Annotated in this window: 64 protein-coding genes (2 of these 64 only partly in view); 46 read left to right on the top strand and 18 right to left on the bottom strand. The window is 48.2% G+C overall.

Annotation, left to right across the window (positions count from 1 at the left end; genetic code table 11):
- Positions 1-3, bottom strand: the beginning of a protein-coding gene (locus B153_RS0132730; protein ID WP_020600981.1) for a hypothetical protein. Its footprint begins 1,053 nt before the window's first position; 3 of the gene's 1,056 nt are visible here — the first part of the coding sequence; its start codon is at positions 1-3; its stop codon lies beyond the left edge, outside the window.
- Positions 4-87: 84 nt separating this feature from the next.
- Here B153_RS0132730 and B153_RS0132725 point away from each other — a divergent pair, with 84 nt between their 5' ends.
- The 6 genes from B153_RS0132725 to B153_RS0132700 all read left to right on the top strand — a co-directional run bounded on the left by B153_RS0132725 (position 88) and on the right by B153_RS0132700 (position 5,653).
- The gene (locus tag B153_RS0132725; protein ID WP_020600980.1) at positions 88-1,308 is read left to right on the top strand and encodes a putative sugar nucleotidyl transferase; all 1,221 of its coding nucleotides are present in this window, start codon (positions 88-90) and stop codon (positions 1,306-1,308) included.
- Between the two features lie 59 nt (positions 1,309-1,367).
- On the top strand, positions 1,368-2,492 hold the full coding sequence (gene holB / locus B153_RS0132720) for a DNA polymerase III subunit delta' (RefSeq protein ID WP_020600979.1): 1,125 nt from the start codon (positions 1,368-1,370) through the stop codon (positions 2,490-2,492).
- A gap of 77 nt (positions 2,493-2,569) precedes the next feature.
- On the top strand, positions 2,570-3,037 hold the full coding sequence (locus B153_RS0132715; protein ID WP_040762451.1) for an ATP-dependent zinc protease family protein: 468 nt from the start codon (positions 2,570-2,572) through the stop codon (positions 3,035-3,037).
- 79 nt (positions 3,038-3,116) lie between these two features.
- A complete protein-coding gene (gene rimK, locus B153_RS0132710; protein WP_020600977.1) occupies positions 3,117-4,025 on the top strand; it encodes a 30S ribosomal protein S6--L-glutamate ligase in 909 nt (302 codons plus the stop codon).
- Between the two features lie 90 nt (positions 4,026-4,115).
- Positions 4,116-4,670: a hypothetical protein gene (locus B153_RS0132705; protein WP_020600976.1), complete on the top strand. Its 555-nt coding sequence runs from the start codon at positions 4,116-4,118 to the stop codon at positions 4,668-4,670.
- Between the two features lie 71 nt (positions 4,671-4,741).
- Positions 4,742-5,653, top strand: a complete 912-nt coding sequence (locus B153_RS0132700) for a TIGR01777 family oxidoreductase (RefSeq protein ID WP_020600975.1) — start codon at positions 4,742-4,744, stop codon at positions 5,651-5,653.
- A gap of 81 nt (positions 5,654-5,734) precedes the next feature.
- On the opposite strand, the gene B153_RS0132695 is transcribed toward B153_RS0132700, so the two are convergent.
- Positions 5,735-7,174: a mandelate racemase/muconate lactonizing enzyme family protein gene (locus B153_RS0132695; protein ID WP_020600974.1), complete on the bottom strand. Its 1,440-nt coding sequence runs from the start codon at positions 7,172-7,174 to the stop codon at positions 5,735-5,737.
- Positions 7,175-7,314: 140 nt separating this feature from the next.
- On the opposite strand from B153_RS0132695, the gene B153_RS0132690 reads away from it, so the two are divergent.
- Positions 7,315-8,253 (top strand): RraA family protein, encoded by a 939-nt coding sequence (locus B153_RS0132690; RefSeq protein ID WP_026262631.1) that lies wholly within the window; start codon positions 7,315-7,317, stop codon positions 8,251-8,253.
- Between the two features lie 111 nt (positions 8,254-8,364).
- A complete protein-coding gene (locus tag B153_RS0132685; RefSeq protein ID WP_020600972.1) occupies positions 8,365-9,297 on the top strand; it encodes an RraA family protein in 933 nt (310 codons plus the stop codon).
- A gap of 77 nt (positions 9,298-9,374) precedes the next feature.
- On the opposite strand, the gene B153_RS0132680 is transcribed toward B153_RS0132685, so the two are convergent.
- From B153_RS0132680 to B153_RS0132670, 3 genes are all read right to left on the bottom strand, one after another.
- Positions 9,375-11,495 (bottom strand): peptidylprolyl isomerase, encoded by a 2,121-nt coding sequence (locus tag B153_RS0132680; protein WP_020600971.1) that lies wholly within the window; start codon positions 11,493-11,495, stop codon positions 9,375-9,377.
- Positions 11,496-11,669: 174 nt separating this feature from the next.
- Positions 11,670-12,215, bottom strand: a complete 546-nt coding sequence (locus B153_RS0132675; RefSeq protein WP_020600970.1) for a sll1863 family stress response protein — start codon at positions 12,213-12,215, stop codon at positions 11,670-11,672.
- Between the two features lie 127 nt (positions 12,216-12,342).
- The gene (locus B153_RS0132670; protein ID WP_020600969.1) at positions 12,343-12,927 is read right to left on the bottom strand and encodes a thioredoxin family protein; all 585 of its coding nucleotides are present in this window, start codon (positions 12,925-12,927) and stop codon (positions 12,343-12,345) included.
- A gap of 180 nt (positions 12,928-13,107) precedes the next feature.
- Between B153_RS0132670 and B153_RS38655 the strand changes: the two genes are divergently transcribed.
- The 3 genes from B153_RS38655 (at position 13,108) to B153_RS0132655 (ending at position 17,470) form a co-directional block, all read left to right on the top strand.
- The gene (locus B153_RS38655; RefSeq protein WP_020600968.1) at positions 13,108-15,264 is read left to right on the top strand and encodes an ATP-binding protein; all 2,157 of its coding nucleotides are present in this window, start codon (positions 13,108-13,110) and stop codon (positions 15,262-15,264) included.
- A 159-nt stretch (positions 15,265-15,423) separates the two neighbouring features.
- Complete coding sequence (locus tag B153_RS0132660; protein WP_020600967.1) at positions 15,424-16,041, top strand: TetR/AcrR family transcriptional regulator; 618 nt, start codon at positions 15,424-15,426, stop codon at positions 16,039-16,041.
- Between the two features lie 49 nt (positions 16,042-16,090).
- Positions 16,091-17,470 (top strand): TolC family protein, encoded by a 1,380-nt coding sequence (locus B153_RS0132655; protein ID WP_026262629.1) that lies wholly within the window; start codon positions 16,091-16,093, stop codon positions 17,468-17,470.
- 7 nt (positions 17,471-17,477) lie between these two features.
- Here the strand turns inward: B153_RS0132655 and B153_RS0132650 are convergent, their stop codons facing one another.
- Positions 17,478-17,669, bottom strand: a complete 192-nt coding sequence (locus tag B153_RS0132650; RefSeq protein WP_020600965.1) for a DUF433 domain-containing protein — start codon at positions 17,667-17,669, stop codon at positions 17,478-17,480.
- A gap of 67 nt (positions 17,670-17,736) precedes the next feature.
- On the opposite strand from B153_RS0132650, the gene B153_RS0132645 reads away from it, so the two are divergent.
- Both B153_RS0132645 and B153_RS0132640 read left to right on the top strand, forming a co-directional pair.
- Positions 17,737-18,786 (top strand): efflux RND transporter periplasmic adaptor subunit, encoded by a 1,050-nt coding sequence (locus B153_RS0132645; protein ID WP_020600964.1) that lies wholly within the window; start codon positions 17,737-17,739, stop codon positions 18,784-18,786.
- A gap of 94 nt (positions 18,787-18,880) precedes the next feature.
- The gene (locus B153_RS0132640) at positions 18,881-21,949 is read left to right on the top strand and encodes an efflux RND transporter permease subunit (protein ID WP_020600963.1); all 3,069 of its coding nucleotides are present in this window, start codon (positions 18,881-18,883) and stop codon (positions 21,947-21,949) included.
- Between the two features lie 45 nt (positions 21,950-21,994).
- Here B153_RS0132640 and B153_RS0132635 read toward each other — a convergent pair whose 3' ends face one another.
- The 3 genes from B153_RS0132635 to B153_RS0132625 form a co-directional block, all read right to left on the bottom strand.
- Positions 21,995-23,095: a T9SS type A sorting domain-containing protein gene (locus tag B153_RS0132635; RefSeq protein ID WP_026262627.1), complete on the bottom strand. Its 1,101-nt coding sequence runs from the start codon at positions 23,093-23,095 to the stop codon at positions 21,995-21,997.
- Between the two features lie 57 nt (positions 23,096-23,152).
- Entirely contained in the window at positions 23,153-24,337 is a 1,185-nt protein-coding gene (locus B153_RS0132630; protein WP_020600961.1) for an AIR synthase related protein, read from the bottom strand.
- Between the two features lie 95 nt (positions 24,338-24,432).
- The gene (locus tag B153_RS0132625) at positions 24,433-25,398 is read right to left on the bottom strand and encodes a Gfo/Idh/MocA family protein (RefSeq protein WP_020600960.1); all 966 of its coding nucleotides are present in this window, start codon (positions 25,396-25,398) and stop codon (positions 24,433-24,435) included.
- Between the two features lie 128 nt (positions 25,399-25,526).
- Here B153_RS0132625 and B153_RS0132620 point away from each other — a divergent pair, with 128 nt between their 5' ends.
- Positions 25,527-26,354 (top strand): DUF481 domain-containing protein, encoded by an 828-nt coding sequence (locus B153_RS0132620; RefSeq protein WP_020600959.1) that lies wholly within the window; start codon positions 25,527-25,529, stop codon positions 26,352-26,354.
- Positions 26,355-26,449: 95 nt separating this feature from the next.
- Here the strand turns inward: B153_RS0132620 and B153_RS0132615 are convergent, their stop codons facing one another.
- Entirely contained in the window at positions 26,450-27,262 is an 813-nt protein-coding gene (locus B153_RS0132615; protein ID WP_020600958.1) for a LysM peptidoglycan-binding domain-containing protein, read from the bottom strand.
- A gap of 48 nt (positions 27,263-27,310) precedes the next feature.
- Positions 27,311-27,799 (bottom strand): 5-(carboxyamino)imidazole ribonucleotide mutase, encoded by a 489-nt coding sequence (gene purE, locus B153_RS0132610; protein WP_026262625.1) that lies wholly within the window; start codon positions 27,797-27,799, stop codon positions 27,311-27,313.
- Between the two features lie 258 nt (positions 27,800-28,057).
- Between purE and B153_RS0132605 the strand changes: the two genes are divergently transcribed.
- The 31 genes from B153_RS0132605 (at position 28,058) to carA (ending at position 46,380) form a co-directional block, all read left to right on the top strand.
- Positions 28,058-29,116 (top strand): dienelactone hydrolase family protein, encoded by a 1,059-nt coding sequence (locus B153_RS0132605; RefSeq protein WP_020600956.1) that lies wholly within the window; start codon positions 28,058-28,060, stop codon positions 29,114-29,116.
- 317 nt (positions 29,117-29,433) lie between these two features.
- Positions 29,434-30,054 carry a 50S ribosomal protein L3 gene (gene rplC / locus B153_RS0132600; protein WP_020600955.1) on the top strand — a complete coding sequence of 207 codons (621 nt, stop codon included), beginning with the start codon at positions 29,434-29,436 and terminating at the stop codon, positions 30,052-30,054.
- Positions 30,055-30,057: 3 nt separating this feature from the next.
- Positions 30,058-30,687, top strand: coding sequence for a 50S ribosomal protein L4 (rplD, locus tag B153_RS0132595; protein WP_020600954.1), 630 nt, complete (start codon positions 30,058-30,060; stop codon positions 30,685-30,687).
- 2 nt (positions 30,688-30,689) lie between these two features.
- Positions 30,690-30,977 carry a 50S ribosomal protein L23 gene (gene rplW, locus B153_RS0132590; protein ID WP_020600953.1) on the top strand — a complete coding sequence of 96 codons (288 nt, stop codon included), beginning with the start codon at positions 30,690-30,692 and terminating at the stop codon, positions 30,975-30,977.
- 30 nt (positions 30,978-31,007) lie between these two features.
- Positions 31,008-31,832, top strand: a complete 825-nt coding sequence (rplB, locus tag B153_RS0132585) for a 50S ribosomal protein L2 (RefSeq protein WP_020600952.1) — start codon at positions 31,008-31,010, stop codon at positions 31,830-31,832.
- 9 nt (positions 31,833-31,841) lie between these two features.
- Positions 31,842-32,120 carry a 30S ribosomal protein S19 gene (rpsS, locus tag B153_RS0132580; RefSeq protein WP_020600951.1) on the top strand — a complete coding sequence of 93 codons (279 nt, stop codon included), beginning with the start codon at positions 31,842-31,844 and terminating at the stop codon, positions 32,118-32,120.
- Positions 32,121-32,201: 81 nt separating this feature from the next.
- Entirely contained in the window at positions 32,202-32,594 is a 393-nt protein-coding gene (rplV, locus tag B153_RS0132575; protein WP_026262624.1) for a 50S ribosomal protein L22, read from the top strand.
- A 6-nt stretch (positions 32,595-32,600) separates the two neighbouring features.
- Positions 32,601-33,458, top strand: a complete 858-nt coding sequence (gene rpsC, locus B153_RS0132570; RefSeq protein WP_020600949.1) for a 30S ribosomal protein S3 — start codon at positions 32,601-32,603, stop codon at positions 33,456-33,458.
- 96 nt (positions 33,459-33,554) lie between these two features.
- Positions 33,555-33,986, top strand: coding sequence for a 50S ribosomal protein L16 (gene rplP / locus B153_RS0132565; protein WP_020600948.1), 432 nt, complete (start codon positions 33,555-33,557; stop codon positions 33,984-33,986).
- A gap of 20 nt (positions 33,987-34,006) precedes the next feature.
- Positions 34,007-34,201 (top strand): 50S ribosomal protein L29, encoded by a 195-nt coding sequence (gene rpmC / locus B153_RS0132560; RefSeq protein ID WP_020600947.1) that lies wholly within the window; start codon positions 34,007-34,009, stop codon positions 34,199-34,201.
- Positions 34,202-34,213: 12 nt separating this feature from the next.
- The gene (gene rpsQ / locus B153_RS38945; RefSeq protein WP_020600946.1) at positions 34,214-34,579 is read left to right on the top strand and encodes a 30S ribosomal protein S17; all 366 of its coding nucleotides are present in this window, start codon (positions 34,214-34,216) and stop codon (positions 34,577-34,579) included.
- A gap of 3 nt (positions 34,580-34,582) precedes the next feature.
- Positions 34,583-34,951, top strand: coding sequence for a 50S ribosomal protein L14 (gene rplN / locus B153_RS0132550; RefSeq protein WP_012930232.1), 369 nt, complete (start codon positions 34,583-34,585; stop codon positions 34,949-34,951).
- A gap of 3 nt (positions 34,952-34,954) precedes the next feature.
- Positions 34,955-35,311 carry a 50S ribosomal protein L24 gene (gene rplX, locus B153_RS0132545; RefSeq protein WP_020600945.1) on the top strand — a complete coding sequence of 119 codons (357 nt, stop codon included), beginning with the start codon at positions 34,955-34,957 and terminating at the stop codon, positions 35,309-35,311.
- Between the two features lie 15 nt (positions 35,312-35,326).
- Positions 35,327-35,881, top strand: a complete 555-nt coding sequence (gene rplE, locus B153_RS0132540) for a 50S ribosomal protein L5 (RefSeq protein WP_020600944.1) — start codon at positions 35,327-35,329, stop codon at positions 35,879-35,881.
- Positions 35,882-35,904: 23 nt separating this feature from the next.
- Positions 35,905-36,174: a 30S ribosomal protein S14 gene (gene rpsN / locus B153_RS0132535; RefSeq protein ID WP_020600943.1), complete on the top strand. Its 270-nt coding sequence runs from the start codon at positions 35,905-35,907 to the stop codon at positions 36,172-36,174.
- Between the two features lie 91 nt (positions 36,175-36,265).
- Positions 36,266-36,664, top strand: a complete 399-nt coding sequence (gene rpsH / locus B153_RS0132530) for a 30S ribosomal protein S8 (RefSeq protein ID WP_020600942.1) — start codon at positions 36,266-36,268, stop codon at positions 36,662-36,664.
- Between the two features lie 13 nt (positions 36,665-36,677).
- On the top strand, positions 36,678-37,235 hold the full coding sequence (rplF, locus tag B153_RS0132525; protein ID WP_020600941.1) for a 50S ribosomal protein L6: 558 nt from the start codon (positions 36,678-36,680) through the stop codon (positions 37,233-37,235).
- A gap of 131 nt (positions 37,236-37,366) precedes the next feature.
- On the top strand, positions 37,367-37,720 hold the full coding sequence (gene rplR / locus B153_RS0132520; protein WP_020600940.1) for a 50S ribosomal protein L18: 354 nt from the start codon (positions 37,367-37,369) through the stop codon (positions 37,718-37,720).
- 3 nt (positions 37,721-37,723) lie between these two features.
- Entirely contained in the window at positions 37,724-38,242 is a 519-nt protein-coding gene (gene rpsE, locus B153_RS0132515; protein WP_020600939.1) for a 30S ribosomal protein S5, read from the top strand.
- 19 nt (positions 38,243-38,261) lie between these two features.
- Positions 38,262-38,441: a 50S ribosomal protein L30 gene (gene rpmD / locus B153_RS0132510; protein WP_020600938.1), complete on the top strand. Its 180-nt coding sequence runs from the start codon at positions 38,262-38,264 to the stop codon at positions 38,439-38,441.
- A 93-nt stretch (positions 38,442-38,534) separates the two neighbouring features.
- Positions 38,535-39,011, top strand: coding sequence for a 50S ribosomal protein L15 (gene rplO / locus B153_RS0132505; protein ID WP_026262623.1), 477 nt, complete (start codon positions 38,535-38,537; stop codon positions 39,009-39,011).
- A gap of 31 nt (positions 39,012-39,042) precedes the next feature.
- On the top strand, positions 39,043-40,359 hold the full coding sequence (gene secY / locus B153_RS0132500) for a preprotein translocase subunit SecY (RefSeq protein ID WP_020600936.1): 1,317 nt from the start codon (positions 39,043-39,045) through the stop codon (positions 40,357-40,359).
- Between the two features lie 32 nt (positions 40,360-40,391).
- Positions 40,392-41,204, top strand: coding sequence for a type I methionyl aminopeptidase (map, locus tag B153_RS0132495; protein ID WP_026262622.1), 813 nt, complete (start codon positions 40,392-40,394; stop codon positions 41,202-41,204).
- Between the two features lie 6 nt (positions 41,205-41,210).
- Positions 41,211-41,429, top strand: coding sequence for a translation initiation factor IF-1 (infA, locus tag B153_RS0132490; protein ID WP_009284801.1), 219 nt, complete (start codon positions 41,211-41,213; stop codon positions 41,427-41,429).
- 93 nt (positions 41,430-41,522) lie between these two features.
- A complete protein-coding gene (ykgO, locus tag B153_RS0132485; protein WP_018618719.1) occupies positions 41,523-41,639 on the top strand; it encodes a type B 50S ribosomal protein L36 in 117 nt (38 codons plus the stop codon).
- A 2-nt stretch (positions 41,640-41,641) separates the two neighbouring features.
- Positions 41,642-42,019 (top strand): 30S ribosomal protein S13, encoded by a 378-nt coding sequence (gene rpsM, locus B153_RS0132480; RefSeq protein WP_020600934.1) that lies wholly within the window; start codon positions 41,642-41,644, stop codon positions 42,017-42,019.
- Positions 42,020-42,119: 100 nt separating this feature from the next.
- Entirely contained in the window at positions 42,120-42,515 is a 396-nt protein-coding gene (gene rpsK, locus B153_RS0132475; protein ID WP_020600933.1) for a 30S ribosomal protein S11, read from the top strand.
- Between the two features lie 77 nt (positions 42,516-42,592).
- Positions 42,593-43,198 carry a 30S ribosomal protein S4 gene (gene rpsD / locus B153_RS0132470; protein ID WP_020600932.1) on the top strand — a complete coding sequence of 202 codons (606 nt, stop codon included), beginning with the start codon at positions 42,593-42,595 and terminating at the stop codon, positions 43,196-43,198.
- Between the two features lie 137 nt (positions 43,199-43,335).
- On the top strand, positions 43,336-44,325 hold the full coding sequence (locus tag B153_RS0132465; protein ID WP_026262621.1) for a DNA-directed RNA polymerase subunit alpha: 990 nt from the start codon (positions 43,336-43,338) through the stop codon (positions 44,323-44,325).
- A gap of 86 nt (positions 44,326-44,411) precedes the next feature.
- A complete protein-coding gene (gene rplQ / locus B153_RS0132460; protein ID WP_020600930.1) occupies positions 44,412-45,194 on the top strand; it encodes a 50S ribosomal protein L17 in 783 nt (260 codons plus the stop codon).
- A gap of 82 nt (positions 45,195-45,276) precedes the next feature.
- Positions 45,277-46,380, top strand: coding sequence for a glutamine-hydrolyzing carbamoyl-phosphate synthase small subunit (gene carA / locus B153_RS0132455; protein ID WP_020600929.1), 1,104 nt, complete (start codon positions 45,277-45,279; stop codon positions 46,378-46,380).
- Positions 46,381-46,435: 55 nt separating this feature from the next.
- Here carA and B153_RS0132450 read toward each other — a convergent pair whose 3' ends face one another.
- On the bottom strand, positions 46,436-47,281 hold the full coding sequence (locus B153_RS0132450) for an AraC family transcriptional regulator (RefSeq protein ID WP_020600928.1): 846 nt from the start codon (positions 47,279-47,281) through the stop codon (positions 46,436-46,438).
- 209 nt (positions 47,282-47,490) lie between these two features.
- On the opposite strand from B153_RS0132450, the gene B153_RS0132445 reads away from it, so the two are divergent.
- On the top strand, positions 47,491-49,989 hold the full coding sequence (locus tag B153_RS0132445) for a sigma 54-interacting transcriptional regulator (protein WP_020600927.1): 2,499 nt from the start codon (positions 47,491-47,493) through the stop codon (positions 49,987-49,989).
- 28 nt (positions 49,990-50,017) lie between these two features.
- Here the strand turns inward: B153_RS0132445 and B153_RS36300 are convergent, their stop codons facing one another.
- The 6 genes from B153_RS36300 to B153_RS0132415 form a co-directional block, all read right to left on the bottom strand.
- A complete protein-coding gene (locus tag B153_RS36300; RefSeq protein ID WP_020600926.1) occupies positions 50,018-52,243 on the bottom strand; it encodes a tetratricopeptide repeat-containing sensor histidine kinase in 2,226 nt (741 codons plus the stop codon).
- Between the two features lie 186 nt (positions 52,244-52,429).
- Entirely contained in the window at positions 52,430-52,903 is a 474-nt protein-coding gene (locus B153_RS0132435; protein WP_020600925.1) for a Dps family protein, read from the bottom strand.
- Between the two features lie 29 nt (positions 52,904-52,932).
- Positions 52,933-53,232 carry a hypothetical protein gene (locus B153_RS0132430; protein ID WP_020600924.1) on the bottom strand — a complete coding sequence of 100 codons (300 nt, stop codon included), beginning with the start codon at positions 53,230-53,232 and terminating at the stop codon, positions 52,933-52,935.
- 15 nt (positions 53,233-53,247) lie between these two features.
- The gene (locus B153_RS0132425) at positions 53,248-54,252 is read right to left on the bottom strand and encodes a type I glyceraldehyde-3-phosphate dehydrogenase (RefSeq protein ID WP_020600923.1); all 1,005 of its coding nucleotides are present in this window, start codon (positions 54,250-54,252) and stop codon (positions 53,248-53,250) included.
- A 149-nt stretch (positions 54,253-54,401) separates the two neighbouring features.
- Positions 54,402-55,343 carry a ring-cleaving dioxygenase gene (locus B153_RS0132420; RefSeq protein WP_020600922.1) on the bottom strand — a complete coding sequence of 314 codons (942 nt, stop codon included), beginning with the start codon at positions 55,341-55,343 and terminating at the stop codon, positions 54,402-54,404.
- A gap of 109 nt (positions 55,344-55,452) precedes the next feature.
- Positions 55,453-56,077, bottom strand: partial view of an alpha/beta fold hydrolase gene (locus B153_RS0132415; protein WP_020600921.1) — the 3' portion only. It continues 197 nt past the right edge of the window; only the last 625 of its 822 coding nucleotides appear in the window; its start codon lies off the right edge, out of view; it ends in the stop codon at positions 55,453-55,455.

The raw sequence follows: 56,077 nt of genomic DNA, 5'->3' as shown, positions 1-56,077 counted from the left end.
CATAGTTTTGGTAAAAGTACTGTTTCATGTGTTCTCTTTTTCCAGATTAAGGTTAGATATTTGTCCACTTATTCAGTGAACTACTCAATGCCAAACCTCATTTTATTCGACGATCCGGTTATCCGAACCGCCCTGCTACCTTTCACATTCACCCGGCCGGTAGCCGACATCCGTGTTGGTATTCTGACGATAGCCGAGAAATGGGCAAGCCGTTTATCGGCTACTGCTTCTTTTCTGACAGAACCTTACCTTCAAACGAAATACCCGTCCGTTTCCGGTTCTGATAATGTATACATCAACGGAGCCATATGCCCTACCGATGCGCTGACGAACGCTGTCAAACAGTTGGCAATGGGTGAGAGTCTGGTAGCCTCTGACGGGTTAGTACTGGCTTTACGTACAGATCAGACCCTATCGTTTCATGACAGCCTGACCAATCTGGTGCAGCAGACCACCGTTTTTGATGAACATGTGCCAACCATGCGCTACCTATGGAGCCTTATTGCGGCCAATGGGAATCAAATAAGTGTCGACTTTGCCCTTCTGACTGCTGGACGAAAATCACAGCCGATCACCGATCCCTTTACCCATTGCTATGCCCCCGAAAACGTATTTATTGAAGAGGGTGCCGTCATACGGGCCGCTACCTTAAATGCCGAAGATGGTCCTATATATATTGGCCGGAATGCCATCATTAGCGAAGGAAGTATTCTGATTGGCCCCTGCGCCTTTGGCGAAGGCACGATGGTGCATTACAATAGTAAAATGCGTAAGAACACCAGTGCTGGCCCTTACTGCAAGGTAGGGGGCGAAATAGGTAATTCGATCTTGTTTGGCAATAGCGGCAAAGGCCATGAAGGTTATCTGGGCGATTCGGTTGTTGGTGAATGGTGTAATCTGGGGGCGGGTACCAATACATCGAACCTCAAAAACGACTATACAACCGTTAAGTTGCATAGTTACTCGACCAATGGTCTGGTCGATACCGGCCGGCAGTTCTGTGGGCTCATGATGGGCGATTTCACCAAAGCCGGTATCGGTACCATGTTTAATACAGGAACTGTGGTGGGCGTTAACGTAAATGTATTTGGGAGTGGGCTACCTCCAAAATATCTGGCTTCATTCTCCTGGGGGGGTGCCATCAATGGCTTTACAACCTATCGACTTGAGAAGGCCCTTCAGGTAGCTGCAGAAGCATTCAAACGACGCAATAAAGAATTCGATGAGGTAGAAGAAAGTATTCTGAGAGAAGTTTTCAGGCTCGAACGAACCCGATCAATCGACCCCTCAACATCCTTTGATCTATAGATACTTTATGACCTGACCAATCGGTTCAGGAGGTAAAGTATTCCCAATTACGTTGATTTATGCAATTTTCCGAAATTATCGGTCAGGACGAAACCAAACAGTTGCTGCTTCGGGCGGTGCAGACCAACCACCTGGCGCACGCGTTGCTGTTCGATGGCCCGGAAGGCAGTGCCAATCTGGCACTTGCTCTGGCACTCGCCCAGTATGTTAACTGCGAAGATCGGCAGGCTGGCGACTCGTGCGGACGGTGTGCGTCGTGTATAAAAACCCAAAAGCTCGTTCATCCTGATCTGCATATGGTATTCCCGGTCGCGAATCTGGCCAAGGGAAAAACCTCCGAAGCGTACCTGGCCGACTGGCGTTCGTTTCTGCTCGAATCGGCTTATCGTACCTTACCCAACTGGCTCGAATCGGTCAATGCCGATAATAAGCAGGGGAATATTTCGGCCGAAGAAGCCCGCAACATTTTGCAGAAGCTGTCGCTGAAAGCGTACGAAGGGGCCTATAAAATTATGCTCATCTGGCTTCCCGAACTGATGAATACATCGTCGGCCAATGCCTTGCTGAAAGTTCTGGAAGAGCCTCCCGCCCAAACCCTGTTTTTACTGGTTACCAATCAACCTGATAAGTTGCTCATCACGATTCTGTCGCGAACCCAGCGGGTAGCCATTCGGGCATTTACGGACGACGAAGTGGCTACTTACCTCCGACAGCATCTGAACTTCGACGAAACCACAGCCCGTCGGCTGGCTTATCTGGCCGATGGAAATCTGGCCGAAGCCCTCAGCCGCAGCAAACAAGATACCGCTTCGGTCGAACAGCACAACTGGTTTGCCGAATGGATGCGCACCTGCTATCGGCAGGATTTGATCGAACTGGTCAAACAGGCCGATCAGTTTGATGGTTTTAGTAAGGAAAAACAAAAAGGGTTGCTGGAATATAGTATCCGGCTCTACCGCGATCTGTTTCTCTGGCAGCAGGGTGCTGCTGAACTGTTACGGCTGCCCGACACTGAGATGGCTTTCGTCAAGAATTTCGCCAAAATACTGACCGTCAACCACATCGAACGCATTGTTAATGACCTGAACGAATCGGCCTATCATCTCGAACGAAATGCCCGCGCTAAAATGATTATGCTCGACATGTCGCTTACCTTTAGCCGATTGATAAAAACGAAGCTATAGGGCAATAAAGTTTTTTACGCACAGCCATGCGCTTCATACTTTATATCTTGGCAACGTTATAACTTTACAGCTCCAGAATGAAGCCTCGTACGTCTAAGTCCAAAAAACTGATCGGCATGACAGACCTTGTCGATTTTCCAGATCTGGAGCTTATGAATGTGCAGGCAAAAATTGATACAGGCGCTTATACATCATCTCTACACTGCAAAAAAGTCCGTCTGATTAAATCAGGGACACAGACAAGATTGCGTTTTTCCCTCATTGGCAAAACAGGCGAGCCCCACCGGGAGTTTTACAGCGACCAGTTCAGTCAACGCATGATTCGCAATTCGTTTGGTGTCGCCGAAAAACGGTACGTTATCAAAACTCGCATAATCCTATTTGGGCGCACCATCCGGGCGGAATTTACCCTCGCCGACCGGGAAAATCTAAAAAACCCGGTACTACTGGGTCGAAAACTACTCCGCAATCGATTCATCGTAGATGTCTCGCAAAAAAATCTCTCGTATCAAGCCAAGCAACAGTCTATGGAAATCAGTCAGTAGCTGGTAGTATCATACCGCTATCTACAACTTACGGGCGACTGACAACCATCGACGACTTACTATCGACTTTCTCACGTTTATGCGTATTGCTATATTATCGGCTAAGCCCGATTTATATTCGACTCAACGCCTTCTGGACGCCATTCACGCGCGTGGTCATGAAGGCTGTGTCATTAACCATCTGAACTGTCAGATGATGATTGAAGGGGGTCGCCCATCGGTATTGTATGAAGGCGAAGAGCTTTCTTCCTTCGATGCCATCGTACCCCGTATTGGTGCTTCTGTTACCGACTACGGGTGCGCCGTTGTCCGGCAGTTTGAAATGATGAACGTCTTCACTACGGGTAAATCACAGGCCATTATGCGGTCGCGGAATAAACTGCGCAGCTTACAGGTACTTTCTAAGGCTGGTGTAGGACTCCCCAAAACGATGTTTGCCAACCATCCTAAAAATGGCGACGTTACGCAGCTCATCAAGCTTGTTGGTGGCCCACCCGTTGTGATCAAACTGCTGGAAGGAACACAGGGCATTGGCGTTGTACTGGCCGAAAGCATCAAAACAGCAAAATCGACCATCGAAGCCTTTTACGGGCTGAAAAAGAACGTACTGGTTCAGGAGTTCATTGCCGAAGCCAAAGGGTCTGACCTGAGAGCATTCGTTGTAGGAAACCGGGTAGTGGGTGCCATTAAGCGGCAGGGGCTGGACGGTGAGTTTCGTTCCAATCTCCATCGGGGTGGTAATGCGGTGTCGATACAGCTTACAGCCGATGAGGAACAAACAGCCATATCGGCAGCCCGCGCCCTGGGTCTGAAAGTAGCGGGAGTGGATATGCTGCCTTCTGAGCGCGGCCCCCTTGTGCTGGAGGTAAATTCGTCGCCCGGCCTGGAAGGCATCGAAACGGCTACGGGCGTCGACATTGCCGCCGAAATCATTGCCTACATCGAAGAAAAAATAAAAGCCGACGAGGGCGATACGGTGGGGGTGTAATAAAAAAGAGTGAAAGAGCGAAAGAGCGAAAGAGTGGCTTACGCATACTATATTCGCCCATTCACTCTTTCGCTCTTTCACTCTTTAAATATGCCTGCTCTTGACCCCGATCTGAAAAAAGCCATTGTTCGAATGCCGGGTGCGGAAAAAGACAAATTGCTTCTGCGACTCATTACCAAAGACGCTGTACTGACCGAACGGCTTCAGTTTGAATTGGTTGAAGGCGGCAAGACCGTTGACGAACGCCGGGGCCTGATTCGGGAGTTTATTGACCGAACGGCCAAACTCCATGCCGATACGGCTGGCTGGCTCATGATGGATATGCGAACGGTCAGTGGCTACATCAGCCGTCATCTGAAGGTTACCAAAGACAAATACGGTGAGGTCGAGTTAATGTTGTACATGCTGAATACCTTTTACGAGCACAATGCTCATCTGCTTCAGAAATACAACTCCCGCACCGATAAAGCCGCTGAATACATTGCCAAACGAGCCGATCAGGTTTTAAAGAAAGTCGTTAAGCTCGATCCTGATTATTATATCGAATTTGCCGATGACATCAATAAACTCCTCAGTTGGGTACATTATACGGCCCCTGCTCATTATGCCCGACAGGTAGGATTGCCCAAAGAGTGGGAACTGTAGACAAGCAGAGGCACTTTAAACCGTATCGCTAAACATAAGGTTAGGGAGTACACTATTCCATTCACACGGGTATGCAGCAAACGGTTTTAATTACAGGCGGTACCGGCACCATCGGTAGACGACTCACTCAACTTTTACAGGCGCATGGTTTTCAGGTGTCGCTATTAAGTCATTCGGCAAAAACAATTCCCGGTCTGACGGTTTACAAATGGGATGTTGAGTCGGGCGAACTGGATTTGACGGCCATCCAAACCGCCGATTACATTATCCATCTGGCTGGCGAAGGGATTGCCGATGGGCGATGGACCGATAGCCGAAAAGAAAAAATTCTCAATAGCCGCACCCAATCGACGGATTTGCTGGCAAAGGCATTAGCTGAAAACGATCATCATGTAAAGGCATTCGTTGGTGCATCGGCCATTGGCTTCTACGGGGGCGACACAGGCGACCGACCGCTGACGGAAACCAGCGAAGGAGGCAGTGATTTTTTAGCGCAGGTTGTGCGCGCCTGGGAGCGATCTGAAATGCAGATTGCGGCACTCGGTATTCGGACGGTTCTGCTTCGAACGGGTGTTGTGCTGACAAACGAGGGGGGAGCCCTCCCTAAAATTGCTCAGCCCATTCGTTTGGGAGCTGGTGCACCGATTGGCTCAGGGCAGCAATACGTAGCCTGGATTCACCTGGACGATATGTGCCGAATGTACCTCCAAGCTCTTACGGATAGTAGCTGGCAAGGTATCTACAACGCAGTGGCCCCCAATCCGGTCACGAACGAAACCTTAACCAGAGCCATTGCCGAGGTACTGCACAGCCCTCTGCTGCTGCCCAACATTCCGGCTTTCACCATCAAACTACTCTATGGCGAAATGGGGATTGTAGTAACTGGCGGCAATTATGTACTCAACAAGCGCATTGCTGATGAAACAACGTTCACCTATCAATATACCGATCTAAAAACGGCATTAGAAAATTTATTGATGTAATACTGACAGAAGCCCTTGCTGGCTGTAGTACGCTAGTATAAACGTACTACAGCCAGCAAGGGCTTCTGTCACTGTCTCATACTAACTCCACTCCCGGTCGGCCGAATCGCGGGTGTTCCAGGAGTCAGTTGGCGCAAACCAGGTAGCGCCTTTCTTAAGGAATTTTTTCGCCACTTCTTCGTTCAGTTCAACCCCCAGACCGGGTTTTTCGGGCACTCGAACAAAGCCTTTCTCTACAATTGGCTTCATACCCGTTACCAGATCTTCCCAGCCTGCCACATCAACGCCGTGGTGTTCCAGCGCAACAAAGTTTTCGGTAGCTGCTGCACAGTGTACGTTGGCCATCATCGAAATGGGCGAACCGGCAAAGTGCATGGCCATTGGGATACCTGCTTCTTCGGCGTAGTCACCGATTTTTTTCGTTTCCAGCAAACCGCCCGACGATGCCAGATCGGGGTGAATCATATCGACAGCACGGGCGTCGATCAGTTTCTTAAAGCCTTCTTTCAGGTAGATGTCTTCGCCCGTCAGCGTTGGGGTATCGATAGCATCCGAAATTTGTTTCCATTGGTCGGTATAGAACCAGGGGACAAGGTCTTCCAGCCAGGCCAGCCGGAATGGTTCAACCGCTTTCCCGATCTGAATAGCCGTGTTTACGTCGAAATGGCCGAAGTGGTCGGCGGCCAATGGCGTATCGTAGCCAACAATTTCACGAACTTTGCCAACGTGTTCGGCCAGTCGATCCAGGCCCTTTTTGGTAACCTGAATCCGGGTGAAGGGGTGTTTCGTATTGGCGTAATTTCCCAGCTTACCGGGTTCTGCATCGCTCCACTGGCGCTTTACACTCCAGTTGTTTGCATTCACCAGCATACCCGGCTGATCGGCCAGCATCCCAATACCAAAGTCCATCTTCAGGAACGTATAACCCTGATCCCGACGCTTCTTCATATTCTGGGCAAAGCCTTCATAGCTATCCGCTTCGGGGGTATCGGCATAGAGTCGGATAAAATCACGGTACTTACCGCCCAATAGCTGATAGGCCGGAACGTTGTAGGCTTTACCGGCCAGATCCCAAAGAGCCATTTCAACGCCACAGACGCCACCGGCTGCCCGGCTTTGGCCCCCAAACTGCTTGATCTGCTTAAAAATCTGTTCGACGTTGCAGGGGTTTTTTCCTAATAGGCGGCTCTTGAGCACCAAAGCGTAATTAGCACTGGCTCCATCCCGAACCTCACCCCAGCCAACTAGCCCCTGGTTGGTATCGATCCGGATAATGGGGCTGGAAAACGGAACGCCCTGCAGCACCGCAATACGCATATCCGTAATCTTCAGCTCAGCAGGCTTCGAGTCACGGTTTACCTTCTGCGTGATAAACTCCAGTTCCTGATCGACAACGTGGGGGCCACCCAGTTTGTCGAACATCATACCAAGAGACAGGCCACCTAATCCGGCATTTCGGATGAAATCACGGCGGTCAGACGAGTTGCCGGGCGACGACAATCGGGAGAAAATGTTTTTCATGAGAAAAAGTCAGGGTGTTATAGCGATTCACTCATAAAATGAATCAATGGCAGTAATTTACTTATTACAGTGCCTTTTATGTGTAGAATAGTCTTAAACCCTTCTTTTTTCATATGAAAAAACTGGCTCTACGTAAAACAATGGTAAAGAGATCGTTACTCACCGTAAGCGCCATAGTTACCTTATGTATTTCGGCTCAGGCTCAGCGCATAGGCTCATCGGCCGAATACGTTACGGCTCTAACCGCCAACTGGAAAGGTGAACGTTTTGCCGATGGGCGTCCGAAAGTACCTGACATTGTGCTGGAACGGTTGCAGAACTGTACGCTGGAGCAAATCTGGGGGTATCTGGGCAACAAGGGGTATCGAAACCAGGTCGAAAAAAACTGGGTCATTCTCAAACCGGGCGAAACCATGACAGGCCGGGTTGTAACGGCGCAATTCATGCCTACCCGCCCCGACCTCGATAGTCTGGTCCGTGCGCAGGGCAAGGCCGAAGGGCGTTCGCAAAAAGGAGGAATCAATATCTGGCCAATCGACATTTTAACCAAAGGCGATATTTATGTGGCCGATGGCTATGGAAAAATCAAAGATGGCACCCTCATTGGCTCAAGCCTGGGAAATGCCATTTATGGCAAAACCGGAAAAGGGGTTATCTTTTACGGCTCCATACGCGATATGCAGGAACTGAAGGATACGCAGGGATTCAACGCCTGGGTAAAAGGGCATGATCCTTCTTACATCAAAGACATGACCCCTACGTCTATCAACGCGCCCATTCGCATTGGTGAAGTTACTGTACTACCGGGTGATGTAGTTTTTGCAAATGAATACGGTGTGGTTTTTATTCCGGCTCATCTGGTCGAAGGCCTGGTATCGGCCTCGGAGATGACGGCTCTACGCGACGAATTTGAGCGGTATCTTCTCCAGCAAAGCAAATACCCTTCGGGCGAAATTCATGGCGACTGGTCAGAAAAGATCAAGGGTGAGTTCAGAACCTGGGTCGGTAAATACCCTAAAAAGTTAGCCGTTACGCAAAAAGACATAGAAGCGTATTTAGCCAAAGAGGGGCATAAGTAAGCGCTATTTACTACTCATGAAACGGTCATCTCCTGTGTAAAACCTACTTTTGCGCAGGAGATGACCGTTTCAGCATTCTTCTCATTTTTTAGTATTTAACAATTCGATTTAATGAAATTCAGCCTTGTCAGCGTCTTATCGCTTCTCGTCGTATGCTGTCTCTCGAATGGCTTATTCGGGCAAACCCTTCCGAAAGAAGAGCTTCTATTTCTAACCTCTGAGTGGAAAGGAGAACGTTTTCCCGATGGTCGGCCTAAAATCTCTGATGGCCTTATTGAGCGGGCCAAACACATTGGTATCGATGATGCCTGGACCGTCCTGAAAAATGAAGGGTATGTCAACCAGTTTGAAGGCGGCTGGAAACTAATTCATAACGACGTACCCGTAGTGGGCCGCGCTGTTACGGCTATGTTTATGCCCAGCCGTCCCGATGTGGAGAAGAATATCAAAGAACGCGGTATCAGCAAACAGGGGCGCAAAGGCAATACCAATGCCTGGCCCATTGAAACGCTAACGAAAGGGGATGTGTATGTGGCTGATGCGTTTGGTAAAATTGGCGGAGGTACGCTGATGGGCGCCACACTAGGCAATGCCATTTTCAGTAAGACAGGCAATGGGGTCGTCTTTCACGGAGCTGCTCGCGACTTGCAGGAACTAGAGAACATTAAAGGGTTCAACGCGTTTGTCCGCGACTTTCACCCCTCCTTTCTGGAAGAAATGGTGCTGATGGGATTAAATACCCCGATACGTATTGGGAGTGCGATGGTACTTCCGGGCGATCTGGTTATTGCCCAACGGGAAGGAGTTTTGTTTGTACCAGCCCATATGGCCGAACAGGTCATTAGCACCTGCGAATTTGTGGTCCGTAAAGATCAGTTTGGCTTTGAAGTCGTGAAGTCGGGGAAATATACTACCGGCCAAATCGACAGCCAGTGGACCGATGAAATCAAAACCGAATTTCTGGCATGGCTTAGCAAACACCCGGAGCTAGGCACAATGAGCCGGGCCGAACTTGATAAAATGATGAGCAAGCGAACCTGGTAATCGGAGTGATCGTGAACCGCAATAAAAAAAGCCACCGCTCAAAACGGTGGCTTTTTTATGAATAGCAATGCTGGCTCTTAATAGAACTTAGCCCGACGATCATCAACTTTAGCGGCATCCTTAATGGCTTCGTTGATGTAGAAACCTACGCGCGACGAGTTGTTCTGCTGGAGCTGTGTTTTATACATGTTGTAGTCGGCAACGGCCGGAGCAGGTGTCAGCGAGGTCGTTTCCATAACCAGTACCCCGCCCTCACCAGCAAACGGTTTCGTGCGTTTGCCGGGCTTCAGCCCAAAGGCTTTACCCAGAGCAACCGGATCGACACCAGCGCTACGGAGGAAACCAGTAGCCAGATTAACGTCATCGGCCGTTTCGACCAGGGCACCCGAACCATATTTCTCGGCAATTGCGTCAAGCTCGCCAGTAGCATTCCCCAGTTTGCTGATAATCTGCTGTGCTTTCAGTTCATTCCGAACTTTAGCCGTCAGCTCATTCCGATAATCATCAACGGTTACTTTGTCTTTATCGGTCTTGTTTGTCAGTACGGCAATCACATATTGGTCACCTACTTCAAACGGCTCCGATACGTCGCCAATGTCCGTTTTGTCATTATACGCCCAACGAACAATCTGACGAACCTCCTGCCCAGATAAAGCATTAATCTGCGAAGCTCCTTCAGGAATCCGGTCGGCGGTAGCAATAACCAGCGATTTGTCTTCTTTCACCTTCGTGTCAAACTCAGCTTTGGTATGCACATCGGCAGCAAACTGATCGGCCTTCCGAAGAGCTTCATCACGTGTGGTTTGGCTTGGGGCAATGGTCTTGCCGATAGCCGCTACCCGATACAGAACATTCGATTTGGGCTCCGTTACTTTGATGATGTGATACCCAAATTCGGTTTCGACCAGCCGAGGAATCAGACCAGCCGAGGTCGCACCAAATACCGCCGACTCGAAAGGTTTCACCATCTGACCATTGTTTTTGAAATAGCCCAGATCACCACCAGCCTGTGCTGAACCATCCTGGCTGTTGGTTTGCGCCAGAGCCTCAAAGCTCGCTCCACCCTGAATTTGCTTCAGGATTCCCTCGGCCCGGCGCCGTGCATCTGCTTTCGCTGAATCGGCCAGGCCTTTGGTCTGAATCAGGATATGGCTGGCCCGAGCGGTGAAGTTGGTGTCTTTTTTAGAGCCGCCATACTTATAAATAAAGTAGGTGTTGCCTTCGCGGAACGGACCATAAATACCACCGGGTGCAAAAGTCGGGATAGAAGCCCGCAGTTGCTCTGGCATTTCGCCCGCCGTCATGTAAAGGGGCACCCGAACATCGCTGTTTTGCTGAGCAAAGGTAGAGTCATTTTGAGCAGCACCCAGGCCACGAGCCAGCGATTTGATTTCGTTGTAGAGCGTAGCACTGTCTTCTTTCGACGGCGCTACCGAGAAGGTTACGTACTGAATCGAACGGCTATTCGAACCGGGGTATTCGTCCTTATGCTTATTAAGGTACTCTTCCAGTTGCGAATCCGTCACCTTCACGGTCGTATCGTTGATCGTGTAATACGGTACAAACAGGAATTTCACATTGGCTTTGGTATTCTGAGCCTGATATTCTTTCTGCGCTTCGGCAGTGGTAGCAAATACTGACAGACGCATCAGTCCTTCGTATTTTTCCCGAAGCCGATCAGAGCTAAGATTCTTCTCGAAACTAGCCCAGGCAGCCTGCTGCTGAGGGGGCAGATTTTTCAGCCCTTTTAGGTAGCTGATGATCGAACTTTTGTCGAAAACACCCGTTTGAGGATTCGTAAATGCCTGACGTACGGCGGGGCTGATGTTGTTGCCCTGCACCATATCGACGAGTTCTTCAGATGACACTTTCAGGCCGAGTTTATCGAACTCTTTCTGGTAGGCGATTTCGAACAGGAGTTGATTCCAGGCTTGCTCACGAATCTGTGTCAGTTCCTGATCGGCTGGAGCCCGGCCTGTTTGTTGCTCGTACTGTGCCCGTAGCTCGTCTACTTTAGCATTGAAATCCTGGTAATCAATCGATTGACCAGCAATCTCACCCACTTTCTGTTGGTCTCCCCCGAACAGCAAACTCCGACCGCCGAGCAAATCACCACCCACAATAAACAGAATCAGACTCACGGCAATGATACCGACAGCTAACCCTGAACGTTCTCTGATCTTATTAATGACAGACATTTCGCTTTTAACAGACAATTTAGCCCGCAAAATAACAATTTTCCTCGCTGGAATACAAGTAGTAACTGTATATCTATCCTCAAAACTGAGGAGCGGATTCTACACCTTCCAATACACAAAAGGTGCCAACTTTTGTGTGAGTTGACACCTTTTGTATAAATTTAGTGGATTCGATTACTCTTTCTTTAGTTTTTCACCTGCTTTATCGAACGCATCGCCAATATCGCGTCCTGCCCGCTTAAAGCCTTTTTTTACATCCTGCCAGGCATCGGCCGTTGCATTTTTGGCGTTATCGATATCGGCTGAAAGCTCTTTACGCTCCTCTTCCAGCTTCGCTTTTTGCCGCTCGGTTTCTGCTTTCGCTTTATCGCTTTGCTTGTCAGCTTTCGCTTTTAATTCATCAATTTTTGCATCTAATTTTTCTTTCTGAACCTGCATTTTAGCTACAGCCTCATCCCGTTCACGCTTAAAATCAGCACTCATTTCCTCCGATTTGTCCTTTGCTTTATCGCCAGCTTCCTTCAAATCTTCTTTAGCTTCTTCAGTAGCATCCTTGGTATCAGCCGAAATAGCATCGCCTGTTTTTTCCAGTGCATCTTCCGTACGGGATTCTTTTTTACCGTCGGAACCACAAGCCTGCAACAGAGCTAAAGAGGCAACGAGGAGTAGCGTACCGGCTACCTGTCTGATTTGCGTAAAAATTAATACGGGCTTTTTCATAGTAGTTTGTGTAGTTTGATTTCACAAACCAGTTTGGCAAACGATGTGCCAGAAAGGCAGCACAAAAGAAGTAAGGTCTGAACGAATCAAGAGAAATCGCTGCCAGCTTCCTTCGTCCTCATGCCTTCTATTTCCAGTTAATGGCGCAGCCAATTGGCTTCGTAATGGGCGACTGCACAGGTTTACCCAGGAGTAGATTACTTACAGCCTCGTCGACATAACGGCGATGTACGCTGGCACTATCCTGTGGGTTATCATCAATCGTACCTACATATTCAAGAAAGAACTGGCCATCTTTCTGATGCAACACATACACCTGAGGGGTACGCGCGGCTCCAAAGGCACGGGCCACCGCTTGCGTCTCATCGATCACGTAGGCAAATCCATACCCTTTTTCCTGCACACGGATTTTCATTTTGTCGAACGAGTCTTCTTCATAAGCCGTCGGATCGTTCGGCATGATCGCCAGAACAGGATAGCCTTGCGGAGCAAATTTTCGATCTAACTCAATGATCCGGTCTTCGTAAGCTTTCGCAAATGGACAATGATTACTGGTAAATACAACGATAATGCCTTTTTGCGAACGATAATCAGCCAGTGATATGGTCCGGCCATCTACATTTTTCAGACGAAAGTCGCCTACGGCATCGCCAATATTGTATCCTTTCGGCTGCGCATACGCAGCTATTGCCACTGCCAGCGTGAGCAGCATGGAAAGCGACAGACCGATTCGTTTACCTGTTTTCAACGGATTATGGTTTTTGTACTTAGATAACAAATCGTCCCTAAAGATTAGTTTACTGCCAATTTAGGCTTACTTTTCTTTAAACTATTACCAAACCTACTATTCAGACACCCATTTGCCAGACAAACCTATAGGCGTTCTGCACCCATGAACCGACGAATACTTTGGTTGATATATACCTTCAGTTTCCTTACCCATATCGCTTTGGGGCAAGGCATCCGTATTACGCGGGGAGACGGTGACCTGAAACGATCAAAATGGCGTTTCCAGTCGGGCCATAACCCCCACTGGGCCGATTCGGCGTATGATGACGGTCGTTGGAAAGTTATAAAGGACGTAGATGCCACTAAACTTGATGAAGACCTGGGACCGGGTAACAATGCCTGGTTTCGCCAGGTAATCACGGCAAGCCCCAAAGCTGTCAATCGTAGGTTTCAGGTAGTCGTTCAGCAGTTCGGCGCTTCAGAACTTTATCTGGATGGGCGTTTGCTGGCTGTACTTAAACCACCCCTGTTCGACTCCAGCGGCTCTCAGCGACTGATTCAATTCATTCCTCTTCAGTTGCACGATACGAAGCCCCATGTGCTGGCCATACACTATCAGATTCGCCGGGACCCTGTTATTCAATCCTCTACCAGCGTCGATCCAATTCATGTTGACATTTATAACACTGACGAGGCTGGTAATACTGTGGTTGGAGAAGCGCACTGGACATCGGTACTCGACGGTTGCTTCATGGGAGTTTTCGCTATCCTGGCTCTACTCCATTTTTTATTTTATCGAGCCAACCGTAGCCAGCCCATAAACAGAACCCTGGCCTGGACCATGCTCTTTTTTGCGATGATCTTCGTCATGGCTGAGCTGGACAACTATATTGGAACACTGACCTATATTTCTATTACGGATCTGGTAAGCAATTTAAGTCTTCATGCAGGCTTTATACTATTGCTTACGGCTGTATATCAGTATATGCATCTGCCAAGAACCTGGATTTACTACTCGATACTTACCGCAGTGATCCTGGTCCAGGTATATCATCTATTTATAGGCTCCGTTCAGGAAGCATCAGCAGGTATTCCGTTCGTTCTGGTTATAATCGATTACATCCGCGTTAGTTGGAAAGGCCGAAAAAGTAAGGACATCGACGCCCGGCTACCGTGGAACTCGCTCAAAGCTGCACTACTCTGCTACTTTCTGGTCATTATCTTTTCCATCAGTGCTGGTATTTTAGATACCGTTGTTCATTTCGGAATGGAATATGTGCTGGCACTCGATATTGCCCTCAGTGCGCTGGGGTTGTTTAGCATTCCAGTCGGGCTGTCACTTTCCTTGGTACGCGATTATACCCGAACCTACAAAGCACTGGGCGATAATCTACGCGAGGTAGAGCAATTGTCGGCCCGTACACTGGCTCAGGAGCAGGAAAAACAACAGATTCTGGCTCGTCAAAATGAACTTCTGGAAGAACAGGTACAGAAACGAACCGCCGAACTCCATCAGTCACTGGACGAACTAAAGACTACGCAGGATCAACTCGTTCAACGGGAAAAGCTGGCTTCACTGGGCGAACTTACTGCGGGGATTGCGCATGAAATTCAGAACCCGCTCAATTTTGTCAACAACTTTGCCGAGGTATCGGTCGAATTGGTAGAAGAACTTAACGAAGAGCGCCAAAAACCCGCTGATCAACGCGATGAAGCACTGGAAACGGATCTACTTCATGATCTGAGTCAGAATGTTCAGAAAATCAACGATCATGGAAAACGAGCCGCCAGTATTGTCCGGGGAATGCTTCAGCACAGCCGAGCCAGTTCAGGACAAAAACAACCAACGGATATAAACAACCTGGTAGACGAATACCTCCGATTGGCTTATCATGGCATCCGAGCCAAAGAGAAATCGTTCAATGCCCAGTTACTCACTGACTTTGCGCCCAATCTGCCAACTGTACACCTGGTCCCCGAGGATATTGGCCGAGTACTGGTTAACCTGTTCAATAATGCTTTCTATGCTGTTCAGGAAAAAAGTGCTTTACTATCAGGCTTTAGCCCAACGGTTTCGGTAAAAACCTCGCAGGAAGCTGGTCAGATACTAATCCGAATACGGGATAATGGTACGGGAGTTCCGGATAGCGTTCGCCATAAAATCTTTCAGCCCTTCTTCACCACCAAGCCTACCGGGCATGGAACAGGCCTTGGTTTATCGCTCAGCTACGACATCATTTCGAAGGGGCATGGTGGAACGTTGCACATAGAGACAGAACCCGGAGAATTTACGGAATTTACCATCGCCTTACCAGCCTAATAAAAATACCTTTGCCCGATTTAGTCGAGTATAGTCTGTAACCCGTTCACTACCTGGGCCATTTTAACGACCGTTTACTCAAATTCGATTAAAAAAATCTGATCAACGCTTGTTTACTAAACACTGTTCAGTAAGTTTGCATTGTTAACAAATAAACGGATGGGAATTGTAGAGCGTAAAGAGCGGGAACGGGAAGAAATGCGGAGGCTGATTTTAGATGCCGCTCAAAAGCTATTTCTGGCAAACGGGTACGAAAAAGTAAGTATCCGAAACATTGCTGACGAAATAGAATATAGCCCGGCTACAATCTACCTATACTACAAAGACAAAAACGAACTGTTCTTTGCCTTACATCAGGCTGCTTTTACAAAATTGATTCAGGATTTTGCACCGATTGCCCAGATTGAAAACCCTTTCGATAAACTGGTTGAAATGGGCCGCCTGTACTTGCAATTTGCTGTCACAAATCCCGAGTTATATGATTTGATGTTCATTATGACGGCTCCTATCGACACGCTAGACTGCCGTAACGACGTATGGGAAGATGGTCATAATGCATTCCTGCTGTTGCAGAATGTGGTGCAGGCTTGTATCGATATGGGCTTAATCAAACATACCGATGCCGAACAGGCTAGCCTGATGATCTGGAGTACGGTACATGGTATAGTCGCCCTGTTTCTACGCCGACGGCTAAGTATGTTTGGAGAGGACCGTGTAATACCCCTTATGGAGGAAGCATTCTTTTTGTTTATCGAAACACTTAAAAAGGGTCTTTGATATTTTTTTGCCATTATACTAAACACTGTTCATTAATTGATAGGCGGTTATGAGACTGATATTTAAACACATTCGCTATCTGACACTGCTACTTCCCCTATCCATGACCGCGCAGCCTGCCTCACAAGGCATGTCGCCGATTCTGGAAAACTACATTCGCGAAGGAATGGCCAATAACTTGGGGCTTAAGCAGGAATCACTGGAAATTAGTCGCGTTACGGAGTCATTGCACCAGGCTCGCTCTCTGTTTTATCCGCGTGTTGCATTTAATCCAACCTATTCGCTGGCGGCCGGTGGGCGACGGCTGGAGTTTCCGGTGGGTGATCTGCTCAATCCGGCCTATCGTACGCTGAATCAGATTATAGGTGCCGATCGATTTCCGACCAATATTGAGAATGTCAATCAGTTATTGGCTCCCAATAATTTCCACGATACGAAGCTGAATATCAGCTACGCAATTTTCAACACCGATATTCAGTACAATTACCTTATTCAGAAACAATTACTTTCGGCCCAGGAGGCACGCAAACGGGTGGTAGAGAACGAACTTCGTTATACCATTGCTACCGCTTACTACCAATACCTGCAAACCCTCGATGCTATTCAGATTTACGAAAACTCGAACAAAGTTCTGAACGAGCTGGCGCGACTAAATGAGAAACTGATTGCCAATAATGTAGCCACGAAGGAAGTACTGACATCGGCCCGTTACGAGATCAGTAAAGTAGATCAGCAATTAGCCGTAGCGCAGAAAAATCGTGAAACAGCCAAAGCCTACTTCAACTTCCTGCTGAATCGGGAGCTAACTACAACTATTGAGGTAGATTCATCGCTAACGAAAATCCTGCCCGAATCGAAGGAGAATCTAAGTGATTTGCAGCAAACAGCCCTTCGGGGCCGACAGGAACTGGCTCAGTTGAATGGCTCGCTCGATGCCGCCCGCACGGCCGTAAAGCTCAATGAAGCCAACGCCAAAATCCCTAACGTATATATCGGAGGCAATACCGGCTTTCAGGGATATGGCTATACGTTTCAGAATCAGGCGTATGCAGTGGCCCAGGTTGGCCTGCAATGGGATTTATTTAAAGGCTACGAAAAACGCTCGAAAATTCAACAGGCCAAAATCCAGACCGATGCACTACAGAATAGACTTGCTGAAGTTCAGCAGCAAATCCAGTTGCAGGTGGTACAGGCCTATTATGACCTAAATGCGGCTACCGAAAGTCTGGTCGCTACGCAAAGTGGTGTGCTCAATGCCGATCAGACGTTCCGGGTGATTGACAGCAAATACCGCAATGGCCAATCGCTATTGATTGAGTACATACGCTATCAGAATGATCGCCAAACGGCCCAGCTACAGCACTCGCTCGCTCGTATGGATGTCCTTGTCAAACGCGCGGCACTCGACCGGGCCGTAGCCGTACAGTAGTATTGAATTAAGTTGATTCGGCCATATCTAGCACAGCCAAAGCTTGCTCAAACCTAACCGAAGGAAAATCATCGATAAACTCAGCAACCGTATGTCCACCTTTCACATAATCGAACAAGTTCTTAACCGGAACACGCGTATTGAAAAAAACAGGTGTTCCGCTCTGAATATCTGGGTGTATTGTGATGAGTTGGTTCATGGCTGAGCGCATTACACCGTAATACAAGTACAACTTAGTAAAAGTGCCCTGGCAAACAAGATAGCATATGAAATTGACTCAAATTATCCTCTCAATCTTACTCGCTGCTGCACTATGGGCGTGCGGTACTAAAGCCGAAAACAAACAGGTTGAAACGACCGACGAAACGGTAGTTCCCATCAAACTAGCGCCCGTAACTACCGTAGTTCGGGCAGAACCCGTCGTAGCATCAGGACTGGTATCTTCCGATCAGGAAGCCCGGTTGTCGTTCAAAATCGGTGGCATTATCAATCGTATGTACGTCGACGAAGGCCAGCAGGTTCGTAAAGGCCAGCTTCTGGCTACCCTCGATCTGACGGAAATCAACGCCCAGGTAAATCAGGCGCAACTAGCCACTGAAAAAGCCGAGCGTGATCTGAGCCGGGTCAAAAGCCTGTATGCCGACACAGCCGCTACGCTTGAACAACTGCAAAATGCAACGACCGGCCAGAGCGTAGCGAAACAAAATCTGACTATTGCTCAGTTCAACCAAAATTACGCTCAAATCCGATCAACGGTCGATGGGACAGTGACTCGTAAAATTGCCAATGCTGGTGAGATAGCCTCGCCTGGTGCCCCTGTTTATCTGATTTCATCGAATCGCCCCAGCGACTGGGTTGTGCGGGTGGGCGTGTCTGATAAAGATTGGGCGCGGCTTCGGCTCGGCAACAAAGCCAGCATCAAACTGGATGCCTACCCCGACCAAACGTTTACGGGTACAGTTAGTGAACTGGCTCAGGCTGCCGATCCGGTCAATAAGCTTTATGAAGTAAAAATACATATCAATGCTGGTGGCGTTAAGCTGGCTCCAGGTCTGTTCGGTAAAGTCACCCTCGTTCCTGCCCAGAGCCGTAGTTACTCCCTTGTACCCGTAGAAGCCATTGTAGAAGGCAACGGTAAAAATGGCTTCGTATATCTGCTGGCCGACGACCAAAAACACGTTCGCAAGGCCCCTGTTCAGATCGGTTTCCTGGACGGCGATAAGGTATTACTGACCAACGGATTGGCAGGTGTACAACAAGTGGTAACGGCTGGCTCAGCTTATCTGACAGAAGAGTCAAATGTGGTACTAAAATAACCCTCTGGGCATCTCCACTACCCCTGTGTAGCTCAGTGTCACAACTGTACACAGAGCCCAAAAGAGATGCCACTGAGATTCACAGAGAAAAGCGATGAACCTATCCGAATTTTCCGTCAAAAACTGGCAGTTTATGCTAGTGCTATTTCTTGGAGTAGCTGCACTGGGGATAAACTCACTATTGAATATGCCTCGGGGTGAAGACCCTGAATTTACGGCCCCTACCTACATTGTAGCGGTCATTTATCCCGGTACCGACGCCCTTGATATGGAGAAACTGGTCGTTGATCCAGGCGAAGCACGCTTTAACGCCCTGGAAGATATGGGGCACGTTATTACGAACGTAGATGATGGCCTGGCTGTGTTTCGGATTGAATACAATTACGGTGTTGACCCCGATGAAAAATACCAGGAAATAATTCGGGAAGTCAACGCGCTGAAAACCGAACTACCTTCCGACATCTACCGAATCGATATCAAGAAATTTTCGCCGACCGATGTAAACATAGTTCAGGTTGCTCTTTTATCAGAAGTAGCTTCTACGAAAGAACTGGGCGAGTATGCCGACAAGCTCAAGAAGGAATTTGAAAAAATAAAAAGCCTCAAAAACGCCGAAGACTGGGGCTATCCAGCATCAGTTGTCCGGGTATCGCTCAATATTGAGAAGATGGCCCAAAACGGCATTGCGGTCAATCGGGTGCTCGGGGCGCTACAGGCCGAGAATCTGAATATACCCGGTGGAAATATTCAGGCGGGTACTCGCAAATTCAACGTCAAAACATCGGGCGACTACCAATCGCTGGATGAAATCAGAAACACGATCGTATCGACCAATGGGCAAAAAATTATCTACCTGCGCGATGTGGCCGACGTCGATTTCAACTACGAAGACGAAACCTACATTACCCGACTCAATGGGCATCGGGCGGTGCTGGTAACAGCCGGGCAAAAAACGGGTGAAAACATCGCTAAAGTCGGGCAGCAGTTGAATCCGGTCATCGACCGATTTGCGAAGACCTTACCCCCACATATTACTCTGGTTAAAAACTTCGACCAGACGGTTAGTGTCAACAAGCGGCTGGATCATTTCGTGCAAGATTTTGGGCTGGCCATTCTACTGGTATCGCTTACGCTTCTCCCCCTGGGATTCCGGGCGGCTATCGTGGTTATGATTTCAATTCCGCTGTCGTTAGCGATTGGACTGGCGGGGCTCGACCTGTTAGGCTTTAGTATCAACCAGTTAAGCATTGTCGGGCTCATCGTTGCATTGGGAATTCTGGTCGATGATTCGATCGTTGTCGTTGAGAATATCGAACGCTATCTGCGCGAGGGGTACTCTAAACGTGAAGCAGCCATTAAAGCAACCAGCCAGATTACCCTGGCCGTAATTGGCTGTACAACAACATTGATTCTGGCGTTTCTACCGCTGCTTTTCCTACCCGAAGCCTCCGGCGATTTCATCCGCTCGCTACCGATGGCGGTAGTCACAACCATTCTGGCATCGCTGTTTGTTTCGCTGACCATCGTTCCCTTTCTATCGAGTCGAATTCTGAAAGAAGAGCATAACCCTGAGGGCAACATCTTCATGCGGGCGCTGAAAAAACTCATTAGCGGGTCGTATAGCCGTCTGTTGCATTGGGGGTTACGTCATCCGGTTGTGACTTTACTGATTGCCGGTGTCTTATTTACCGGCGCCCTGTATATGTTCAAACTGGTTGGTTTTGCTCTGTTCCCAGCTTCGGAAAAACCACAGTTTCTGATCAATATCGAAACCCCAGATGGGACCAGTTTGTCAGAAACTGACCGGGTCGCTCGCTATGTAGAAGGCCAATTGAAGCGCGAACCGGATGTCAAATATATTACAACGAATGTAGGTCGTGGTCAACCCCGCATCTACTACAACATCATTCAGCGAAATGAATCGCCCAACTACGCTCAGTTTTACGTGCAATTGGTGGATCTCGAACCAGCCGAAAAACGGGTTTTGATCGATAAACTGCGTGAACGATTCAAGTATTATCCCAACGCTAAAATCGAAGTAAAGGATTTCGAGCAAGGACCCGACCAGGAAGCTCCCGTTGCCGTCCGTGTCTTTGGTGAAAACCTTGATACGCTGAAAGTAATGGCCTCCCGCGTAGAAAAGGCTTTCAAACAAACGCCTGGTCTGATTTACGTCAATAACCCGCTTTCGAATCAGAAAACGGATTTACGAGTGCGCATCAACAAAGAAAAAGCGGGCTTACTGGGCATTTCGATTGCTGATGTTAACCGTACGATCCGGCTGTCCATCGCCGGACTGAATGTAGGCACATTCAAAGAACCCAACGGCGACGATTACACCATCAATGTAACCCTGCCCAAAGGTAAAGTAGCCGACCAGCGCGTTTTGAGCGATTTGTATGTCAACACCTTAACGGGTTCAGCCGTGCCCCTCCGCCAAATCGCTGATCTGGAATTTGAAAGCAGCATGAACCAGATTCGCCACTACGACAAAGACCGCTACGTGACCATCACAGGTTTTGTAAAAACGGGCTATCTGGTCGATAATGTCTTCAACGACGTACTGGCCAAACTGGACAAGATGAAGTTTCCTAATGGGTTTAGCTATAAAGCTGCGGGCGAGCTCGAAAGCCGGGAGAAATCGTTTGGTGGGTTAGGCACAATCATCCTGATCACCATCTTCGGATTTATTGCCGTACTGGTACTGGAATTTGGCACTTTCAAGAGCACACTGATCGTGTTATCGGTCATTCCTCTCGGGGTAATCGGCGCGGTACTGGCACTCTATTTTACGGGCAATCCGTTCTCGTTCGTAGCTGTTATTGGGTTGATTGCCCTAATCGGTATCGAGGTTAAAAATTCGATTCTGCTGGTCGATTTCACTAACCACCTGCGCGAAGAAGGTATGTCGCTCATCGATGCGATTCAGGAAGCGGGCGAAATCCGATTTGTGCCTATTGTTCTGACCTCGCTGACCGCGATTGGCGGACTCATTCCACTCGCTATTGAAGGGAATCCACTTTATTCGCCATTAGCCTGGGTCCTTATCGGGGGCCTGATTTCCAGCACCTTACTCTCGCGTGTGGTAACACCCGTCTTGTATAAATTGCTGCCCCCACGCGTTGAAATAAAAACGGTTACGCCAGAACCTGAGTTTGCTTAACCTTTAGCTTCCCGAAAGGTTGACCTTTCGGGAAGTTGCTTATACCTATCGCACCAACACCTCTATTACTTTTCGTTGGCTATTGGTTTGCACTACAAGCCAGTAGAGCCCAACTGCCAACGGCTGATCGACCAAAAAATCCCCTTCCCCCGCCTGCACTTCCAATCGCCCCAAAACGGTTTGCCCAGTCCGTGTCAACAGCTGTACAGTTGTCCCTTCGGCATTCCACAAGCGAAGATGAATCCGGTCGGGATTGGCAGGATTGGGATATACTGCGATAACAGGCTCATCCTGCCGGATAATAGCCGATATAAGTTTATAGGTATGAACTGTTCCATCGAAATCCACCTGTTTCAAGCGATAGTAGTTGATTCCGGGAAATGGATTGCTGTCAATCAGCCTGTAATCCTGCTGCTCATTTGTAGTGCCTCGGGCTGCCACCTCCCCAATCCGTTTATACTCACCCAAATCGCTGCTGCGTTCAACAACAAACTTATCGGCATTATACTCAGCGGTGGTTGCCCAGACCAGTTGAACCCGGTCGCCATCGGGTCTGGCCGTAAATGAAAGGAGCGTAACGGGCAACGATGAACCATTTATCTGAATTTCATCCAACTTAAGCGTACCTCCACCAGCGGCCGGCTGACATGCATAAATGCGAAAAGTAATAGCCGACGATTGATTGATGAAGTTCCCACCATTGAGCGTAATTGAAGCCGTTTGATAAGACGTAGAGGTTGTATTGGTATAAATATCACTGGCAAAGCCATCGGCGCTTGAACGAACATAGATCTGTTGCGGCCCCTGGGCAGAACGAGAAAAGGCAAAGGAAAGAGACGTTAGCGTGACGTGAGCGGTCCCCTGAGGCTGCACCGAAAATTGAACATACTCGGTTTGATTACATAATGATGTGGACCAGTTCTGTACGTTTACACCCAGATTCACATAGCCGCTGGTGTAGGGATTAACCGCTATCTTATTAACGCCCGTATAGCTGACCGACGAAACTGCTACTAATGGATTTGACGAGCTGCCATTATCATTTCCTTCAAAACTCCATGTACCAGCAAATGGAGCCGTTTGAGCGATTGCCATCTGGCCAATGAGCAACCCAATCAATACAGCAACTCTGTATAGTTTTCTCATATCCTGCAGGTCATTAAGCGAATTCGCCTATTGGACCGCAAAACAGGAATAAGTCACTTAGTACACAAATTCACCGACTTCGCTCCGAATCGTAACCCGCTTGCCCGAATAAGCCTCCACACGTCCGATTATCTGCGCATCAATCCCAAACGATTGCGAAATCTCGATTACCCGCTGGGCATGTTCTTCCGACAGGTAAACCTCCAGCCGATGTCCCATATTGAAAACTTTGTACATTTCCTGCCACTCGGTTCCGCTTTCGCTTTGAATCAGTTGGAACAAAGGAGGAATAGGAAACAGATTGTCCTTAATAATATGCAGGTTATCCACAAAGTGAAGCACCTTTGTCTGAGCTCCACCCGAACAGTGGACCATGCCATGAATCTGGTTCCGAAGTTCGTTAAGCAGGGCTTTAGCCACTGGGGCATAGGTACGGGTAGGCGAAAGAATCAGTTGCCCAACTGTTGGTTGGACAACCTGCGAATCTGAATTCGCAATATCGATGGTGTCTGTCAGCTTTTTTGAGCCGCTGTAGATCAGACTACGGTCAACGGCCGGGTCGAAACTTTCTGCATATGTATCGGCCAGGTAATGGGCCAGTACATCATGCCGGGCCGAAGTCAGGCCATTGCTCCCCATGCCACCGTTATAACTCGTTTCATACGTGGCCTGCCCAAACGAAGCCAGCCCAACAACGACATCACCTGCCTGAATGCGGTCGTTGCTAATGACCTCATCGCGTCGCATACGGGCAATAACTGTACTATCTACAATTACGGTACGAACCAGATCGCCCACATCAGCCGTTTCACCACCTGTACTGTAAATCTCGATACCATGTTCGCGCAGCATGTGAAGTATCTCCTCAGTACCGTTGATAATTTCGGCGATTACTTCACCCGGAATCAGGTTTTTGTTCCGGCCAATGGTCGACGAAAGGAGCATAGGTCCCGTAGCCCCCACGCAAATCAGATCATCCGTATTCATGACCACAGCGTCCTGAGCAATTCCTTTCCAGACACTCAGATCGCCCGTTTCACGCCAGTACAGATAAGCCAGTGATGATTTGGTACCGGCCCCATCGGCGTGCATAATGGTGCAGAAATCCGGATCGCCCGCAAGCGTGTCGGGTACGATTTTGCAAAAAGCTTTGGGGAAAAGGCCCTTGTCGAGTTGGGCAATGGCGTTATGAACGTCTTCTTTACTGGCGGATACCCCGCGCTGTGCATAGCGGTCAGTCATGGGGCAAAGGTAGGAAAAAAGGAGCAGGGAAACGGGAGATAGCAGCAGGTAAATAGCCCTGCCCCTTCTCCCTTTTATCGCTTCCTCCTTTCTCCTTAATAACTAATCCCTGCTTCTGCCCGAACGGTATCCAGCAGTTGCATCAGGTTCAGACTATCATCGAGCGACCAGAGCGGACTTTCTGTTTTCCCTTCCTGCAGACACTCCATGACGTGTTTTGCTTCGTAATCATACCCGTGTGTGTCGCGGTCGAAGGTAAATGTTTCAGTCGTTCCATCTTCCCGATTGAGCGTAATACCCTTGGTTTCGTGAAATCGGCTATGAATTCGAATTTGGCCCGTTTCGCCCTGAATGATACCCAGACAATCCGTAGCGGCCAACAGACAGCTATCCAGCAAAGCCACTTGCCCATCGGCATAGGTCAAAACCATGCCACACTGTTCATCGACATCGGTAGAGCTGAACGTTGCCGATGCCTTTACTGTCGTTGGCTTCCCTAAAATCAGGTAGGACAGAAACAACGGGTAAATCCCGATATCGAGCAGGGAGCCTCCACCCAGAGCCTTGTTGAACAAGCGTTTTTCGGGTAAAAATGGGGCTTTAAAACCAAAATCGGCCTTTACCGAAACTACGTTCCCGACAGCACCTGATTTAACCAGATCCTGCGCAAACACAATACCAGGCATAAACCGACTCCAGAGCGCTTCCATTAGAAATACCCCTTTCGAACGTGCCGTTTCGACCATTTCGCGAACCTGATCGCCATTCATCGCAAAGGGTTTCTCACCCAACACAGCTATACCACCGTTTAGCAGCATCATTACGTTTTCATGATGTTTAACATGGGGCGTTGCTACGTACACTACGTCTAAGTCTGGCAGGGTTAAAAGTTCTTCATACGAGCCAAAGGCGTGTGGAATTGAATAGGTTTCGGCAAATTCAGTCGCACGTTGCAAGTCGGAGGAAGCAACAGCATAGAGTTGGGCGTCAGGCACCGTGAGCAAGTCCTGTACAAATTTATGGGCAATACGGCCCGGCCCTAAAATTCCCCAGCGGGTCATGATACGATTAGTTAATTGGGCTATAGGATAAATTGAGTCGTTTGACAACTGCCAAGTAAGCTCTTTTTTTCTAAGTTGCGACCTCACCAATACCTCTTTCTGTGAAATACACTCCGTTATGGCTCTTTTTGATCGGTTTTCTTTCCGTTTGCTCAACCGTACAAGCTCAGATTGTTGAACAGCCTGACCCACTACGCCCTTCAACACCCAGCGCCGATTCAACCAAAACGAACGCAAACACAGATTCCACAAAAACTACCCCAGATACCGCCCACCGGGATACCTTAGTGAAGGTACCGACTCCGATCTTTCGGTATCGGTTCACAGCCGATGGAACGATTACCACCGGTAATGTCAATCGTACTTTACTTCAACTCACGGGTTCTATCGATTACCAGCTTAATAATTATTTCAAGCTGTCGAGCAACCCCTCATTTGTGTATGGTCAGCAAAGCGGTATCCTGGCCGAACGGGAGTGGTTTGGTGATTTCCGAACAACACTTCGCCACGAAAAGCGGCTCTACTATCTAGCATTTGGCTCCTACGAACGAAGCAATTTGCGCCAGATTAACCACCGCTGGACGGTAGCCGCCGGCATGGGCTATAAACTTCTCAATCGAAAGCGAGCGTATATTTCGATCACAGATGTGCTTATGCAGGAATACACCGATTTTATCGAGCTAGCCGATATAAACATCTTCCGAAATTCAACTCGGCTGTTTGGTGAGTACGCCTTTGATAATGACCGTTTTAAAGTAACCCATACCGTCTTCTACCAGCCCGCTTTAGGGCAATATAACGTCCGGTGGAACGCCAGTCTGAGCGTTCAATTTCAATTTACCAAAGTGATCAGTCTGCGCTCGACGGTTGCCAACGCCTATGAAAGCCTGGTTGTACCGGGTCGGCAAAACAACGATTTCCGCTTCACGATGGGATTGGTCTATGAAAAGCAGTAAAAGGAGCGAGTCGTTCGGAGTGAGCATAGCTGATGCAAAAACGTTGCTTTCGCATCAGCTATGCTTACTCCGAACGACTCGCTCCTTTTACCTCCTTACTGTTTATCAGGAAACGGAATAATCAATTTTTCGCCACGGGTAGCCATATCTTTTGTGCGTTTGTTGGCGCGCATAATAGCCTCCTTGCTAACGCCGTATTTTTGGGCCACAACACGCAGCACATCGCCCGGCCCAACGGTATGCACGGCCATTACTTTTACATTCAGTTTTGTAATACCTGCTTTCACATCACTTTCCGACACGCCCGGATTCATTTCCTTGAGCGTACTGATTTTCATATTATACCGATTAGCAACGCCATAGAACGTTTCACCTGAGCCAACCGTGTATGTGCTGGTTACCCCTCCAGGTTTAATTTTTGGCTTCTCGATCACTTCTTCGGCTTTAGGCTTCTCCTCCTTTGGCTTTTCTTCCTTCGGTTTCTCAGCAGGCTTCTCTACTTTAGGTTTCTCAGCGGGCTTTGCAGCTTCCGCTTTCTCAGTGGGAGCTGGCTTTCCATCCGTTGTTTCCCGGTTATCTTCTGCAACCTCTTCTGCATTGGCGTTGGCTTCTGGCGCATCGTCAGGAGGAGCCGCCTGCGAGAGGTCGACGGGCGCGGGCTGCGATGAGGTATCTACCTCTTCGGGCGACATCAGCATGTCGGGATCGTTTTGCGCCAGTGGTTGCTGCGATGTCGTATCGAGCGCTACATTAGTCAGCTCATCTGAGCCGTTGGTGTCATCTGTAATATAATCGTAACCGATGTATAACAAAGCAGCAATCAACCCCACCAGTACAACCAGCGTAATAGCTGGCAAATTGGAGTTTGAAGCTGGACGTGGATTAGAATGTTGGCTTTCAGTTGCCATGGTTTACTTAATTACAGGTAGTGAATAACGTAAAGTAGCCGTTTCAACTCATTTCGCACTATTGGCTAATTCAGAACTCATTTGAGCAACCTTTTCCTTCAGAGCTTCTTTAAACTGACTTAGTTTTTCGGCAACGGTACCATCAAACGTACCTACGATCTGTGCCGCCAGAATCCCAGCATTACGGGCTCCGTCGAGTGCCATAGTAGCCACAGGTACACCGGCCGGCATTTGCAGAATCGACAAGACTGAATCCCAGCCGTCAATAGAATTACTTGATTTGACAGGGACTCCGATAACGGGCAGTGTTGTCAACGAGGCCACCATGCCGGGCAGGTGAGCGGCTCCCCCCGCCCCCGCAATAATTACCTTGATACCCCGACTGCGGGCGGTTTTTGCATAATCGACCATTTTTTCAGGGGTCCGATGGGCCGACACAATATCCATTTCCCACGATACGCCCAACTCATTCAGGATGTCGGCAGCCTCCTGCATCACCTTTCGGTCCGAAAGGCTACCCATTATAATACCTACCATTCAGATGAACTAACTTGACTCTCTGCGAAATAACGTAGATTATAGGAGAATTGCGCACCGCAGCAAGTAATTTTATTTGTATATGGACCTGATGCCTGGTCGTAATGATGTATTATTCATCTATTTTGACAACAAACATTCAAAGCCCTGTAGCGATAAACTAGTTGTTGCTAACTGTTAAAAAACCTCAACAAATGTTAAATCTGCACGCTCTCTCCCGAAAAACACCCTGATTTGCCTGACACAAAATCAGGCAACATGAAACAATTGCTATTTTTTCTCTCTCTTTGGACAGTCTCTCAAGCACACGGACAAACTGCCCAACTTGACCAGCTATGTCAGGTATTCCATCTGCCCGACGGAAAAGACACCACTACTTTTATCATTTTTGGCACTCAGGAAGACCTAAAGGTCAAAAAACCGCTATTCCTGTTTCGGCAGGGCTCACAGCCAATGCCTCTTATTGTTCAGGATAGTGGCAAGTATTACCTCATAGCCTCCCCGTTTCATTTTCGAACGTATAAAGACTCGTATCATTTTGTTATGGTGCAGAAACCGGGCGTCCGCCTAGTAGCTACGCAGCAGTTTCTGGACAGTTATCAGGAAGCGATGCGTACAGGCAAACCAACACCTGAGTACATCAGCCAGAAATACACCGAAAACAACTACCGCGAACGGTATGTAGCCCAGTGCAATCAGGTTATCAATTTCCTGATCAAACAGCCGTGGGTCGATACGCGTAAAGTGGTATTCTGTGGTGGTTCAGAGGGGTTTACAGTGGGAGCCGATTTGGTAGCCAATTATAATCGGCATATAACCCACACGATTCTGTTTTCGGGCCACGTCGGTCGACGTTTTGAGAATCCAATTTTTGATATACGTCAACAGACTGAAAAAGGTCAACTAAGCCCAGAAGACGGCCAAAAACAGATTGAGTCCTTATATGCCTGGTGGGCAGACATTCAGAAACATCCTACGGCACTAACCAATGCGCCCGCCGATACATACCGGGCCTGGAAATCTTTTTCAATTCGCAATCTGGATAATCTGTTACGGATCAATACTCCCTTATACATTGCTTACGGTACAGCCGACAGAGAAATCGCCATTGGTCTTGATTATCTCCCCTTAGAATTTATTGAGCTGGGCAAAACTAACCTTACTCTCAAAGCCTATCACGACCACGACCATCAGTTTTTCAAACTGAAACGCGATACGAACGGGCAAATTATTGATAAAGAATACAATGGCGAAGCTGTCGCCAAAGATTGGATGGACTGGCTCGACCAAAAAAGAATCAAAACTTCTTTAAAATAATTTTTCTATTTCTCACAACTATTTTCTAATTTTGCACTCCCAAACTCGAAACACGAATCAACAACATACGAGGGTGAAGGTCTGCTTCTGTGGAAACCACACCTGACTTTTGGGCAAACAAGCCTTGCAAGCCAAGGTTTTGTATGTCCGTGAAAGGTCAGGTGCAGTGCGCCCGACCTTTTTTGTTGTTTCAGGGGCTGATTTTTAAGCAGATATAGGATTCGTCTGATTATTTGTCTAATTTTGCGGCCCGATTCGGAAGGTCCGGGTTGGAAAAGCGTATCTAAATTTTACCTGCTTACTTTAAACAAACACAAATGTCTGGTTTAATTGGCAAGAAAATCGGGATGACCAGTGTGTACAATGCGGACGGGCAGGCTCTGGCATGTACAGTCATTGAAACGGGTCCCTGTGTCGTAACACAAGTACGTAGCATCGAGAAAGATGGCTACAAAGCCGTGCAGCTTGGTTATGGCGAGAAGAAAGAAAAGCACAGCAACAAGCCGGAGTTGGGCCACTTCAAGAAAGCGGGTACCACGCCTAAACGCAAACTGGTTGAATTCAAAGAATTCGAGCAGGAGCTGAATCTGGGCGATACACTTACGGTAGCCGATGTATTTACTGAATCTGACTTCGTTGATGTAGTCGGAACAGCAAAAGGTCGTGGTTTCCAAGGCGTTGTGAAACGTCACGGATTCGGTGGTGTGGGCGGTCAAACGCACGGTCAGCACAACCGGGGTCGTCACCCAGGTTCGATTGGTGCCTGTTCGTTCCCATCGCGGGTATTCAAAGGTCTTCGTATGGCCGGTCGTATGGGCGGTAACCGCGTAACGGTACAAAACCTGCGTGTTCTGCGTATTCTGCCTGAGCAAAACCTGATTGTTATCAGCGGTTCAGTTCCCGGAGCTAAAAATTCATACGTAATTATCGAGAAGTAGGCCATGGAAGTAATCGTATATAACAGCAAGGGCGAAGACACAGGCAAAAAGGTCACCCTTTCGGAAGAGATCTTCGGTATTGAACCGAATCAACACGCGATTTACCTCGACGTGAAACAGTACCTGGCCAACCAACGTCAGGGAACACACAAAGCAAAAGAACGCGCTGAAGTTGCCCGTTCGACCCGCAAGCTGAAAAAACAAAAAGGTACTGGTGGTGCCCGTGCAGGTAGCGCCAAGTCGCCAGTTTTCGTTGGTGGTGGTACCGTTTTCGGACCTCGTCCCCGCGATTACAGCTTCAAACTGAACAAAAAAGTAAAATCGCTGGCTCGCCAATCGGCTTATGCCGTTAAAGCGCAGGCTAACAGCATTTCGGTTATTGACAGCATTTCGCTGGAAGCTCCCCGCACGAAAGATTACATTCAGTTCCTGAATGATCTGAAACTATCAGGCCGCAAAACGCTCCTGATTCTGCCCGACGTAAACACGAATGTGGTTCTGTCGAGCCGGAATGTTCAGAAGGCGAAAGTAACAACCGCTGCGCAGGTAAATACGTACGATCTGATGAATGCCGATCAACTGCTCATCAGTGAAGAAGCGCTGTCAACCATCCAAACCTTGTTTGAGAAATAATCATGAGCGTACTGAAACGACCAATCGTCACCGAAAAAATGACGGGCCTTAACAAGCAGGGGAAGTATGCTTTTGAGGTTGAACTGAAAGCCAACAAACTCGAAATCGGCAAAGCCATCGAGAAAATGTATGGCGTCAATGTTGAGTCTGTCAACACGATCCGGACTTTCGGAAAACGTCGCAGCAAAAACATCAACGGACGCATTGTATCGGGCAAAACCCCTACAACGAAAAAAGCAATCGTAACGGTTGCAGAGGGCGAAGTAATTGACATTTACGCTGACCTGTAAACCGAGCCTTGCTCTATCACTTAATCAGTCATGGGAGTTAAAAAACTAAGACCCGTAACACCGAGTACACGTTTTCGCGTGGCACCCGATTTTGCGGAAATCACCACCTCCAAGCCGGAAAAAAGCCTGCTGGAGCCCCTCAGAAAAACCGGTGGCCGGAACAACGAAGGTCACCGCACTATGCGCTACATAGGTGGCGGTCATAAGCGGCATTACCGTATTATTGACTTCAAGCGCGACAAAGTCGGCCAACCAGCCGAAGTTTTGACTGTAGAATACGATCCCAACCGCTCGGCCCGCATCTCGCTGGTACAATATGCCGATGGTGAGAAGCGCTACATCATCGCTCCCCAGGGAATCACAGTTGGTCAGAAAATCACGTCGGGCACAGGCTCTACTCCCGATGTAGGGAACGCACTGCCACTGTCTGAAATGCCACTGGGTACTATTGTCCACAATATCGAGCTGACACCTGGTAAAGGGGGCTCAATGGCTCGTTCGGCGGGTACCTACGCTCAATTGGTCGGACGTGAAGATAAGTATGCAATCCTGCGTCTGCCATCGGGCGAAACCCGTCGTGTGCTAAGTGCTGGTATGGCAACCGTTGGTTCGGTATCAAACCCCGACCACATGAACGTAGTGATCGGTAAAGCCGGTCGTAAGCGCTGGATGGGTATCCGTCCTCGTGTTCGTGGTGTGGTTATGAACCCAATCGATCACCCAATGGGTGGTGGTGAAGGCCGGGCTTCTGGTGGTCACCCACGTTCGCGTAACGGTCAGATGGCTAAAGGTCAGAAGACCCGTAACCGGAACAAGGCATCTGAAAGCATGATTATTAGCCGACGCAAAAAGTAACAGATAACAATGGCACGTTCACTTAAAAAAGGCCCATATATTGATTTCCGTCTGGACAACAAAGTACAGGCACAGAATGAATCGGGCAAGAAATCGGTCATCAAAACCTGGTCGCGTCGTTCGATGATTTCGCCAGATTTCGTAGGCCACACCTTCGCCGTTCATAACGGTAACAAGTTTATCCCGGTTTACGTAACGGAAAACATGGTAGGCCACAAGCTTGGCGAGTTCTCACCAACCCGCAACTTCCGGGGGCACACCGCAAAGAAAGACAAGGGCAAACGATAAATCAGCATAGGGCGTTGAGCATTGGGACGAGGGTAATTTTTAATCCCCTGCCCCCTGCTCCGAACCCCAAGCCATAAAACAATGGAAGCAGTAGCAAGACTTAGAGATGTGCCCACGTCGCCCCGTAAGATGCGGTTAATCGCCGACCTGATTCGTGGTCAGCGCGTTAGCCGGGCGTTGGGTCTATTAAAATATCAGCCACAGGCTGGTGCCGCCGTATTGCAGAAAGTGCTTTTGTCGGCCGTTGCCAACTGGCAACAGAAAAATGAAGATGAGCGGATTGAAGATGCTGATCTGTACGTAAAAACGGTTTTTGTTGATGGAGGTCCTATGCTGAAGCGTCTGCGCCCCGCCCCTCAGGGCCGTGGTCACCGGATTCGGAAACGCTCGAACCACATCACAATCGTAGTCGACAGCGCAGCCCAATCCCTGTTGCAATCGGCAGAAGCAGAAACCCCTGAAAACGAACAATAAGAAGAAATGGGACAAAAAATAAATCCAGTTGGCCTGCGACTTGGTATTGTTCGGGGCTGGGAATCGAGCTGGTATGGTGGGAAAGAGTTTTCGGATAAACTCGTTGAAGACGAAAAAATCCGGAAATATGTAGCTGCCCGTATTCCGAAAGGAGCCATTGCTCGTGTAGTTATCGAACGTACGCTGAAGCGCGTAACGCTCACGATTCACACAGCCCGTCCGGGTATTGTAATCGGTAAGGGTGGCGGAGAAGTCGATAAGATCAAAGAAGAGCTGAAGAAGATTACGGGCAAAGATGTCCAGATCAACATCTTCGAGATCAAACGGCCAGAAATTGATGCCAAACTGGTTGGAGAAGCCATTGCTCAGCAGCTACAGGCTCGTATTTCGTTCCGTCGTGCCATGAAGCAGGCTATCCAGTCGGCGCTTCGGGTTGGAGCTCAGGGTATCAAAGTGAAAGTATCCGGTCGTTTGGGCGGTGCTGAAATTGCCCGTTCTGAGCAATACAAAGAAGGTCGGGTACCTCTTCATACCCTACGCGCTGATATCGATTACGCTATCTCTGAAGCGCAGACGGTATACGGAAAAATCGGTATCAAAGTGTGGATTTTCAAAGGCGAAGTATATGGCAAGCGCGATCTGTCGCCAGCAGCCATGATGAGCCAGGCACAAGCCGGTGAGCGTTCTGCTGCTTCGAATGATCGGGGCGATCGTCGTGGCCCACGTGGCGACCGTGATGGGAACGATCGGGGCGGCCGTGGTGGACGCAACCGGGGTGACCGTGATGGTAATGATCGGGGTGGCCGTGGCGGTGGTGGTCGTGGTGGTAACGATCGTGGTGGTCGCGGAGGTCAAAAACGATAAAATAAGTTTCATGTTTCCTTGTTTCGAGTTCCATCTTTTACACGCGTAATCGAACCTTGAACTTGACATTTGAAACTTTAAACTGATAACAGAAAGATGTTACAGCCAAAAAGAACAAAATTCCGCAAACAACATAAAGGACGGATTCCAGGCATCGCATCCCGCGGTCATGAGATTTCCTTCGGTACGTTCGCTATCAAATCGCTGGAGCCAGGTCGTATCACTGCTCGTCAGATTGAAGCGGCTCGTATCTCCGTAACGCGGGCTATGAAACGCGAAGGCCAGGTTTGGATTCGTATTTTCCCCGATAAACCAATTACCAAAAAGCCAGCCGAAGTACGGATGGGTAAAGGTAAAGGTGCTCCCGAATACTGGGTAGCCGTTGTAAAACCCGGCACGATTATGTTCGAAGCGACGGGTGTTGATCTGGCAACGGGTATGGAAGCCCTGCGTTTGGCCGCTCAAAAGCTGCCCGTTCGAACCAAATTTGTGGTTCGGCGCGATTATCAGGAGCAAACCGCTGAATAGTACCCTAAGCGACGAACAAAATGAAAAAAGAAGATTTAAAAGGATTGTCGGCTGAACAGCTTCGTACCGAGATTGGTGCCGAACAGGACCGACTGCTGAAATTGAAGTTTGCGCATGCTGTATCTCCTGTTGAGAACCCAATGCGCATCCGCGAGAGCCGTAAACGGATTGCTCGCCTGAACACGGAACTGACAGCTAAATCGCGGCAAGCCTAATAAGACACGACGATGGAAGAGCAACAAGCACCAGCACCGCAGGAAGAAGTAACCACGCCAGCGGCAGCTACAACAGAACAGCCGGCAGCAGCCGCTCCAGCAGCGAGCGAAGCTAGTTCGGCTTCGGAGCGCAACGCTCGGAAAGAGCGTATCGGACGGGTGACCAGCAACAAGATGCAGAAAACCATTACTGTTGCTATCGACCGCAAGGTAAAGCACCCTTTGTACCACAAGTTTCAGAATAAAACGAAGAAACTGACGGTTCATGATGAAAACAATGCGTGTGGTATCGGCGACATCGTTCGTGTCATGGAAACCCGCCCATTGAGTAAAAACAAGCGTTGGAGATTAGTCGAAATCATCGAGAAGGCGAAGTAAGCCATGGTACAGCAAGAATCAAGATTAGGAGTAGCCGATAACAGTGGCGCCAAAGAAGTGCTGGTTATCCGCGTTCTGGGCGGTACAGGCAAGCGGTATGCATCAGTCGGTGACAAGATTGTCGTGACAGTAAAGCAAGCCCTGTCGTCCAGCAATATGAAAAAAGGTACGGTTTCGAAAGCCGTGGTTGTTCGCACGAAGAAAGAAGTACGCCGGAAAGATGGTTCGTACATTCGTTTCGAAGACAACGCAGCCGTGTTGCTCAACAACAACGACGAGCCACGTGGCACCCGGATTTTCGGGCCTGTAGCCCGCGAATTGCGTGAGAAGCAATTTATGAAAATCGTATCGTTAGCCCCAGAGGTACTGTAAGCAATGGAAAAGAAAGTAACGCTACCGAAACACAAATTCCACATCAAAACGGGCGATACCGTTCTGGTGATTGGCGGTAACTCGAAAGGCCAGCGTGGTGTTGTGAAAGAAGTAATCGTAGAAAAAGATCGTGCTCGGGTTGAGGGCGTCGCTATGATTACCAAACACTTGAAGCCAACGGCTTCGAACCCACAGGGAAGCCTCGAAAAAACGGAAGGATCGATCCATATCAGCAATCTGAAACTGGTTGACCCTGCCACCGGCGAACCTACCCGCACAGGTCGTAAGTTGAATGAGAAGGGTAAACTGCAACGGTATTCGAAGAAAACCGGCAATTTCATCCCAGACGTCCGCAAATAATAAAGGTCTAAGAAAATGGCAACGCCAAGACTGAAAGAGAAATATTTAAATGAGGTAATGCCTCAATTGAAAGATAAATTCCAGTATAAGTCGGTAATGCAAGTTCCGCGTCTGAGCAAAATTGTCATCAATAAAGGTATCGGAGCCGCCGTCGCTGATAAAAAATTAGTGGACGTAGGTGTTGACGAACTAACGCAGATCACTGGTCAGAAAGCCGTTGCGACCCTATCGAAAAAGGCGGTCTCGAACTTCAAACTTCGGGAAAAAATGCCGATCGGTGCGAAAGTAACGCTGCGTGGTGAGCGGATGTATGAATTCCTTGACCGGCTAACGACCGTATCGTTACCCCGGGTTCGTGACTTCAAAGGCATCAGCGATAAAGGGTTCGATGGTCGCGGTAACTATACGTTCGGCGTGCAGGAACAGATTATCTTCCCTGAAATCAGCATCGATAAAGTAGCCCGCATTTCGGGAATGGACATCACTTTTGTGACGACTGCCAATACCGATACCGAAAGCTACGAGCTGCTGAAAGCAATGGGAATGCCGTTTGCTAAAAGTGGTAAATAATAACCGACACAAAGGCTAAAACAATGGCAAAAGAATCAATCAAAGCACGGGAACGGAAACGCGAAGCGTTAGTTGCCAAGTATGCTGCTAAGCGTAAGGCTCTGAAAGAGGCTGGTGATTACATCGGTCTGGATAAGCTGCCTAAAAACGCATCGCCCGTTCGTCTGCACAATCGTTGCAAACTGACAGGTCGTCCTCGGGGATACATGCGCAAGTTTGGCATCTCTCGGGTTACCTTCCGCGAGATGGCTTCAGCAGGTAAAATTCCAGGTGTAACCAAGGCAAGCTGGTAATTCCAGAATCCATTTCAATTTGTAATTCAGTTTCCGTAATTTTGCGAACTTTCCTGGAAAACAGGGGTTTGCAAGTAACGCAACGCTTAGAATGAATACAGATCCAATAGCAGATTACCTGACACGCGTCAGAAACGCTATCCGGGCAAAGCACCGGGTTGTGGAAATTCCTGCTTCCAATATAAAGAAAGAAATTACCAAAGTGTTGTACGATAAAGGCTACATCCAAAACTATAAGTTCGATGATAGCACAGCACAGGGCACCATCAAAATTGCACTGAAGTACAACCCCACGACGAAGCAATCCGCTATCGTTGATCTGCAACGCATCAGCCGCCCAGGTCTGCGCCAGTACCGGGGAGCTGATAACCTGCCGCGTATCCTGAATGGCCTGGGTGTCGCTATCCTTTCCACTTCGAAAGGCGTAATGACCGATAAAGAAGCCAAAACGCTGAACGTGGGTGGAGAGGTATTATGTTACGTCTATTAATCCGAATTGAACGATGTCACGTATAGGTAAGAAACCCATCGCCCTGCCCAGCAACGTAACGTTGTCCGTCGACGCCCAAAACGTCGTAACGGTGAAAGGGCCTAAAGGCACCCTGACCCAATCGGTTGACCCGGACATTTCGGTAGCAGTCGAAGAAGGCCAAATTCAAGTATCACGCCCAACTGACCAGAAGCGTCATAAGGCAATGCATGGTCTGTACCGCTCCCTGGTCAACAACATGGTAACCGGTGTTAGCACTGGCTATAAACTTGACCTTGAAATCATCGGGGTTGGTTACAAAGCAGCCGTTACGAATAACGTACTTGAGCTTCAGTTAGGCTATTCGCACAATGTGTACGTAGCTGTTCCAAGCGAGATCAAAGTAACGGCCGTAACCGAAAAAGGACAGAACCCGAAAGTTTATCTGGAAGGTTCGGACAAGCAACTACTTGGCGATGTAGCGGCCAAAATTCGTTCGCTCCGCAAAGTTGAGCCTTATAAAGGAAAAGGTATCCGCTTCATTGGTGAGCAAGTTCGCCGGAAAGCAGGTAAAACCTCGTCTAAGAAATAAGTTATTCATTGTCATTAAATTGTCATTTGATAGGGGTCCATTTAGTGTATGGCTCAATTAAATGACAATTATGACAAGAAGATGACAACTTACTGACAATTAAACAGCCTATTTGGTCGGAATCAAATAAGATGGCAACGAATAAACAAGAAAGAAGACAGCGCATTAAGTACGGTATCCGGGCAAAAGTATCGGGTACAGCAGAACGCCCTCGCCTGTCGGTGTTTCGCTCTAACAAAGCGATCTATGCTCAACTCATCGACGACGCGGCTGGCCGTACCCTGGCTTTTGCTTCATCAGTTGAATTAAAGAGCGAAGCCGAAGGGAATACGATGGAAACGGCGAAAAAAGTAGGCCAGCGCCTGGCCGAGAAAGCAGTTGCTCAGAACATCAGCGCGGCTGTGTTCGACCGTAACGGCTACTTATATCACGGTAAAGTAAAAGCACTGGCCGATGCAGCCCGCGAGGGTGGCCTTAAGTTCTAAGCGATGAATATTAATTCAGCAAGACCGACAAAATTCAACGAAGCCGACCTGAAAGAACGGGTGGTAGCCATCAACCGCGTAGCGAAGGTGGTAAAAGGTGGTCGCCGGTTCAGCTTTTCGGCGATTGTTGTCGTTGGCGATGGTAACGGCGTAGTAGGATACGGACTAGGTAAGGCTAACGAAGTAACCGACGCAATTGCCAAAGGTGTAGAAGACGCCAAGAAAAACCTGGTACAGGTTCCCCTTCTGAAGCGCACGGTTCCCCATGAAATGGAAGGAAAATTCAGTGGTGGCTTTGTCCTGCTGAAGCCTGCTGCTCCGGGTACAGGTGTGATTGCTGGTGGTGCTATGCGTGCCGTTCTCGAATCGGCCGGTGTACACGACATCCTGGCCAAGTCGAAAGGTTCGTCGAACCCGCACAACGTAGTAAAAGCTACGCTGGATGCCCTGTTGAAAATGCGGTTACCGCATCAGGTCGCTTTCCAGCGTCAGGTTAGCCTGGCAAAAGTATTTAACGGTTAATTTAAAAGGAGCAACAGACATGGCACGAGTACGCATCACGCAGGTCAGCAGCACCATTAAGCGGCCGTTATCTCAGAAAAACGCCATCAAGTCGTTAGGCTTGGGCAAGATCAACCGCAGCGTCGAACTGGAATATACCGACGCGCTGAAAGGTGCAATCAATAAGGTGCAGCACCTGGTGAAAATTGAAGAAATTTAAGTACCTTTGCGATTCTTTTGGTTTTCGGCCTGCTTTTTGTAACATAAAAGCGGTTACGACTAGCCAAAAGAATCACTTTTTACACATAAACCAATGAATTTAAGCAACCTTACACCGGCAAAAGGTTCCGTTAGGGAGCGCAAGCGAGTCGGACGCGGTCAAGGATCAGGTATGGGAGGAACCTCTACCCGTGGTCACAAAGGGGCGCAATCACGCTCAGGGTATAGCCGTAAAACACACTTTGAAGGTGGCCAGATGCCGCTTCAACGTCGTGTTCCAAAATTCGGCTTCAAAAACATTAACCGCGTCGAATACAAACCCCTCAATCTGGATAGCATTCAGACACTCGTTGATGAAACCAAGGCAACCGTAGTTGACCTGGATTTCCTGCTTCAGCATGGGCTGGTCAGCAAGAAAGACCTGGTGAAAGTACTGAGCCGTGGTGAACTGACCAGTGCTGTAGAAATCCATGCGCATGCTTTCTCGGCTAGTGCCAAAGAAGCCATCGAAAAAGCAGGGGGAAAGGCCATTGTGCCTGTTAAAGAAGCGAAAGAGGAAGCAGCTAACTAAGTCGTAGCACGGCAACAGTCGACCTACTTTTATGAACCGACTCATCACCACGTTTAAAAATATTTTTGCAATTGACGAGTTGCGGAGTCGAATCCTCAACACGCTGTTGTTTATTACAGCGTTCCGTCTTGGCACGGCTATCGTACTGCCCGGTGTAGATCCTCAAAAACTGAACTTAAATCCTCAGGGATTGCTCGGTTTGCTGGATACCTTCCTAGGTGGTGCTTTTAGTAAAGCGTCCATTTTCGCGCTCGGGATCATGCCGTATATCTCGGCTTCGATTGCGATTCAGCTTCTGACGCTGGCTCTTCCTTACTTCCAGAAAATGCAGAAGGAAGGAGAATCAGGTCGGAAACGGCTGAACCAAATCACACGGGTACTTACGATCGGAGTAACGGCTGTTCAGGCTATTACCTATGTTCGTACGACCATTCCGGCAGAAGCTTTACTGATTGATCGGGGATTATTTACGATCTCGTCTCTGTTTGTACTAACTGCTGGTACTATTTTCTGTATGTGGTTAGGCGAGCGGATAACTGATAAAGGTATCGGAAACGGAATATCCATGATCATCATGATCGGGATTGTGTCTCGTCTTCCGGGTGCTATTATTGGTGAACAACAATCGAGAGGTTCGGCTGGTATCCTGATCTTCGTTCTGGAACTGGTAGCCCTTTACTTTGTTGTGATGGGAGCCGTAGTCCTGACGCAGGCTGTTCGTCGGATTCCGATTCAATATGCCAAGCAGGTCATCGGGAATAAAGTGGTTGGTGGTCAACGCCAGTACCTGCCCCTGAAGCTGAATGCTGCCGGTGTGATGCCGATTATCTTTGCTCAGGCATTGATGTTTATCCCAACCTATGTAGCAGGTCTGTTTGCCGAGAAAAGTGATTTTGCCGCTAGTGTGCAGAATGCTTTCCAAAGCTATACAACCTGGCAGTACAATGTTCTGTTTGGACTGCTCATCATCATCTTCACGTTCTTCTACACGGCTATCTCGGTCAACCCGACACAGATTGCCGATGATATGAAACGGAGTGGTGGCTTTATTCCAGGTGTGAAACCAGGTGTTCAAACCTCAGACTATATCGGTACTGTTCTTGACCGTATTACCCTGCCAGGTGCCGTTATGCTAGCCATCGTGGCCATCTTACCAGCAATTGCCAACCTATTAGGCATGACCAGTGGATTCGCCCAGTTTTTTGGTGGCACATCGTTGCTAATTATGGTTGGTGTTGTTTTGGATACGCTTCAACAAGTAGAAAGCTACCTGCTCATGCGTCGCTACGAAGGTTTGATGAAGTCAGGCCGTGTACAGGGACGTGCAAACGAAACGGTAGCCGCTTAACTAAAATGGCTGGTTCTGACAAAAAGGACAAAATGATTTACATCCGAAGCGAAGAAGAAATCGCTTTGATGAAAATCAGTGCACAGGTTCTGGGAAAAGCACATGCTGAAGTTGCAAAACTTATCCGGCCTGGGGTTCAAACGAAGGAACTGGATAAGGTCGCAGAAACGTTTATTAAGGATAATGGTGGCACACCTTCATTCTTAGGGTATAATAAGTTTCCGGCTTCGCTCTGTATTTCCGTAAATGACGTAGTGGTTCATGGTTTTCCAAGTCGCTACGAACTTCGCGACGGGGATATTGTCTCCATCGATTGCGGAGTAAAACTAAATGGCTATCATAGCGATAGTGCTTACACGTATCCTGTAGGTAATGTAACTCCGGCCACTCGCCGGTTGTTGGCAAGAACGAAGGAATCCCTATACATCGGCGTTGAAAAAGCAACTGAAGGGAATCGGGTAGGTGATATTGGATATGCCATTCAAACGTATACAGAGAAATTCGGTTATTCGGTGGTGCGGGAGCTTGTAGGCCATGGTGTTGGTCAGAACTTACATGAAGCCCCTGAAGTACCTAACTACGGCAAACGAGGTCAGGGGCCGAAATTGTACGAAGGAATGATCCTGGCTATTGAGCCCATGATAAACTTCGGCAAAAAAGGCGTTGTGCAGGAACGTGACGGCTGGACAATCCGTACGGTTGATCGCAAACCCTCTGCACACTTTGAGCACACGGTAGCTGTACGAAAAGGGAAAGCCGAAATTCTGACCACCTTCGAATACATTGAAGCAGTCACCGCGAATACAAGCCTGATGATCGAAACATCCGAACTGATGGTAGCTTAAGCGAATATGGCAAAACAGAATTCTATAGAACAGGACGGCGTTATTTTGGAAGCCTTATCGAATGCGATGTTCCGAGTTGAATTGGCAAACAAGCATGAGGTAATTGCTCATATCTCCGGTAAAATGCGGATGAACTACATCAAAATTTTACCAGGCGATCGCGTAAAGTTGGAAATGTCGCCTTACGATTTGAGTAAGGCGCGGATTGTGTATCGGTATAAATAAGTTTTTAGTTTTCAGATCCTGTTTCGGTTATGACCATTTGTCAAACTAAAACAGGTCCTGAAAGCCAGAAACAGTAAACTGGAAACTTTTATCATGAAAGTTAAAGCGTCAATCAAAAAGCGCAGCGAAGACTGCAAAGTGATCCGTCGGAAAGGGAAACTGTACGTGATCAACAAAAAGAATCCCCGTTACAAACAAAGACAAGGCTAAGAATGGCACGTATTGCAGGTGTTGATATTCCAGACAAAAAGCGTGGCGAGATCGCGCTGACATACATCTTCGGCATTGGTCGGAGCCGGGCAAAGAAAATCCTGACCGACGCAGGCATCAGCGTTGATAAAAAAGCCAGCGAATGGACAGACGCTGAAGCCAGTGCTGTACGTAATGCGATTTCGAACGAATATAAAGTAGAAGGTCAGCTACGTTCGGAAGTTCAGTTGAGCATCAAGCGGTTGATGGACATCGGCTGTTACCGGGGGCTACGTCACCGGAAAGGCTTGCCCGTTCGTGGTCAGCATACGAAAAACAACTCCCGTACCCGGAAAGGAAAACGGAAGACAGTTGCCAACAAGAAAAAAGTAACGAAATAATTAATTGGTCGCTCATCGTCATACGGACCATTTGGCGTCATTTGTTTGGCAAATGGCAAGTAATGAAATCCGGTGACCCATTGACGATTACCTAAAAACAATGGCTCAAGCAAAACGCAAAGACAAAGCGAAAAAGCGGGTGGTAGTGGTTGAACCCGTTGGTCAGGTACACATCCGGGCTACGTTTAATAACATCATCATTTCTCTCACAAACATGAACGGTCAGGTCATTTCCTGGTCGTCGGCGGGTAAAATGGGCTTCCGTGGCTCAAAGAAAAACACCCCTTATGCTGCGCAGATGGCCGCACAGAACTGTGCCGCTGTTGCCCACGATCTGGGTATGCGTAAAGCAGAAGTGTTTGTGAAAGGGCCAGGCTCCGGTCGTGAGTCGGCAATTCGCACAATCCAAAACTCGGGTATCGAAGTAACGACCATCCGGGATATTACCCCGCTGCCGCACAATGGGTGCCGGCCGCCAAAACGTCGTCGCGTATAATACGGATGACATGAATAGGGACAGGCGACATTCGGTTGTGTCTGTCCAATGTTTCACAATTATTCATTCATTGAAGAATGGCACGTTACACTGGGCCAAAAGCCAAAATTTCGCGCAAGTTCAACGAACCCATCATGGGTCCGAGCAAAGCGCTCCAAAAGAAAAATTACGGACCGGGTATGCACGGTCGGGGTCGCAAACGGAAACAATCCGAATATGCACTCCAGTTAACAGAAAAGCAGAAAGTTAAATACACCTACGGTATTCTGGAACGTCAGTTCCGGGCGCTGTTCCACCGGGCGCAGGTTCGGGAGGGTATCACGGGTGAAAACCTGCTCAAATTGTGTGAAGCTCGTTTAGATAACACCGTTTATCGGCTGGGTATCGCTTCATCTCGCCGGGCTGCTCGCCAATTAGTATCCCACAAACACATCATTGTAGATGGCGAAGTGGTAAACATTCCTTCTTACTCACTGAAGCCTGGCCAATTGATCGGTGTTCGTGAGAAATCGAAGTCGCTTGAAGCCATTGCCGGTAGCTTAACGGCTCGGAATACAAAGCGGTATAACTGGGTTGAGTGGGACGCACAACAAATGACGGGTAAGTTTATTAGCTACCCTGAGCGCGACCAAATTCCAGAAAACTTCAACGAGCAGGCCATCGTCGAATTGTATTCGAAGTAATAAATGGTTTTCAGCTTATGGTGTTCGGTTGGTCAACGCAATTCTATTTCGTAGTCCCATCGCAGATCATAAACTGAAAACCAAAACTAGTTTAGTCTTCACGCTAGGCAGAGAACTGCTTTAAAAATACGAAACGTATGTCCATATTAGCGTTCCAGATGCCCGACAAAGTCGTAGTGGAGAAAGCTGACGACTTTCACGGGGCGTTTGAATTCAAACCCCTTGAAAAAGGATACGGTGTAACCATAGGCAATGCGCTTCGTCGCATTCTGCTGTCATCGCTGGAAGGATACGCCATCACAAGCGTAAAATTCCCCGGTGTGTTGCACGAGTTTTCTTCAATCGAGGGCGTTGTTGAAGATGTGACCGAAATTATTCTGAATCTGAAAATGGTTCGGTTCAAAAAGATTTCGGACATGGTTGACAACAAAATCACCGTCAACATTAAGAAGCAACCAGTTCTGAAAGCTGGTGATATATCCAAATTCTCGCCATCATTTGAAGTGCTGAATCCTGAACTGGAAATCTGCCACATCGATGATACACGGGATTTTGAAATGGAAATTATCGTGGAAAAAGGTCGTGGCTATGTTCCGGCCGACGAGCCACGGGCTAATGAGCTGCCATTTGGTCATATCCCTATTGATGCCATTTACACGCCTATCAAAAACGTGAAATATGGTGTAGACAATACGCGGGTTGAGCAAAAAACGGACTACGAACGTCTTCTTTTAGACATCGAAACAGATGGTTCGGTACACCCTGAAATTGCCCTGCAGGAAGCCGCCAAAATTCTGATCCAGCACTTCATGCTGTTCTCAGATCAAACCATGACCTTCGAAACGGCTAAGCCAGAAGAAGAGAACGTAGTAGACGAAGAAGTGCTGCATATGCGAAAACTGTTGAAAACGTCGCTGGCCGATCTCGATTTGTCGGTACGTGCTTACAACTGCTTAAAGTCGGCAGATGTACGGACACTGGGCGATCTGGTTCGACTAGAGATTTCGGATATGATGAAGTTCCGCAACTTCGGGAAGAAGTCGCTTACGGAGCTGGAGCAATTGGTGGCAGAGAAAAATTTGACGTTCGGAATGGACGTCAGCAAATACAGATTAGACGAAGATTAAAACCTAAGGAAAAGGGATAAAAGGAAAAGGGAAAAGGAGCTTGGCTCTTCCCTTCTCCCTCCTCCCTTCTTCCCTTCTCCAAGACAATGAGACACGGTAAAAAAGATAATCACTTAGGCCGGACACATTCGCACCGCGAAGCGCTGTTACAAAATCTGGCGTCATCGCTGATTATGCACAAGCGCATTGAAACGACGGTTGCAAAAGCGAAAGAACTCCGCAAATTCGTAGAGCCTATTCTGACGCGGGCCAAAGACGATACCTACCAGAATCGTCGGGTGATCTTCCAGACGCTCCACAATAAAGAGACCATCAAAGAATTATTTGGTACGGTCGCCGATAAAATCGCCAGTCGTCCTGGTGGTTACACACGGATTATTAAATTAGGCAGCCGTCTGGGCGATAACGCCGAAACCTGCCTGATCGAACTGGTCGATTTCAATGAGTTGCTGATTGCTGCTGCCGCTGAGAAAACCGCTGCTGCAACCAAAACTCGCCGGAGCCGCCGGAGTGGTAGTGCCCGTCAGGCAACTGCTACTACAGAGGCAGAAGCTGCTCCAGCTACGGAGGCCCCAGCCGAAGAAGCTCCAGCTGCTACCGCCACATCGAGCGATGATCTGACCAAGATCGAGGGTATTGGTCCCAAGATTGCTGAGTTGCTGAATAACGCAGGTATTACTACCTTTGCACAGTTGGCCGATGCACAGGACGAAGCCGTTCAGCAAGTACTGACGGATGCAGGTCCTCGTTTCAACGTGCATGACGCTACAACCTGGAATGAACAGGCTGCCCTGGCCCGCGATGGTAAATGGGATGAACTGACTGCATTACAGGATCGTTTGAAAGGTGGTAAAGAAGCCGAAGAATAGTGATTCACAAACATGTCATATAGAAATGGGTTAACCGTACTGGTTAGCCCATTTTTTTAGTATTTCAAGCTCAAACGCATACATGAAACATACGAAGCAACCTGAAGCATTGTTGGTTTTACAGGATGGAAGCGTATATCGCGGTCTGGCGCTGGGTAAAATCGGGACAGCCGCTGGCGAAATCTGCTTCAATACCGGCATGACCGGCTACCAGGAAATTTACACAGACCCCTCCTATTATGGGCAGGTAATTATCAATACTACCTCACATATTGGCAACTACGGTGTGTTGAACAATGCCGAACAAGAGTCTAATAGCGTAAAAATCCGGGGGATGGTTTGCAACTTTTTCTCCAATATTCACTCACGCTATACCGCTGATGGGTCGTTACAGGAGTATTTTGAACGGGCCAATATTGTTGGTATACACGGAGTCGATACGCGGCAGTTGGTACGCTATATTCGTTCGAAAGGCGTTATGAACTGCATTATCTCCTCGGAGATTTTAGATCCAGCGGCTCTGCTGGCCGAGCTTCAGAAAGTGCCTGACATGGCAGGTCTGGAACTATCGTCGGAGGTATGTACAAAAGAAGCGTATGAGCAAGGCGACCCCGAAGCTAAACTGCGTGTGGCAGTATTAGATCTGGGCGTTAAGCGTAGCATTATCAGCAATTTCAACGAGCGGGGCGTCTTCTGTAAGGTGTTTCCTGCCCGTACGCCCCACGAAGAATTAGCTGCCTGGAAACCAAATGGCTATTTCATCGCCAACGGCCCCGGCGACCCAGCCGCAATGCCTTATGCCGTTGAGACCGTGAAACAAGCCCTTGATACGGATAAGCCCTTGTTTGGGATCTGCCTTGGTCATCAGATTCTTTCATTGGCCAGTGGTATTTCAACTTATAAAATGCACAATGGCCACCGAGGGCTGAATCATCCCGTTAAAAACCTGATTACGGGGCATTGTGAGGTGACCTCTCAAAATCATGGCTTTGCCGTGAAAGCCGAAGAAGTTATGGATATGGATAATGTGGAATTGACCCATATCAACCTGAACGATAAAACCATCGAGGGTATCCGCCGAAAAGACAAGCCTGCCTTTTCGGTGCAATATCACCCCGAATCATCGCCCGGACCACACGACTCGCGGTACCTGTTCGATCAATTCGTACAGATGATGAACGAATAATCTGAAAAAGCCTGAGATTGCTCTCAGGCTTTTTCATTCATATAGCAATCCCGTGCTAATTAGACAGCAGGTATCGACGATAGTTGCTCGGTGTATCGTGATAATATCGCTTGAATAACTTATTCAGATGACAGACATCAGCGAAGCCAAACTCATCGGCAATCTGCGAGATTGTCATTGCACTTAAACTCAAGCGCGTTTCAACCCGTTTGAGTTTATACCGAATTATATACTGCTGAATTGATTCACCTAGATGTTCTTTAAAGAGTGCTCCTAAATGTCCAGGTGAATAATTAAATACATCGGCTATTTTCTCCATCCGTAATGAATCAGGCTGCGTTATATGCTGGCAGACATAAGCTACCACACGTTGGATCAAATCCAATGAAGCCGATGGTCGCGTAGTCGTTGCTATTGACTGCTGAGCAAGCTGCCGATCGACTAAGCTCAAAATAGTCTGCATTAGAGAGTCTACGACCAGGCTGGCGGTTATCTCATGGATTTCCTGTTGTTCTGCCAGGATAATATCGACTAAAGCCATCAACTTACGGGATGCTATCGGGTCAGTAAATAACTTACCAAAATCGGAAGAGCTATTCTCGTGGATATGCCGCCAGGTATATGAACTACCTGCAATCAGGCTGGCCAGATAAAAAGTAGTAAATGAAAGGCTGTATAGATTGGTTTGTTGTTGTACAATAAGGCCATGCTTATCAGCCGGACTTAACCAATACAGATCACCTGCCTGATAAGCAAATTGGTTTCCATTTATCAGATGATACCCACAGCCCGTCTGAACACTAATAAGTTCATAATAGGTATGGTCGTGTAGCGGAATAAACCCCTCGTCGAGAGTTAGCTGCTGAATCTGAAAAGGCTGCTGCAATACAGTACGTTTCATAACGAATAGCTTTGGACATGGTTAGTTATAGAGGTACCTTCTCCATTACGAACATAGTGCCAATGTGATTTAAATTACATAACCAACTCACTGTCAAAACGATAACAATAATCTATAGGCTCCAAAATACTAGAGCCTCCAATATATTGGAGCTTACTATTGGAGTTAGCAATACGTCGTATCTTTACTGTCGATCAATTAGAATCGATATGGCTTATGTTTCTGACCCAACGCGCCTGCCTAAGCTACTGGTTGTAGAAGATGAATTTCTAATTGCCCATGACCTAAAACGCATTTTGATAAAAGCAGGCTATCAGGTAGTAGGTTTGGCAGGATCCGTCGATGAAGCCCAGGCCATCATTGATGACCATCGGCCCGATATTGTCTTGCTCGATATTTTCCTGAAAGGCCAAAAAACGGGCATTGATCTGGCATACTGGCTTAATGACCAGTCGATTCCGTTCGTTTACTTGTCTGCAAACTTGACCGACCATTTACTGGAATCAGCCAAACGAACCCAGCCATTTGGTTTTCTGACCAAGCCCTTTCGGGAGAAAGATGTCTTGACAACCCTGGAAATAGCGCGGTATCGGCACGCGCATAGTGAAGAAGCCAAACTTCGTCAACAACAAACAATTCAGATTGCTGTAAACAACGCTATCGTAACCATACAGGACCGCGAACAGTTATGTCTAGCCATTGCCGATCAAATCAATCGCCTGGTTCCATTTTCGTTCTTAAACCTTCGGATTGGCTTGCCCGACGAAGCCTCTTTTTATTGGCTTATGCTCGAAAAAACACCAGCCAATACCTTTATGCGGGTCAATTTAAGCGCTCTACTGCAAGAAGACTCGAACGAATTACTTGAGAAACTGGATCGGGAAGCACCCGACCAATTGGGAAGATTAAGAGGGGTATTCACAGGCGAAGCGTTTGATCAACTTTGTGAAACCTACGTTACTGCCCGATCATGCCGGGATAATTTTGGTGTACGGTCACTGGCTCTTTTTCCCATTCAACTAAAGCGTAATTCGTTAACCACCATTATCCTCTCCAGTACCCAGCCTGATGGGTTTACGACAAAAGACTATCAGGCGGTTGACCTCATCATTCCACAGATTGCCCTGGCCCTGGATAACCTGCTGGTCTACGAAGAGCTGGCAGCCCGACAACAAATCAAAGCTATAGAACTTGCGATTGTCAATGCTTTCCGAAATGGTATTGATATTGGGGCTATTTTAGCCCAGGTTGCCCAATCGATCAATGAATTGCTTCCTATCGACCTGGTGGGTATCTACCAGCTCGGACGACCATCCGCATCGGCCAATCTGGATAGTACGGTGCAAAAAGTAAACGGTACTTTTGTGCCAACTACCGACCATCTGACAACGCCATTTCCGGCAATGAGCAGCCCGATTGACCAGAGCGACGCCCGGTCTTGGCTGATTAAGCCAGCCTTAAACGTGGGAAGTCAATTTACCGATAGCATGCCCGACAATACCCTGGGGATACAATCGTCGCTGTACGTGCCCATTTTCATTCAGGACCAGCTCACCGCATCGCTCGTACTAGCCAGCAAAGCCGCCTTTGCGTTTACGTATAAAGACCTGCGCATCATGCAGGACATTAGCGTTCAGATGGGCCTGGCATTGGAAAATTTAATGGCTTTCGAACGGATCAAAGTGCTGAGCGAGCAACTGGAGCAGGAGAAAACGTATCTGACCGAAGAGATCAAAACCCGTTATAATTTTGAAGAAATCATTGGGAGTAGCCCTGCCATACAGGCTGTTTTTACAAGCATTGGTCAGGTGGCTCCTACCGATGCTACTGTTCTGATTATGGGCGAAACCGGAACAGGTAAAGAGCTGGTAGCCAGAGCCGTACATAATCTATCATCCCGAAAAACCCGAACCATTGTCAAAATAAACTGTGCCACTTTACCCGCACAACTTATCGAATCCGAATTATTCGGCCATGAACGCGGTAGCTTTACCGGAGCAACTGAAAAACGAATCGGCAAGTTTGAGTTAGCCAACGGGGGCACATTATTCCTGGACGAGATTGGTGAGCTTCCCCTCGAATTGCAGGCCAAACTGCTTCGGGCCATTCAGGAGAAGGAAATTGAACGAATTGGGGGGAAAGGCCTAATTCGAATCGATACCCGAATCATTGCCGCTACCAACCGAAATTTACAACAGGAAGTAGCCCAGGGGCGGTTTCGATCCGATTTGTATTACCGCTTAAATGTATTTCCGATTGTGATACCTCCCCTGCGCGAACGCCCTGACGATATCCGGCCATTAGCTATGCACTTCCTTCGTGGCATTAGTAAGAAGCTGGGAAAACCCGTGTCGAGTATTGCCAACGATTCACTGGCGCAATTACTGGCTTATAACTGGCCAGGCAATATCCGGGAATTAGAGCACGTTCTGGAGCGAGCAGCCATTCTGTCTTCATCACCCACGCTGCAATTAGCCGAACCCTTACGGCCAACTCCGTTATCCGTTTTGCCCGCTACCACGATCCAACGAACAGAGGTTCAGCCCATTGAAGAAACCATGCGTACGGCTATTCTGGCGGCACTGGCTAAATCAGGCTACCGAATTCGTGGGATTGGGGGCGCAGCGGAACTCCTCAACTTAAAACCAACAACCCTGGAAGCGCGTATGAAAAAACTGCATATAAACTCATCCCCAAAATCGGATTAGTATCATAAATTACTGGTTATCAGTAAGTTCAGACGGCCTTATTGGCATGTTGCACCGGGCCGAACAGCAACTGGATATGAACACCCTGATCCTGATAAACGGTTAATTGTCCATCAATCTGTTGGCTTAACCCCCGCATCATGGTCATGCCCAGTGTGTCACTGCGACGAATATCCAATGCTGTCGGCAACCCTACCCCATTGTCGCTGATGGTCAACTGATACGTCTGTTCCTTTGCTTGCCGAAAGGATACCCTAATACGGCCGGGTCGATTTTTAGGGAACGCGTATTTAAGCGAATTAGTAACGGCTTCATTCAGAATCAATCCGATGGGAATAGCCAGGGCAATATCCAGTAGAACAGGGTCTATAGCAAAGTCGGCCTGTACGGAAGGCTCCTGCGCAAATGAATCAATCAGATACTCAATCACTTCTTTTATAAATTCGGGCATACTTACCTGCGCCAGATTTTCCGATTGGTAGAGCCTTTGATGGATCAGAGCCATCGCATGCACCCGATTCTGGCTATCCCGAATCGCCGTCAGCGCCTTGGGGTCCTGCAAAAAATCAGATTGTGCACTGAGCATACTGGAAATAATTTGCAGGTTGTTTTTAACCCGGTGGTGAATTTCTTTCAACATCCACTCCTTTTCTTCCAGTAACTTTTCTTTCTCTTGTAAAATCTCTACCAGCGACTCGTTTTTGAGGTTAATCTCTATTTGCTTGGCTTCCAGCAGTTGATTGCTACGCTGTTTGAGCCGATACCGATTATAACTCAACGCCAGTAGCAGGATCAGCAAAATAACGCCTATAATGATGCTGTTTCGCTGCAGATCGCTCTCACGGATTCGGGCTTGCTGGAGTTGATTCTGACGAGTCAGCAAGGCTATATCCTGTTCTTTTTTGCGGGTGTTGTACTGAATTTCCAGGTTAGCAATCTGCTGGCTTTTCTTTTCGTTGAAGATCGAATCGCTTAAAGATTTGTATTTCTGGTAATGATCGATAGCGGCTACGTAGTTGTGCTGAGCAGAATCAAGTTTGAATAACTGAAGATGTACACTGGGCGTACCTCGCGTCATACCAACCTGTTTCAACATACTCAAGGCCCGATTCAGATAGTCACGCGCTTTATCATAGTTTTTTACAATGCCATAAAATGTACCGATCTTGATGTAGGAGGCTATAGTAGCGTTGTCAGGTGTGTTCCCTGCGTGCACCGACGCCATTTTGATGTAATAAGTTTCGGCCAGCGTGTAATGTTTGAGAGCCAGATGGCACTCAGCCAGGGTCATATACGCATAAAACCATTCCGCAGAGCGATTGGGAAGCGGATACTGCTTTAAGATTTGTGAATAATAGACAAGAGCCGCTTCCGGGCTTTCATGAACAATTTGCAGACTACACAGGCTATGCGCAATCACATGCACCATGGGAATGACGTTGCTTTCCCCAAACGACACTAACGCTTTCTTGTAGTACGGAATAGCGGTTTTCCATTGCTTTAGTTCATCATACAAGACTGCCAGGGTTAGATCAAAGCTACCCATGTATAGGCTGTCGTGCGTAGTCTGAGCACTTTCTATGGTCAGCAGCGCATATTTCAGCGATTTGTCATAATTATTAAGCCCATGATAAAGTGAACTGAGCAGGTCGTAGGTATAGTGTAGGTAGGGATAATGGATGGATCGATACAGCGCCAGTACCTGAAACAACTCCTGCTCGGCCAACGCTATATTACCTTGCAAGGCATGCATATCGGCAATGGTCTTAAGCATATAGGCCTGCTTATCGACCCGACCCAACTGCTGATACAACTTCCTGGCCTGCTCATAGCACGCTATCTTCCTGGGTAGCCCTTCGCTACCACGCTCATAAATTTGTCCCAGAAAATACCAGGTTGCCGCCTGCCCTGATTTATCTCCTTGCCTGGTATAGTATGATAGTACATTCCGAAGGAATTGTTCAGCCCGTTTCCGATTGCCGTTAATCGCTTCTATTCGGCCCAAGACACACGCACTTTGAATTTCACCAGCTCTGAAATGTAATCGCTGGCTTAGTTGCCCTGCCTGCTCGCCATAAGCATACGCATTCCCCAAATCCATATCAAACTCCTCATGGCGAGTAATCAGATCGGCACTCAACGTTAGTAATATCTTAATCCGATTTGTATCCTGCCGGCTTGCCGCCAGCAACGTTTTCAGGCTATCGACTGATTTTTGGGGAAGCAAGGAGAACAATGGCTCACCCCAGGCCATAGTGCTTGTTATAAACAGGGCAAAAACGAATAGAAAGCGACACCTCATAGCCAATCGACAGATATACCGGCCTTCGCCTGTTTCTTCGTTTAAAGATAAGGCTATCGAAGCGGATGATGCTACAACGGGAACAGTTGGGCCATGCGTAGCCTAACTGTTCCCGTTGTAAAAAACCAGGTTAAAACGTTATTTGAGGTGCGCCCGCAGCATCCAGGCTATTTTTTCGTGCTTTTCCATCAGCCCGGTTATGTAGTCGCTGGTGCCGGCATCTTTATGGGCCTCCTGAAATTCAGCGATGTTGCCGCGCAGAAACACGATTATGCTTTCGTGATCGCTCAATAACTTTTCAATCCAGCTTCGGCTCGTGTTGCCTTTGGCTTCCTGTTCGGTCAGATGCGTCAACTGAAGAAAGTTTTTCAGCGTAGCCGGTGCATAATGCCCTAATTGCCGAATGCGCTCGGCCACATCATCAACGATCTCGGCCGACTGTTTATACAGCTCTTCGAAGTAGAGATGCACAGAGTGGAAGTCCATGCCTTCCAGATTCCAGTGGGCATTGAGCGTTTTGGTATAGAGCACGAATTCGTCGGCCAGCAATTTGCTCAATTGATGAGCAACCACCTCGCGGTTTTGGGCAGAGATGCCAATCATGGTTTCCATAGGGTTAAAAATGAACAGAGGGTAGTTTATTATATACGTTGTAATTTAGCTATAATCTGCTCGGAAATGGCATCTTCCGAAGCACCATAGCCCGTAATCAGTAATCCTTTCAGCCCTGTAGTCGACTGGATTGCGTAAACAATGGCTTCGTCGGCCGGGTCCGAATCGCCTTCGTATCGATAAACATCCACAATGGAGAATTCATCGGCTCCCAAACGGGCCGTAGAGCAGGTAAGCTGATCAAATTCCAGGCGAAAATCAGTAGAGAAGCCCTGCTGCCTCAGCGCATCGACGGCTTCTGATATGGTGGCATAATGCGTTTGTTTCATCCTTATCTACCCGAATTAGTGGATGCGTTCGGCCAGAAAAGCAGCTACCTCAGCCAGTCGATTCGAAAAGCCCCATTCGTTATCATACCAGGCCGCTACAGATAGTAAGTTGCCTTCTTTAGCGGTGAGGGGTAGATCAATAATCGACGAGTGCGGGTCGGCTACTATTCGCGACGATGCCCACTGCTCTTCCAGCACATCCATTACGCCCTGTAAGGGGCCTTCCGCAGCCGCTTTGCGAAACGCATCGTTCACTTCCTGTACCGAACAGTCTTTTTCCGTGATCAGATTTAATTCGGCAATACTACCGGTCCGGGTTGGTACCCGGTAAGCTTTACCCGTGATTTTAAGGTCTTTCCAGATAAACTGTAAGGCCCGCGCTGCCCCCGACGAGGACGGAATGATATTTTCGGCGGCCGCCCATGAATCGCGTCGGTCTTTCATCGGCTGATCGGTCAACGACTGTGTGTTCGTGTAGGAATGTACCGTCGAAAAAAGACCATATTGAATTCCGAAGTTCTCTAAAATCACTTTCACAACGGACGCCAGCGCATTGGTCGTGCAACTACCCATGCTGATGAGTTTGTGTTGTGCCGGATCGAAAGTTTCCAGATTGATACCTTTCAGCAAGACGGCATCGCAATCAGCCAGGGTTTTACTGGGGGCACTGATGAGTACGTATTTAGCTCCCCGGTCTATGTGAGCCTGAGCACCAGCACGCGTTGTTGCCCTACCTGTACAATCCACCACCAGATCGATACCCAGCGACTGCCAGTCGGGCACCTCTTTGGCTGAATTAATATACGGAATGGTCTGGCTACCAATTGACAGGCTTCCCTCCTTTCCCGATACAGGTTCATGCCAGCGGCCATAATTCGTGTCAACCGCAAACAACGCTGCCAGCGTTGGCTCGTCGCGTATATCAGCAATGGCTGCAGGCACAAACAGTTGCTTCTGAAGCCCAATACGTAGAAACTGCCGACCAATGCGGCCAAATCCGTACAAACCAATGGTTGTCATAAGAATTGATTGAGTAAAATACCTGATTCTAAACCTATTAAAACCTTACCCTAACCTCTTCCGAGGAAGGGTAAAGCAAACCAATTACAGGTTGATAACGGAAAGTATAAGTAAGTTGGTTTCTTAAAATCGGTCCCGTACGATGGGTGTTACAATGACTTCAGAACCGGGAGCGCCTTTTCAATTTTTGCTCTCGACCCTTCATACTGTCTGGGCAGCTTCAAGTGGGTTCCCAGCTCGTCCAGCGGTTCATCGACCGTGAAGCCAGGGTTATCAGTAGCAATCTCGAAGAGTACGCCACCGGGCTCGCGGAAATAAAGCGAAAAGAAATAATCGCGGTCGATCTTGGGGGTTATTTGCAGACCACTTTCCAGAATCTTCTCCCGAAACTCCATCTGAACAGCATCATTGGCAACCCGAAAGGCTACGTGATGATTCGTTCCTGCCGCATTCCGTCCTACTCGTCCTTCGGGCTCTTCCAGCAGATCGACCAAGGCAGCTTCTGGCACCGCATCCGTCTGAAAACGGTAGCGATTTCCTTCCTGTGCTACCAGACGGTATCCAAAAATATCGGTCAGGACTTTGGCCGTTGCTTCTATTTTTTGCAACGTCAGGGTTACAGTATGGAAACCCCGCAACGCCATATCCTCCTTAATTGCTTCCGTTTCCCAGCCTTTTCGCTTATCGAGCTGCTTGGGCACGATCAGGGCAATCGCCAGGCCATCAGGGTCGGTAAAAGGCAAATATTGTTCACCAAACCGCTCGGCAAGCTCACCTGCACCAACACCCAGTTCCTTAAACCGACCAAGCCAATTGTCCAGGCTATCGGCAGGTACCGAATAGCCGATTTCGGTGGCCATACCAGTCCCATTGCGCCCCGATCCAATGCCCTCCCACGGAAAAAAAGTGAGAATAGTACCGGGGGTTCCGCCTTCATTACCATAGTAAAAATGGTAGGTACTGGGGTCATCGAAATTGACCGTTTTTTTCACCAGTCGAAGGCCTAGTACGTGCGTGTAAAAATCATAATTGCGCTGAGCGTTGTTAGCGATGGCCGTAATGTGGTGCAGGCCCAGGATGGAATCGTTCATGGTAAAGAGGTTAGATGTTCAGGAAGTGGATAAAAGACCACTCTGGTCACAATAGACATCGGCAAGCTCTGATTGCTACACAACCAAAACCTGCCGATGTACCACTTACTTACGAGTTGATGAAAGCCAGAATATCGGCGTTGATCGTAGGCGCTTCAGTTGTGGGCATGCCGTGTGGGAAACCCGGATAGGTAATTAACTTGCCATTTTTCAGGAGTTTGATCGCCTTCAACGCCGTGATTTTATAGGGAACGATCTGGTCGTCTTCCCCATGGAGCACCAGTACCGGCACATCCACACTTTTCAGGTCTTCGGTAAAATCACTTTCCGAAAATGCCTTTACACATTCGTAATGAGCCAAGATACTACCCATCATTCCCTGCCGCCACCAGTTGTCGCGAACGCCCTGTTTTTCAACGGCACCTTCGCGGTTGTAGCCATAGAAAGGAATTGAGAAATCCCGGAAGTACTGCTGGCGTTGCGTAGCGGTCAGTAACCGGATTTCATCAAAAATGCTGATAGGAACGCCATCTGGGTTACTCTCGTTCTGTACCATAAGGGGCGTTACGGCACTTACCAGAACGGCTTTGGCTACCCGGCCTTTACCATATTTATTGACATAGTGGATCACCTCGCCACCACCTGTCGAATGTCCAATGTGGATAGCATCTTTCAGATCCAGGGCTTCGACCAACTGAGCTACGTCGGAAGCGTAGGTTTCCATTTCGTGCCCA

The organism is Spirosoma panaciterrae DSM 21099 (assembly GCF_000374025.1).
GTDB classification, from domain to species: Bacteria; Bacteroidota; Bacteroidia; order Cytophagales; family Spirosomataceae; genus Spirosoma; species Spirosoma panaciterrae.
The sequence above is the reverse complement of the archived record's forward strand: the minus strand, read 5'-3'. Positions and strand labels throughout refer to the sequence as shown.

Excerpts from the sequence above, each read along its gene's own strand:
- rplF (WP_020600941.1), top strand. The coding sequence starts at position 36,678 with ATGTCACGTATAGGTAAGAAACCCATCGCCCTGCCCAGCAACGTAACG.
- B153_RS38655 (WP_020600968.1), top strand. The coding sequence starts at position 13,108 with ATGAACCGACGAATACTTTGGTTGATATATACCTTCAGTTTCCTTACC.
- rpmC (WP_020600947.1), top strand. The coding sequence starts at position 34,007 with ATGAAAAAAGAAGATTTAAAAGGATTGTCGGCTGAACAGCTTCGTACC.
- holB (WP_020600979.1), top strand. The coding sequence starts at position 1,368 with ATGCAATTTTCCGAAATTATCGGTCAGGACGAAACCAAACAGTTGCTG.
- B153_RS0132420 (WP_020600922.1), bottom strand. The coding sequence starts at position 55,343 with ATGAACGATTCCATCCTGGGCCTGCACCACATTACGGCCATCGCTAAC.
- rpmD (WP_020600938.1), top strand. The coding sequence starts at position 38,262 with ATGGCACGAGTACGCATCACGCAGGTCAGCAGCACCATTAAGCGGCCG.
- rplR (WP_020600940.1), top strand. The coding sequence starts at position 37,367 with ATGGCAACGAATAAACAAGAAAGAAGACAGCGCATTAAGTACGGTATC.
- rplO (WP_026262623.1), top strand. The coding sequence starts at position 38,535 with ATGAATTTAAGCAACCTTACACCGGCAAAAGGTTCCGTTAGGGAGCGC.
- rplP (WP_020600948.1), top strand. The coding sequence starts at position 33,555 with ATGTTACAGCCAAAAAGAACAAAATTCCGCAAACAACATAAAGGACGG.
- rplB (WP_020600952.1), top strand. The coding sequence starts at position 31,008 with ATGGGAGTTAAAAAACTAAGACCCGTAACACCGAGTACACGTTTTCGC.
- B153_RS0132685 (WP_020600972.1), top strand. The coding sequence starts at position 8,365 with ATGAAATTCAGCCTTGTCAGCGTCTTATCGCTTCTCGTCGTATGCTGT.
- B153_RS0132645 (WP_020600964.1), top strand. The coding sequence starts at position 17,737 with ATGAAATTGACTCAAATTATCCTCTCAATCTTACTCGCTGCTGCACTA.
- secY (WP_020600936.1), top strand. The coding sequence starts at position 39,043 with ATGAACCGACTCATCACCACGTTTAAAAATATTTTTGCAATTGACGAG.
- carA (WP_020600929.1), top strand. The coding sequence starts at position 45,277 with ATGAAACATACGAAGCAACCTGAAGCATTGTTGGTTTTACAGGATGGA.
- rplV (WP_026262624.1), top strand. The coding sequence starts at position 32,202 with ATGGAAGCAGTAGCAAGACTTAGAGATGTGCCCACGTCGCCCCGTAAG.
- rpsN (WP_020600943.1), top strand. The coding sequence starts at position 35,905 with ATGGCAAAAGAATCAATCAAAGCACGGGAACGGAAACGCGAAGCGTTA.
- B153_RS0132660 (WP_020600967.1), top strand. The coding sequence starts at position 15,424 with ATGGGAATTGTAGAGCGTAAAGAGCGGGAACGGGAAGAAATGCGGAGG.
- B153_RS0132655 (WP_026262629.1), top strand. The coding sequence starts at position 16,091 with ATGAGACTGATATTTAAACACATTCGCTATCTGACACTGCTACTTCCC.
- B153_RS36300 (WP_020600926.1), bottom strand. The coding sequence starts at position 52,243 with ATGGCCTGGGGTGAGCCATTGTTCTCCTTGCTTCCCCAAAAATCAGTC.
- B153_RS0132675 (WP_020600970.1), bottom strand. The coding sequence starts at position 12,215 with ATGAAAAAGCCCGTATTAATTTTTACGCAAATCAGACAGGTAGCCGGT.
- B153_RS0132670 (WP_020600969.1), bottom strand. The coding sequence starts at position 12,927 with ATGCTGCTCACGCTGGCAGTGGCAATAGCTGCGTATGCGCAGCCGAAA.
- B153_RS0132650 (WP_020600965.1), bottom strand. The coding sequence starts at position 17,669 with ATGAACCAACTCATCACAATACACCCAGATATTCAGAGCGGAACACCT.
- B153_RS0132635 (WP_026262627.1), bottom strand. The coding sequence starts at position 23,095 with ATGAGAAAACTATACAGAGTTGCTGTATTGATTGGGTTGCTCATTGGC.
- rplE (WP_020600944.1), top strand. The coding sequence starts at position 35,327 with ATGGCAACGCCAAGACTGAAAGAGAAATATTTAAATGAGGTAATGCCT.
- B153_RS0132425 (WP_020600923.1), bottom strand. The coding sequence starts at position 54,252 with ATGACAACCATTGGTTTGTACGGATTTGGCCGCATTGGTCGGCAGTTT.
- B153_RS0132640 (WP_020600963.1), top strand. The coding sequence starts at position 18,881 with ATGAACCTATCCGAATTTTCCGTCAAAAACTGGCAGTTTATGCTAGTG.
- rimK (WP_020600977.1), top strand. The coding sequence starts at position 3,117 with ATGCGTATTGCTATATTATCGGCTAAGCCCGATTTATATTCGACTCAA.
- B153_RS0132465 (WP_026262621.1), top strand. The coding sequence starts at position 43,336 with ATGTCCATATTAGCGTTCCAGATGCCCGACAAAGTCGTAGTGGAGAAA.
- rpsE (WP_020600939.1), top strand. The coding sequence starts at position 37,724 with ATGAATATTAATTCAGCAAGACCGACAAAATTCAACGAAGCCGACCTG.
- rpsQ (WP_020600946.1), top strand. The coding sequence starts at position 34,214 with ATGGAAGAGCAACAAGCACCAGCACCGCAGGAAGAAGTAACCACGCCA.
- ykgO (WP_018618719.1), top strand. The coding sequence starts at position 41,523 with ATGAAAGTTAAAGCGTCAATCAAAAAGCGCAGCGAAGACTGCAAAGTG.
- B153_RS0132605 (WP_020600956.1), top strand. The coding sequence starts at position 28,058 with ATGAAACAATTGCTATTTTTTCTCTCTCTTTGGACAGTCTCTCAAGCA.
- B153_RS0132615 (WP_020600958.1), bottom strand. The coding sequence starts at position 27,262 with ATGGCAACTGAAAGCCAACATTCTAATCCACGTCCAGCTTCAAACTCC.
- rplW (WP_020600953.1), top strand. The coding sequence starts at position 30,690 with ATGAGCGTACTGAAACGACCAATCGTCACCGAAAAAATGACGGGCCTT.
- B153_RS0132705 (WP_020600976.1), top strand. The coding sequence starts at position 4,116 with ATGCCTGCTCTTGACCCCGATCTGAAAAAAGCCATTGTTCGAATGCCG.
- infA (WP_009284801.1), top strand. The coding sequence starts at position 41,211 with ATGGCAAAACAGAATTCTATAGAACAGGACGGCGTTATTTTGGAAGCC.
- B153_RS0132680 (WP_020600971.1), bottom strand. The coding sequence starts at position 11,495 with ATGTCTGTCATTAATAAGATCAGAGAACGTTCAGGGTTAGCTGTCGGT.
- purE (WP_026262625.1), bottom strand. The coding sequence starts at position 27,799 with ATGGTAGGTATTATAATGGGTAGCCTTTCGGACCGAAAGGTGATGCAG.
- B153_RS0132450 (WP_020600928.1), bottom strand. The coding sequence starts at position 47,281 with ATGAAACGTACTGTATTGCAGCAGCCTTTTCAGATTCAGCAGCTAACT.
- rplX (WP_020600945.1), top strand. The coding sequence starts at position 34,955 with ATGGAAAAGAAAGTAACGCTACCGAAACACAAATTCCACATCAAAACG.
- rpsS (WP_020600951.1), top strand. The coding sequence starts at position 31,842 with ATGGCACGTTCACTTAAAAAAGGCCCATATATTGATTTCCGTCTGGAC.
- B153_RS0132725 (WP_020600980.1), top strand. The coding sequence starts at position 88 with ATGCCAAACCTCATTTTATTCGACGATCCGGTTATCCGAACCGCCCTG.
- B153_RS0132430 (WP_020600924.1), bottom strand. The coding sequence starts at position 53,232 with ATGAAACAAACGCATTATGCCACCATATCAGAAGCCGTCGATGCGCTG.
- rplD (WP_020600954.1), top strand. The coding sequence starts at position 30,058 with ATGGAAGTAATCGTATATAACAGCAAGGGCGAAGACACAGGCAAAAAG.
- rpsM (WP_020600934.1), top strand. The coding sequence starts at position 41,642 with ATGGCACGTATTGCAGGTGTTGATATTCCAGACAAAAAGCGTGGCGAG.
- rpsD (WP_020600932.1), top strand. The coding sequence starts at position 42,593 with ATGGCACGTTACACTGGGCCAAAAGCCAAAATTTCGCGCAAGTTCAAC.
- rpsK (WP_020600933.1), top strand. The coding sequence starts at position 42,120 with ATGGCTCAAGCAAAACGCAAAGACAAAGCGAAAAAGCGGGTGGTAGTG.
- rpsH (WP_020600942.1), top strand. The coding sequence starts at position 36,266 with ATGAATACAGATCCAATAGCAGATTACCTGACACGCGTCAGAAACGCT.
- map (WP_026262622.1), top strand. The coding sequence starts at position 40,392 with ATGATTTACATCCGAAGCGAAGAAGAAATCGCTTTGATGAAAATCAGT.
- rpsC (WP_020600949.1), top strand. The coding sequence starts at position 32,601 with ATGGGACAAAAAATAAATCCAGTTGGCCTGCGACTTGGTATTGTTCGG.
- B153_RS0132700 (WP_020600975.1), top strand. The coding sequence starts at position 4,742 with ATGCAGCAAACGGTTTTAATTACAGGCGGTACCGGCACCATCGGTAGA.
- rplQ (WP_020600930.1), top strand. The coding sequence starts at position 44,412 with ATGAGACACGGTAAAAAAGATAATCACTTAGGCCGGACACATTCGCAC.
- rplN (WP_012930232.1), top strand. The coding sequence starts at position 34,583 with ATGGTACAGCAAGAATCAAGATTAGGAGTAGCCGATAACAGTGGCGCC.
- B153_RS0132715 (WP_040762451.1), top strand. The coding sequence starts at position 2,570 with ATGAAGCCTCGTACGTCTAAGTCCAAAAAACTGATCGGCATGACAGAC.
- B153_RS0132695 (WP_020600974.1), bottom strand. The coding sequence starts at position 7,174 with ATGAAAAACATTTTCTCCCGATTGTCGTCGCCCGGCAACTCGTCTGAC.
- B153_RS0132690 (WP_026262631.1), top strand. The coding sequence starts at position 7,315 with ATGGTAAAGAGATCGTTACTCACCGTAAGCGCCATAGTTACCTTATGT.
- B153_RS0132630 (WP_020600961.1), bottom strand. The coding sequence starts at position 24,337 with ATGACTGACCGCTATGCACAGCGCGGGGTATCCGCCAGTAAAGAAGAC.
- B153_RS0132625 (WP_020600960.1), bottom strand. The coding sequence starts at position 25,398 with ATGACCCGCTGGGGAATTTTAGGGCCGGGCCGTATTGCCCATAAATTT.
- rplC (WP_020600955.1), top strand. The coding sequence starts at position 29,434 with ATGTCTGGTTTAATTGGCAAGAAAATCGGGATGACCAGTGTGTACAAT.
- B153_RS0132435 (WP_020600925.1), bottom strand. The coding sequence starts at position 52,903 with ATGGAAACCATGATTGGCATCTCTGCCCAAAACCGCGAGGTGGTTGCT.
- B153_RS0132445 (WP_020600927.1), top strand. The coding sequence starts at position 47,491 with ATGGCTTATGTTTCTGACCCAACGCGCCTGCCTAAGCTACTGGTTGTA.